Below are 57671 nucleotides of genomic sequence, written 5' to 3' on the forward strand. Positions count from 1 at the left end.
CAGCCCGCCATGCACGCCCAAACGGCCGCTGCCCCTTGGCGTGCGTGTCCGGTCAAGGAACTGCTGCAGCGCAACAAGATGGCCGTCGGTCGCAGAGCGCTGGTCCGTCGCGGCCTGCAATGCCTTGAGGCGCAGCCCGACATAGCGACGCACGACCGCGTGATAGCGCGCGCGGTTGCGCAGGCTGCGCGACACCGAAGGGTTGCGCGCCAGTGAACTGCCGTCCGCCCACCGACCGATGATCTTGGCGGTGATCCATTGCTCCATCCAGATCTGCCGTGCATCCGGCCCCATAGGCACATCTCCATAGGGCGACTGATCCATCTGCCCGCGCTGCATATCCCCCAGCACGATATCCTTGTCGCCGGGCATGTGGTCGCCCTGCCGGATCCTGATGTCGGCCTGCATATCCTCGCGGATCGCATCCGCGATGCCCTTTTGCGGCAGATGCCGCGCCTCAAGCCCGCGCGCCTTGGCCGCCACAAACTCCTTCATGGCCTTATCATTGTGCAAGATCTGCCGCACCGCCAGAAAGCTCCCGCCGCGGCCAAAATCACGCTGGTCCCCCAGATGCAGCCGCCCAAAGCGCGGCACCAGATCCGTGACCGGCCGCTCGACCGCCGACAGCCCCTGCGCCGCCGGCGTATCGGCGGGCACGGTGATCGCCAGCGGCAGGTAGCCCCGGGAATCGGGATACCCCAGGATGAACTCCCCCGCGCCGACCACATCATCCGGCGCGGCCTTGCCTTTGGCAAAGGCCTGGGTGTGGCGCATGATCGGCTGCGAGATACCGTCACGCGTGCCGAACCCGTCGCTATGGGCCAAGCCGCGGCGTTGCAGATCCGCCCGCACGATACTGTCCACCGCGATGCCGTATTGTTCGAACATCACGGTCAGCGTGTCGTCGGTTGCCGCCTGCTCCGAAGGATCGCGGGCATAGGACAGCAGCAAAGCGTGCGCGGCGCCGTCGCTCCACCGCCAGCGGGCGGGATCGGCGGGCGTGCCCGCATCGCCCAACACCCGCGCCCGTGCCGCCATGCCGCTGGCAAAGGCATGGGGCAACGTCGCGCGCCCGTCGTGGGGCGTGTCGGGAAACCCCAGCAGCGACAGCCCGCCAGAGGACAGAGCAATGAAATGCGCCGGATAATCGGGATAGGCGTCGCCAAAGCTCAGCCGCGCATCCCAGGGTGCACCGGGGGTTTCGGCATTGCGCGCCTCTTGCAGCAACTGCGCGATCAGGCGTTTGCCCCCCTGCCCCGTGTCAAAGCGCAGCACCCGCGCGGTCATCAACGGATGCCGCCCCAGCCCGTTGAACAGCAAGGTCTGCACCTGGTCCGTCTCGATCGCATCGGCGGGGCGCGGCGCGGTGTAGAATAGGGTGGCCCACGCGCGATATTCGTCATGGGTCAGCGCCCGCGCCAGCCCGTCGCGCACCAGCGCATTGGTGCGGATCATCCCTGTGGTCAACTGCGGAAAGCGGCTGTACCAGACCTGAGTCTGCACCTGCTGGCGCCGCACCCAGCGTTTGAACCTGTCACCGTCCTGCGCCCCATCCAGAAAAAACCACCGGCTGCGCGGAAAACCCACGCAGTTGTTCCACGCCATCGTCTGGCCGCGGTGCACCTTGGTGATGAAATCCTCGAGGTAGCTTTCCCAGCTGCCGTCGTAATTGCCCTGAAAGATCAGCTTTTGACTGCCTTTGGGGCAGTACCAGCGCGCATAATGGATGGTGGCGAAATCGGTGACAAAGCCGGGGCGGAACCACAGGATTTTCATATATTTGATGATGTGGAACGCCAGCGCCGTGGTCAGCCGCCGCAGCAGGCCGGGCTTCAAGGCACTGACCGAGGTGATGTGGTTCTGCGCATAGCCGGGCAGATCCTCCATCGCTTGCACGGCGGCGACGTGATCATGAGGCGCATAGCGGTCATCCGGCGTCTCGCGCGTCTCGACCCGCCGCAACCATGCCAGCACCCCGCCCGCCACCGTGAGCGCCAGCAACAGCGGCACCATCCACAGCGAGACATAGACATCCGCCGCCTGCAGCAGACTGACAAGACCAAAGGCGACCAGCCCCACAGGCAGCACCAGCGCCAGCAGCGCAAAGACTGCCAAGGGCTTCAGCCCCAGCCCCGCATATTTCGCGATAAACCCCGAGAAGGGGAAATCCTTGTGCCGCGAGAAGCGCGGATAGCGATGGGATGGACGGTACAGCAGCGCCGCTTTCGCAGGGTCCTCCTGCATCTGTCTGCGGATATCGGCCACCAGATCGGCAGGGTCCGTGGTGCCCTCGGCTGCGCGCTGCCGCACCTGCGCCTCGGCCCAGTCATAGAGGTTTTTCTCCGCCTCGATCTGGCGCACGGGCATATGTTCGGTGCCGTTGAAGTTCACCCCGATGGTGCCCCAGGGCTTGGTATCGGGATGCAGCAGATGCGCGCGCACCGCCGCGATAAACCCGCCCTGCGCATCTTTCAGAAACGGCAACACTGTCGAACAGGGCGCGTCGATCCGTTGCGCCAGCCGCGCCAGCGCGTCCCGCGGCATGCCATCGGTGTTGAACTCTGCCAGCAGATGCGTGGGCCGTGCATCAAGCCGCGTCTCGGCCCCCAGATTGACCAGATTGAGGCTTGCGAAATGCACGATCCCCGTGCCCTCAAGCCCCTGCTTCAAATCTGATGTCTCCTCCTGCAACCCCGCCAGGACCGCGCGGAGCGCCTCTATATCCACCCCCTCTTTCAAGGGCACAGGCGCCACGATCGTCGACTGTGCAGCGTGGCCTTCCACCATGTCGAACCGCATCCGCAAGCGGCCCAGATAGGGGCCATAGAACTTTGGCCGCTCGGGCAGAAAGGCGATGCCGGGGCGCGACAGGATGATCTGGAATGCCTCGGTGATGATCTCATGCGCCATCTCGTGCCCCAGACAGTGATGCATCCCCAAACCAAAGGACAGATCCGGCAGCGCGGTGCCGTCCTTGGCCAGGAACCCTTCGCCGGGCATGAAGCGGTTGGGGTGTTTCACCACCCGCGGATCATGCAGGGCTTGCGCTGTTGCCAGAATGACCACGGCACCGGGTTTGATCCGCCGCAGCGCCTCGGGCAGGCCGTGGGTATCGCCGGCCTCTTTACGCAGGCGGAACTGGCCGGGAAAAAGCGACGGATTGAAGCGGGCGATCTCGAACAATATGTCGCGCAGGGCCAAGCGGGCCTGCGGGTCATCGGGGGTGGCTTCGGCCCGCGCGGCACAACGCAGCGCCTGATGGAACTGGTCCGGCTTGCGGCGCATCTGATCGAGTATCTTGCCCGCCGCAAGCGCGGTGGTGGGCACAAAGCCGGTGATCACCCCGAACAAGATCACCCGCACGGTGTCTTTGTCCGACTGCTCCCAAACCGGCCCGCCATCGCCCTGCCGCGCGACCTGATCCATCAACCCTTGCAAGAAACCCGCCTGTGTGGGGTCCGCACGTTCGCCGGCGGACAGCTTGGCATAGGCGTCGATACTGCCATCCAGCAGATCGCAGATGCGCTTGGCCCCGATCATCGCCTGCCGACGCACCGCAGGCGTGCCCGAGGGGTCGGCAAAGATCAGCGAGGAACAGGCCGCCGAAAACGCGGCAAAGTTTTCCGCGCTCGGGGCCGCGATGCCAAAGGTCTTCAGACAGGCCTCTGCCGTGACGCGCATAAAGACATCGCGCGCCATGTCGATCTGCCCGCCGCTATCCTCCAGCAAGGCTTCGGTCACGCGGCGCACCACAGGGCGCACATGGGTCACCGGATCAATCGCCGCCCAAGGATCGCGCAAAATCGCCATCTGCGCGGCATGGGTCTGTGCATCATCGCCCAAGGCAAACACCGGCGGGCCTGCCATCTCTTCCATCTCGGGGCCAAAGGGCACGCCGAAAACATCGGGCCGATGCAATGCCGCCACGATATCGGCGTGGCGCGTGACAAAGTGATATGGCCCCAAGCGCACCACCGGCGCAATCCGCTGCATCAGGCGCAGCCCGCCATGTTTCATCAGCCCTTGCGTGATCCGGCTCCGCAACTGTACGACCCAACTGCCGTTCAACGCATCAAGCGTGAAATGCCGCGTTCCCAGATCAGAGGGATGCGCCCGCTCCTCCGCCTGCGCTTGCCGGATACCAGCGTAGTTGTCTGCATATTTCGTCATGCGTCGGATGCCTTCTGCAAAGGCCCCTCGGGGGGTCACCAGCCGGCGCGCCGTACCTAGAACATCTCTTCAATCATACGCGCGTTCAGCGACCGGTCCGAAAAGGGAAGCCAGTTGATATAGCTGCGGTTGAAACGGGGCTCGAACTCGTACAACTCGCGCTTGGCACGCGCCACGGCGTCGGGGCGGCCCATGCGGTGCAGCGCCAGGACCTTGACCATATGGGCGTACCAATAGGCAGGGCGCAGCAACAAGGCGTGATCCGCGTGCTGCAATGCGGCCGACAGATCCCCGGCCAGCAGCGCGGCAAGGGCTGTCTCCCCCTCGAAACAAAAGCGCTGCGGGTGGTGGGGCGACAGGCGGATCGCGTGTTCCAGCGCCTCCAGCGCCGCCAGGGGGTTGCCATCATAGGCCAGATTCGTGCCGCGCTGGTCATGGGCAAAGGCCAGCGAGGGGCACAGCCGGATCGCCTCGTCCGTGTAATGCACAGCGGCCGTCTTGTTGCCCAGCCAACATTCCGCACAGCCCGCAATCCAATAGCCCCGCCCGTCCGACACATCCAGCTTGATCGCCTTTTGCGCCTGTCGCCGCGCCAGCTTGATGTCACGCGGATCGGCGCGGCAGGTCCAGACCCGCCACAGCGTGGTCAGCGCAAGATAGACATGGGCCTCTACATGACCGGGGTTGCGCGCGATGATATCCTCGAAGATCGCCTGCGCCTTCTCGAAATCCTCGGCCGTGAGGCGGTTGATATGCCAGCGCCCCTGCCACACCAGCGCCTCGTCGCTCTGCGCCACCCGCGACTGGGACCGCTGTTCGTAGGATTGCGCCAAGGCACAGCTGAAATTCCCCGCCACCTCAATCGCCATATCCCGCGCGACGGCGGCAAACCCCGCCCCGATATCGGCAGCATCGGCCAGCGGCGCGGTAAACTGCGCACGTTTCACCGATTGCCCCGTGGTCAGATGCGTCAGCTCCACCATCAAGACCAGCCGCCCGCCGCTCTGGCGCAACTGGCCGGTCACCACATAATTCGCCGTCGCAGGCCGCGCGGCACCGGCGGCGCTGCGGCCACTGTGCACGGCCCAATCCATAAAACTGATCCAACGATGCCGCGCCAGCTGGTCCAACACCTGCTCTGCCAGCTCTTGCGCCTGAGGGGTCAGCGGCTCGGCACTGGCAAAGGGCATGAGCGTCACACAAGGCACATCCAGCGGCGGGGCGAAGTCAACCTCTGACGGGTCGGGACCGCCCTGCGACGTCTCTAGCTGGCGGGACCAGAAAGCGCGTTGCTCGCGCAGCCAGTTGTCGAATTCAGGGTCCCTGATATCAAGCCCTTCAAGGAACTCCGCCTGCCCCGGCAACCGCTGCGCCACCGACGAAAGCTCAAGCGCATCTACCGCGACCTCGCTCAGCGACAGGGTGACCGTGGTGCGATCCGCCTCCAGCACATCGCCCATCGGGGCAAGCGCACGGCGCAGGGCAGACAGCGTCTGGCGCAGGCTCGCCGCACCCTCACGCTCTCCGCGTTCGCTCCATAGCTTGTATTGCAACCAACGTCTTTCGCGCCTGCCACCGGGGGCGACCGCCAACATCGCCAGCACAGCGCGCGCCTTCTTCGAGGTGATGGTGACACGTGACCCATCGGTGCGCCGCAAATCGAACGGCCCGATGACATTTAGCTGCAATCCTAGAGTTTTATGAGAACCATCCGCCAAAACTACCCACCACTTTCGTCATGGTTGAGTGTGCGGGATACGTTTCCATCCGTCAATTTTTTTTCAACGCCGATGTTTCCCTAACGGCATTGCAAAACCCGCCCCGGCGTGCTGCATCTTCGGCAATCGAAAATACCAGATGACATGGACGGAGCCCGACCAATGACCCAGAACGCCCCCCTCAAACGCCGGACCGGCGGACAGGTCCTTGTGGACCAGCTTTTGATCCACGGGGCCGACACCGCCTATTGCGTGCCCGGTGAAAGCTACCTCGAGGTGCTGGACGCGCTGCATGACGTGCAAGACCGGTTCACCCTGATCAACGCCCGCCACGAGGCCGGTGCGGCGAATATGGCCGAAACCTACGGCAAACTGCACGGCACCCCCGGCATCTGCATGGTCACCCGCGGCCCCGGCGCCTGCCACGCCGCCATTGGCGTCCATATCGCGCAACAGGATAGCACGCCGATGATCCTGCTGGTGGGTCAGATCGCCCGCGACACCACCGACCGCGAAGCATTTCAGGAAGTCGACTACCGCGCCATGTTCGGCCCTATCGCCAAATGGGCGACCCAGATCGACGATGCGTCGCGGGTACCCGAATATATGGCCCGCGCCTTCCGCGTCGCCACCTCTGGCCGGCCCGGTCCCGTGGTCATCGCCCTGCCCGAAGACATGCTGACCGATATCGTCGAAGTCGCCGATGCGCGGCCCTATACCGCCACGCAGGCTCAGCTTTCGACAGCAAATGTAGACGCGCTGAAGGACGAGATCGCCCAAGCCAAACGCCCGCTGATGCTGCTTGGCGGCTCCGGCTGGACCGAGGATGCCGCCGCCGCGATCACCCGCTTTGCCGAGACCAACAACATCCCCGTCGCCACCTCCTTCCGGCGACAGGATATCGTGCACAACCTGTCGCCCGTCTTTGCGGGCGATTTCGGCACCTCCACCGCGCCGACGCTTTTTGCCCACCAGAAAGAGGCCGACCTGCTGATCGTTATCGGGGCCCGCTTGGGCGAGATGACGACCAAGACCTACACCACCCTGCAATCGCCCAACCCCGATGCCCGTCTGGTACACCTGCACCCTGACGCGGACGAGATCGGCCGCGTCTATTCCCCCGACCTCGGCTTTGCCGCCTCCCCCGCCGCTGCGGCCTCGGCGCTTGGTGATCTTGATCTGGGCCGCGCCGACGATTGGCAAGATTGGTGCGCAAAGCTGCATGGGGATTACCTGACCGACACCGACAGCCCCAATGGCGAGGAATGGGAGCTCGACATGGGCGTCGCCCTTTGCCAGATCCGCGATAGCCTGCCGCAAGATACAATCGTGACGCTGGACGCGGGCAACCACACAGGCTGGGCGCAACGCTATCTGCGTTTTGGCCGCCCGGGGCGCATCGTCGGGTCGACCTGCGGCGCGATGGGGTATTCCGTTCCGGCGGGCGTCTCTGCGGCGCTGGCGCATAAGGATCAACTGGTGCTGTCATTCGTCGGCGATGGCGGCTTCATGATGAGCGGGCAAGAGCTCGCCACCGCCGCGCAATACGGGGCAACGCCGATCGTGCTGCTGTTCAACAACGGCATCTACGGCACCATCCGCATGCATCAGGAACGCGACCACCCCGAACGCATTTCAGGCACCACGCTGATCAATCAGGATTTCTGCAAAATGGCCGAGGGCTACGGCGCGCATGCGGAGCGCGTGACCAAAACCGCCGACTTCGCTGCCGCGTTTGAACGTGCCCGCGCCAGCGGTCGCCCGGCCTTGATTGAACTGGTTACCAACCCCGAACAGATCTCTACCCGCACCACGATCACGAAACTGCGCGATGCGGCAAAGAAGTAGGCTCTAAACAGCGGATTAGAGCCACATATCGACACCCCGCCCGCTCGTTTTTACGTGGGCGGGGCCCCTCCCCTAGCCGCGCCCGATAAAGGGCATCTTGGTCGCCATCACGGTCACGAACATAGCGTTTGAGCCGGGTGGCAGGCTTGCCATATAGACCAGCGTGCGGCCCACATCCTCTACATCCATGCGCGGCTCCGCCCGACGTGACCCATCCGGTTGCAGCACACCTTGGGCCATCTGCTCTGTCATCTCGCTGGCGGCATTGCCGATGTCGATCTGACCACAAGCGATGTCATGCGCCCGCCCGTCCAGCGACAGCGACCGCGTCAGCCCTGTCACCGCATGTTTCGTCGCCGTATAGGGTGCCGAGAACGGGCGCGGCACATGGGCAGAGATCGACCCGTTGTTGATGATCCGCCCACCCTTGGGCGACTGCCGTTTCATCAACCCGAAGGCCGCGCGCGCGCATAGAAACGACCCCGTGAGGTTCGCGGCCACAATGGCGTTCCAGTCGTCCAGCGACAGGTCGTCAATCTCGACCGCGGGGGCGTTGACGCCCGCATTGTTGAACAGCAGGTCCAACCGCCCGAACTGCGCCTCGATCTGGTCAAACAGCGCCAGCACATCCGCCTCGACCCCGACATCCGCGGTGATCGCCAGATGCCCCTCCCCCGCCAACGCGGCGCGGGCCTCCTCTAGCGGGGCCATCCGGCGTCCCGTCAGCACCAGCGTAAATCCCGCCTCTGCCAGCGCCGCGGCGCAGGCGCGCCCGACGCCGCTGCCCCCGCCGGTAACCAGTGCAATCTTCCTCTCCATCATCCCCCCGATCTGCGCCTTTGTGATCCGCGCAAGCTGATTTATACCAAGGGCATAGCAACCCGTTTTCCCCCCTGACGCAAGCCGAAGGACGCCGCAATGATCGACCTCTATACCTGGACCACCCCGAACGGCCGCAAGGTCTCTATCCTGCTGGAGGAGTTGGGCGTACCCTATACCGCCCACCCCATCGACATCACCAAGGACGACCAATTCGCGCCCGACTTCCTGAAAATCAGCCCCAATAACAAGATCCCCGCGATCAAGGACCATGACAACGGCCTCTGCCTGATGGAATCCGGCGCGATCATGTGGTATCTCGCTGATAAATATGGAAAATTCCTGCCGAGCGATGCGATCGGACGTGCCAAGGTGCATGAATGGCTGATGTGGCAGATGGGGGGCTTGGGCCCGATGGCCGGACAGGCGCATCACTTCTTGCAGTTCAACCCGGGCAAGGCCCCCTACGCCGAAACCCGCTATGCGACAGAGGTCCAGCGGCTTTACGGCGTGCTCGACAAACAGCTCGAGGGGCAGGACTTCATCTGCGGCGCCTACTCGATTGCGGATATGGCCTGTTGGCCCTGGGTCGCGCGCTATGAATGGCAGCGGGTGGACCTGACGCAATTCCCCAATGTGTTGCGCTGGTACAAAGCACTGCGTGCCCGCGACGCGGTGATCAAAGGGTATCAGGTGCCGAAAGATGTGGGCGAGGTTCCCCGCGGGGAACCGTAAGCCGCGGGCAGTGTCACAGCCCGTCGATCAGGATATCCAAGGCCCGCTTCAACGCATCGCGCTCTGCCTCAAGCGAGGTCACCTTGTCGCGCAGCGCGGTGCCGGGCACGGCGGCCAGCTCTTGCACCCGCACGATCCATGCGGTGCCGTCGACCTCTACCTGCGGGGTCAGACCGGGAAAGGCAGCGTACCGCCCCGCCTCGCGCAGCGGTGCCACCACGCGCGAGGCGTCGATGCCAATCAGGTCGGTTTGCAGATCCACCACAAGCTGTCCGCCCGCAAGCCGGTACACATCAAACTGCGCCATAACGCGCCCTAGAAACTGCGAAAGCGTTCAAGCGGCAGGCCCTCGGCCTCTACCTCTTGCGCATAGGTATCCAGCGCCTGCTGGTTCTCGATCCGCCAGCGGCGGTTGCGTTCTGCCTTGGCGGCGTCCGAAATCGCGGCCTCGGCCAACCGCGACATGTTCAGCCCAAGCGCGCGCGCCGTCTCGGCGACGCTGGCATCCAATGTAAGATTTACTTTGACACGGCCCATGACACCCTCTCGCATTATGCGTATAGGGCAGGAGTATAGTTGAGGCTGAGGATTCGGGCAAGGTGGCGCGGGTTTGCGCGTATATGTGGGCCTATCGCGGGCATTAGGCCCGACACATCGCAAAGAAGAAGGGGCAAGGCGATCCGCCCTGCCCCCTTCGAGTTTCAGTCTTTCTGATCCAGCGCTGCAAGAAACGCCTCGATCCCGCGCTGTAATCGCGCTTTGCTGACAGCCGAGAAATCGCGCGGCAAGCGCATCTCTACTTTCCCGTCCGACGCGATCACCCGCATCTCCCCCTGTGGCAACCCAAGCCGCAAGGAAGTCTTGGCAGAGCTTCGCCCGGCAGGTTTTGGCGCGGCTTTCTTTGCCGTGATCCCTGCCCGCAGAATCGCAAGTTCGGCATCAGCATCCCGTTCAGGCTGTTTGATCAACGCCTTTTTTAGCGTCATCGCATTGCCCGCCTGCGCATCAAGGAACCGATAGACATCCAGCCCAAGCGCCCGCGGGATCGCCTCGGGGTAGCGCAGCGCGCCGTCCAGATCGGCAAGCACACGGGCGAACTGCCGGATATAGGTCTTCTTCTGTTTCAGCGCAGAGGCATAGAGCGTGCCAACCGCGTCACTCACCTCGACGCCCGAATCCTGCGCATAGGACAGGGCCAGCCGCGCCATCTCGCCAAAGGACAGATCTTTGCGCACAAGGTTCTCGTCCACCATCTTGCGGTACAGATCCGCGAGGGGTTCCCCGCGGGGAACCAGCGCGGCGGGGATGCGGGAATAGCGCGGGTCGCCGGTTTCGGCCGCAAGCTCGCGGAAAGCGGTGAGGCGGCGGAAGCCTTGAATAAGCTCATACCCATTATCCGTCTGCTCCACCCGAATGGGGTTGGAAAGGCCGACCGACTGGATCGACTGTTTCAGCTCTGCCAGTTCGGGGTCAACATTGGCCGACCGGTCGCGGGTGAGCTTGTCGGTATGCACATCCGAGGTCTGGATCAGATCGGTGATCAACCCCAGCCGTTTCAGCCGCACATGCTCATGCGCCAGCGCGTCGTTTTCCGCGCGAATGGCGGCCTCTGCGGTGGCGCGCTCGGAAGTGGCTTCAAGCGTTTCCGAGATCGCGCTCGCCATCGGGCCGCGTCGCGACGGGGCAGGGGGGTTGGGCACAGGATCAGAGTTCTGCAACGGGTGGCCCTGAATGTTGTACTCTTTCACAACGGGCGGTTCGGCAGGTGCGTTCCCCGCGGGGAACCCCGCGTCTTCCTCTTCATCCAGATCAAAGTTGATATCGAAAACAGAGCGTTTCTTAACCATTATTCATCCTCCAGTTTATCCCACGCATCGACAAGCGTGGCACGGAATTCATCATAGGCCCGATCAAAGGAGGCCCGCGCGCGGCGCCAGGTCTCGCGGGTCATCTGGCGGTAGTCCATCTCGTAGATCGACGACAGGAACCGGCCTGACTGTTCAACCGCGCGGGTCATTTCAATCGGGTGCTCTGCTACATGTGGCTTAAAGACCTGATTAAATGCTGACTGCATCGCACGGTGCAGATCGTTATTAGGCTCGAAACGGGTCAATAGAAACTTGATGTCAGCAAAGGCCTTGACCGGATCAGTGCCCGACGGCAGCCGCCCGCGGAAGCGGCCCAGATCCTCAAGCGCTTCGGATAGCTGGCCGATGAAGCTGGTGGTGCTGTCATACTCCCAATAGCCGGGGCCGGACGGAATATACAAAACATCCGCCGCAAAGACCGCGTTCATCGACTGGTAGCCAATGGCGGGCGGGCAGTCGAAGATGATCAGGTCATAGGCGTCCGGCGGGATCGTATCAAGATAACGGGACACGGCGGCAAAGAACGACCATTCGGGGTTCAGGTGCCGGTACTGCGCGCTGGCAAATTCAACGAAGGCGGCATTGGCACAGCTGGGGATCAGGTCGATCGTGGGCCAGCTGGTCGGCTTGATGAAATCGGTGGCCCGCAATTCGCTAAGCCCCATACCGGTGACAGAGGCAGGCAGTTTGCGTTGGGGCAGGGTGGCCCCGCTTTCCGCGCCGCCTTGAACCGCGTTCATCCGCTCTGTCTCGCGGATCAGGTCGCGGGCCATGATGCCCCAGACAGTGACCTCTTCCGAGACATCCGACAGCCCCATCGAATGGCTGAGCGTGGCCTGCGGATCGAAATCCACGGCCAGCACGCGGTAGCCGTCAAGCGCGGCCGCATGGGCGAAATGCAGCGCCACGGTGGACTTGCCCGCGCCGCCCTTGAAGTTGGCAATCGCGGCACGCACCGCCCGCTTGCCCGCAGGGCGCGGCGGCATCAGCGACCGGTTCTTGATCTTCAGCTTGCGCCGCAGCTCGTTGATCTCTTCCAGCGAATACCAGCGCTGGCGGCCTTCCTCTTCCACCTGCCCCTCGGGCAGGGACGGGTCGGCGGCCAACCGGCCCCGCAGGGTCGACGGGTTGGTCTTGAAAATCAGCTCCGCCACTTCCCAGCTTGAGAACCGGCGCAGGGTCTTTTCCATCTCGGGCGAATAGGTCTGATGCCGGATGTGCCCCTGCATCTTGAGCGACTGCGCCTGAAGCTTTGCCAGGTCCGCATAGGTAAACATAAGCTGTCCTTTTCCCTACCCGTTCCCCGCGGGGAACCGCCGCCCCGCACGCTGTGGCGGCACCGGAAAACCCGAAAGAGAACGCTAATTACTACTCAATTTGGATTTACGCTGAATTTGCATCTTATGGAAAGACATTTATTCTATAAACAGGTTTTCAATATCCCTTATACCACAGGGCCCCGGCGCGATTCGGGCGATCGGCGCGGCTCTATAGCTCCGGGGCGGAAATATAGGGGGACAGCAGGATCGGTCCCGCGACATATTGGGGGACAAAAACGCTGTAATAGGGGACGCTCTGTATGACCCCCTATACCAATGATACCTCAACTTTCAAATTTGAATGGGGAAGAAAGAGGGTCGGGGCAAAACCAATCCTTGACAGAATCGGGTTTCCGGACGCAAATCAGGGAAGAGGCGGAAAAGACGTTGTCTACGCCCCGAGGATCCATCAAGAGATCGAACTGAGGCTGCACATTCACACCGTGCCAGATCGGAGCAGCTATGCTTTCACCGAAACCCGTGGGGCGTGACGCCGCCGCGCGCAAGTATGATATCATCACCGCCTTGGGGGCCTATGCCCTTGCCGGCGGGAAACATGATCACCGTCTGGTGCTGCGCTTCATTACACTTGTAACGGCGCGCTACAACTGGGCGCGCAATGAACTGGCCGTGGGTCAGCGCGAGATCGCGCAGCTTTGGTCCGTCGATGAACGCACCGTCAAACGCGAGATGGCAAAGCTGCGCGGCTGTGGCTGGCTGGTGGTCAAACGTCAGGGCGCACGCGGACGGGTGACGGAATACGGGCTCGACCTTGATGCGATCCTTGAAAAGACGCGCCCGCAATGGCCGCAGGTCGGCCCGGACTTTGATCTGCGCATGCAGGGCGCGCCGGAACCGACGCGGGTGGTGCCTTTGCCCGTGCGTGGCACCGCCCCGACGCCGCCTGTCGAAGGGGGCAGCGAATGGGCGTTGGCGCAGGCTGTGCTTCATGCCGAAGATGCCGGTGTCTATGGCAGTTGGCTGCATAATCTCACGCGGCAGGATCGGGCAGGGGGGCGTGTCACGCTTCAGGCCCCCAGCCGTTTTCACGGGGCCTATGTACAGACCCATCTGATCCCCCGCGTGCTGGCCGCATTGCAGGCCGTAGATAGTGACGTGTCCGAGGTCGTGATCACGGCCTGAACCGGATCGGCTGAACGGGGGGCCGCTGGCCCCACGCTTTGCCATTGTAATCCGCGAAACCGCAGGCGACATTCCCCGCAATTAAACTGTTGCCCCTGCGTCAGCAGGGAAGGGGAGGATACCATGCAATTGAACGGACAGGCCGCCATCGTCACCGGTGGCGCTTCGGGGTTGGGCGGGGCCACGGCAGCGTTTCTGGCGCAGGCCGGGGCCAAGGTCACCATCTTTGATATGAACGCTGAACTGGGCGGGGAAAAAGCCACCGCCATCGGGGGCAAGTTCCTGCGCGTTGATGTCACCGACGAAAGCGCGGTAGAGGCCGCGATCGCAGAGGCCGAAGGGCTGCACGGCAAGGCGCGTATTCTGGTAAACTGCGCGGGCATCGGCCCACCTGCCAAGGTCGTGGATCGTGACGGCGCGGCGCTGCCCTTGGCAAGCTTTACCAATGTCGTGAATGTGAACCTGCTGGGGTCGTTCAACGTCTTGTCGAAATTCGCCGCGGCCTTGCACAAGGCAGAGCCCGTGGGTGAAGAACGCGGCGTGATCATCAACACGGCGTCGGTCGCGGCGTTTGACGGCCAGATCGGGCAGGCGGCCTATGCGGCATCGAAGGGCGGGATCGTGGGCATGACCTTGCCCGTCGCCCGCGAGCTGGCGCGCTATGGCATCCGTATGATGACGATCGCACCGGGGCTGTTCCTCACACCGCTGCTGGAGGGGCTGCCGCAGGAGGCGCAGGATTCGCTCGGCGCGCAGGTGCCCTTCCCCAGCCGTTTGGGCGATCCGTCGGAATACGCCAAGATGGTCGGGGCGATTATCGACAACCCGATGCTGAACGGTGAAACGATCCGCCTTGATGGCGCGATCCGCATGGCACCGAAATAGAGACTGAATAGAGGGGAAAGCGTTATGGCACATGCCTATATCGTAGAGACAGCCCGCACCGCAGGGGGGCGCCGTGGCGGCGCGCTGCGCGACTGGCACCCTGCCAATCTGGGGGCCGAGGTGTTGAATGCGCTGGTGGCGCGGTCCGGGATCGACGGCGCGGTGATTGATGACGTGATCGTCGGTTGCGTCAGCCAGGGCGGAGAGCAATCCTTTGCCTTCGGGCGCAACTGTGTGCTGGCGTCGAATCTGCCTCAATCGGTGCCCGCGGTCACCATCGACCGGCAATGCGGCAGCTCGCAACAGGCGGTGCAATTCGCGGCGCAGGCGGTGATGTCGGGCACGCAGGATGTGGTTGTAGCCATGGGTGTCGAAAGCATGACGCGGGTGCCGATGGGGTCGAATGTATCGCTTTATGCCAAGGCGGGGTTGGGCGAGGGCCCGTTCAGCGACCGGATCGAGGCGCGCTACGGCACCAAGAATTTCAGCCAGTTCATCGGCGCGGAAATGGTCGCGCAAAAGCACGGGTTCACCCGCGCGGAACTGGACGCCTATGCGCTGGAAAGCCACCGCCGCGCCGTCGCTGCGCGGGATGGTGGGGCCTTTGACGCAGAGATCATTCCGCTGGCCATCGAGGGCGGGATGCACACCCGCGACGAAGGCATCCGCGATGATGCGACGCTTGACGGGATTTCCTCTGTTAAACTGCTTGATCCGGACGGCATGATCTCGGCCGCGAACGCGTCGCAGATTTGCGATGGGGCGGCGGGCGTGTTGGTCGTGTCCGAAGCCGCGCTCAAGAAATACAAGCTGACGCCGAAGGCGCGGATCGTGAACCTGACGGTGACCGCGGGCGATCCGGTGATCATGCTGGAGGAACCGCTGCCCGCCACCGACCGCGCGCTGGAGCGGGCCGGTATGAAGATCGACGACATCGATCTGTTCGAGGTCAATGAAGCCTTTGCGCCGATCCCGATGGCATGGGCAAAACACACCGGGGCCGATCCGGCCAAGTTGAATGTGAACGGCGGCGCGATTGCGCTTGGGCATCCTTTGGGGGCCTCTGGAGCGCGGCTGATGACGACGCTGGTGCACAGCCTGCATGCGCGCGGCCAAAGATACGGGTTGCAAACCATGTGCGAAGGCGGCGGCATCGCCAATGTCACCATCATCGAGGCGCTGTAGTCCCGACCACAAGAAGGGAGTGACGGACGCAACGTTCGTCATTTCCAAAGCGCGCACATCCTGACAAGTTGCAGGAAAATAATACGTCCCGGAGGAACAAGATGACGCTACCCGCCCTTTTCGACAATTTGCGTATCCCGCTGATTGGCAGCCCGCTGTTCATTATCTCGAACCCTGATCTGGTGATTGCACAGTGCAAGGCCGGTATCGTGGGCAGCTTTCCAGCGCTGAACGCACGCGAAGCGGAAGGGGAGCCGATTGAGCTGGACCGTTGGTTGACGCGCATCAAGGAAGAGCTGGACCGTCACAACCAAGCGAACCCCGACAATCCCGCCGCCCCCTATGCGGTGAACCAGATCGTGCATAAGTCCAACGCGCGGCTTGAACGGGACGTAGAGATTTGCGTCAAGCACGAGGTGCCGCTGTGGATCACGTCGCTCGGGGCGCAGGAATGGCTGAACGATGCGGCGCATGGCGCGGGCGGTGTTGTCTTGCACGACATCATCAACAACCGCTTTGCCCATAAGGCGATTGAAAAAGGGGCTGATGGTCTGATCGCTGTGGCCGCCGGGGCAGGGGGGCACGCCGGTGCCTTGTCGCCGCTGGCGCTGATCCAAGAAATCCGCGAATGGTTCAACGGGCCGCTGTTCCTGTCGGGGGCGATTGCCAAGGGCGATAGCATTCTTGCGGCGCAGGCCATGGGCGCGGATGGCGGCTATGCCGGGTCGGCGTTTATCGCCACGCAAGAGGCGAATGCCGACGCACGCTACAAGCAGATGATCGCGGATTCGGGGGCCTCGGATATTGTGTACTCCGATTTGTTCACCGGCGTTTGGGGCAACTATCTGAAAGCCTCGATCGAGGCGCAGGGCATGGACCCGAACAACCTTGAACGGTCCGACCCGTCGAACATGAACTTCGGTGCCGATCGCGAAAAGCCCAAAAGCTGGAAAGAGATTTGGGGGGCCGGTCAGGGCATCGGTGCGGTCAAGGATGTGCGCCCCGCCGCTGAGGTGGTCGAGCGGATGGCGACAGAATACGCCGCGGCCCGCAAAAGGCTGTTCGATCAGACCGCGTGAGTGTAAAACAGGCCGTCCCTTCGGGGGCGGCTTTTTTGATGACGGGATAGGGATCGCCATGCACACCGCGCCGGAGACGACTTTACGCCGCTTGTTCGACCGCGCGGTCGCCGTGGCCGATCCGATGCAATCGCTGGCCGCGCATCTGCCGCCGAAACCGGCGGGCCGTGTGGTGGTGATCGGTGCGGGCAAGGCCAGCGCGCGCATGGCCGAGGCGGTCGAGGCGGCCTGGGGCCCCTGCGACGGTTTGGTGATCACCCGCTATGGATACGCCCGCCCCTGTCAGGGGATCGAGATTGTCGAGGCCGCCCACCCCGTGCCCGATGCCGCCGGACAGGCCGCAACCGCGCGGATGCTACAACTGGTGCAGGACTTGGGCGAGGGGGACTTTGTGCTGGCGCTGATCTCGGGCGGGGCGTCGGCGCTGCTGACCGCGCCCTCGGGGGAGATTACGCTGGCCGAGAAACAGGCGGTGAACGCGGGGTTGCTGGCCTCTGGCGCGCCGATCACGCAGATGAATGTGGTGCGCAAGCATCTGTCGCAGGTCAAGGGCGGGCAGTTGGCGGCGGCGGCCTATCCGGCGGCGATGCACACGTTGATGATCTCGGACGTGCCGGGGGATGATATGGCGATGATCGGGTCGGGCCCCACGGTGGGCGATGCTTCCACCTCGCGCGATGCGCAGGCGATCTTGACGCAGTGGGGCGTGGCGGTTCCGGCCTCGGTCACGCGGACGCTTGCTGCGGGATCGCAGGTCGTGCCGCCGGATGATGCGCGGCTGTCGCGTGTGATGAACCGGATTTATGCGGCCCCCAAGCAATCGCTGGATGCGGCACAGGCTTTGGCCGAGGCAGAGGGGTTTCGTGTGATTCGTCTGGGCAATGGCCTAGAGGGTGAGGCCCGCGAGGTCGCCCGCGCCCATGCCGCCTTGGCCCTGCAAGAACAGGCGCGTCTACATCCCGGCGATGCGCCGATTGTTGTCCTGTCGGGCGGCGAGCTGACGGTCACGCGGCGCGGGGATGGCGTTGGTGGACCGAATGCGGAATATGCCTTGGCACTGATGCTGGCCCTGAACGGGGCGGGGGGTATCTGGGGGTTGGCCTGCGACACCGACGGCGTCGACGGCGCGGCAGAGGTGGCGGGGGCGATCATCGGGCCCGACACATTGGCACGGGGCGGGGCCGCGCGCGCCGACGCAGAATCGGCGTTAGCGGTAAATGACGCCCACGGTTTCTTTGGCCGGATCGGCGGTCAGGTGGTGACGGGACCGACGCTGACGAACGTCAACGACTTCCGTGCTATGATTGTGCATCCCGTATGATCAGCAACCCTGAGTTGGGGCGTCTTTAGATTCTCTTGAGGTTTCTGTCTTTATCCTGTGCGCAAGTAATAATTAACGTTGGCAGGGAAACCGGTGCTACTTATAAGTGAGGGATGCCGGTAACATGATCAGCGGGTGGCTTTCATCGATTAGGCGCTTTTTTCAGTTTCGCGAAATGTGAGAGTATAGTTTTGTTCAAGCGCTTAGATTTGATTTTGGTCGTTGTCTGCCTTCTCGTGACCTTCGGGATCTACGCTGAAGGCGCGCGAATGAACCGCGCCGCGGCCAAGGCCGAATTCACCCGCATCACCGAAGACGGGCTTCAGGCGTTGGATCGTCGGATGAACATCTATCTGCAAAGTCTGAACGGCGCCGCAGGGATGATGCAATCGTCGGAGAATATCGAATACGACGATTTCGAGACCTTTGTCGAAAGTCTGGATTTCGAAAACTATCTGCCCGGCATCAACGGCATCGGTTTTGTCGAACCCGTGGCCAAGGTGGACGAGGATGCTTTCGTCGCCGATATGCGTGCCAATGGGACGCCGGGGTTCGAGATCAGGCCGGAAACGAACCATGACCAGAAATATGTGATCAAATATATCGCGCCGGTGCTGCCCAACAAGGAAGCCGTCGGGCTGGACATCAGCTTTGAAAAAGGGCGGCGCGAGGCGGCGGATCGGGCGCGCGAAACCAACACCCCGCAGCTGACACCGCGCATCCTGCTGGTGCAGGACGCGATGAAGGAACCGGGGTTCTTGCTGCTGCGCCCGCTGTTCTATGCCTCCGGCCCGCGCGAGGGGACGTTTCGCGGCTGGGTCTATGCGCCGTTCATCGGCCGCAACCTGTTGCAGGATCTGACGCCGAACCAGAACAATGTGTATGATTTCCACGTCTATGACGGCGACACGACCGACCCCGAGGCTCTGATCTATGCTAGTCAGGATCACGAACATGCGGCGGGTAAGTATAGTGTGGCCTATGCCACCGAATTCTTCGGGCGGACCTGGACCGTCCAATATGAAAGCACCCCCTTGTTCGAGGCGTTGTTCCCCGGTGGAACACCGCTGCTCGCGCTGATCGCAGGGATTGCCCTGACCGCGATGCTGATCGTGGTGCTGCGCGCCATTCGCCAACGCGGGGATTCTCTGGCTGAGGTGGCCGCGCTGCGCGAACAGCAGATCAGCGCCCGCGAAGAGGAAAACCGGTCGATCATCGAGAACAGCGTTGTGGGCATCTTCATTCTGGATGAACGCCGCGAGATCCTGTTTGCCAACCACGCCGCGCTCGAGATTTTCGACAAGCATGAAGACGGGATGGGCGGGTTGCCCCTGAAGAAATTCGTGACAGAGGCGGGGTGGCTGCCCGCAGAGGCAGGCTATAACGCCACGGGCACCAAACATGACGGATCCACGCTGCACCTTGATCTACATTATAACGAATGGGAAACGCTGAATGGCGTCAAACGCATCACCGCTATTGTGCGGGATGTATCGGTCGAGGTCGGGGCCGTCGGGGAACTGGCCGGGATCAAGGAACGCTATGACCATGCCCTCGCGGGGTCAGAAATTGGCGTGTTCGAGATCGACCTGATGTCGGGCAAATCGGTGGTTTCGCCGACGTGGCGCAAGATCATGGAGGTCGGTCCGGAGGTCGAGGATACGCAGGAAGAGTTCCTAAGCCGTATCCACCCCGACGATCTGCCCCGTCTGATCGAGGCGGATCAGCACTGTATCACCGGCAAGGCAGAACGGTCGCGGACCGAATACCGGATGCAGTTCGGCGAAAGCTGGCGCTGGATGCGGTCGGATGCCGTGGTCGTGGATCGCGCCGACGACGGGTCGGCGATACGGATGGTCGGGACGCAAAGCGACATTACCGGGCTGCGTCACGCCCGCAACGCGCTTGAGGCGAGCGAGAAGCGATTCCGCACCGTGCTGGATGCGGCCCCCGTTGGCATGGCGACCCTGAACAGCAACGGACAGTTCACCAGCGTGAACAACGCCATGTGCGAGCTGACGGGATATTCGCAAAAGGTAATGACCGACCGGTTCAACCTTGCGCAGATCATCCCCGAGGAAGATGTGAAGCTGATGCGTGATATCGTGACCAAGTTCACCGAAAGCGGGTCGAACGAGGTTTATCGCGGCGAACATCCGATCCTGCATAAGGACGGCGGCCAGCGGTGGGGGCTGTTCAACATCACCTGGACCTTCGACAAAAACGAAGGGGCCTATGTCTTTATCGCGCAGGTCAACGATATCACCGACCAGAAGAAGATCGACGAGATCAAGAATGAATTCGTGTCCACCGTCAGCCATGAATTGCGCACGCCGCTGACCTCTATCAAGGGGGCGCTTGGCCTGATCGAGATGTCGGCGCGTGATACCATGCCTGCCTCGGCGCTGCGCCTGATCGAGATCGCGCGCAACAACGCCGACCGTCTGACCACCATCGTCAACGATATTCTCGACCTCGAAAAGATATCGTCGGGCAAGATCGAGTTTGACCTCAGCCCGATGAGCCTGAACGAGGTCATCTCTTCGGCCGTGCAAGAGATGATGCCCTTTGCCGTCACCCATAACACCAAACTGGTGATGGATCTGCCCGACACCGACATCAATGTAACCGCCGATTGGTCACGGATGATGCAGGTGCTGGCGAACCTGATGTCGAATGCGTGCAAGTACTCGACCGAAGGCACCGACGTCACGATCAAGGCCGAGACGATTGGCGACATGGCGATTGTTTACGTTCAGAACTTCGGCCCCGGCGTGCCCGAGAATTTCAAGAACCGGATTTTTCAGGCGTTTTCTCAGGCCGATGGATCAGACACGCGGGCCAAGGGCGGGACAGGCCTTGGGCTGAATATCACGCGACAGATCGTCTGGCGTCAGGGCGGCAACATCGGCTTTGAAAGCAAGCCCAGCGGGACCACGGTTTTCTGGTTCACCTGTCCGCTGGCCACCGATGCCGAAGGGTATGATGTGCTGCCCGATGCCCGCACGTTCGAAGTGATCGACGGTACGAAGGACAACCTTAGGGTATTGCACCTTGAGGATGACGAAGAATTTGCAGAGGTGCTGCGCGAAGGGCTGAGACCCTTTGCCGATGTCCATAACGTCACGCGGCTGAACGAGGTCCACGAAGCGCTGAGCGCGGGGCCGCTGGATGTGATCATCCTTGACTGGACCGTGCCAGATGGCGACGCCGCCGCCGTCCTGGACGATATCGCCGAGCTTCAGCCAACGGCGCGGGTGGTCGGGCTGACCTCTGACGCGGCGCGCGAGAAGGATAGTCGGGTGGGCACCCATCTGGTGAAGTCTCAGACCGACCTGAACCACATTATCGAAAGTATTGTAGGTCCGACACAAAGAGCGAGTTGATCTCCTTATGGTTGTTTCTAAAGTTGCTAAAAATCGCCTTAAAAATGTCTAGATACTTTTGTCTATGATGGCGCAAGGGATGGAGAGGGTGCTTGGCTAGGGATGGTGCCTTCTTTTTGTAAGTAAGGACGCGATATGTCTTGGAACGGAAAGAAGCGCCATAGTGCGACCGGTTTCGTCGCCGGATCGGCCTTGGCTGGGGGGTGGTACGCCGCGACCTCGGCGCTGCTGTCGGGCACACCGGCGCAAACTGTTCCGGTTATCGGGGCCATCGCCATTGCCAGTCTGGTGCCGCTGATCGCCGCGAATGTGCGGGCCACGCCGGCGCGTGCGACGGTTGATGACAGCGTCGCCCAACAGCTGCGTGTTCTAAAGATGCACACGATGGTAAACGTGGTCGACACCGATAACCTGCTGGTCGAGGTGAACGACCTGTTGCTCGAGGCAACCGGCTATACCCGCAAAGAGCTGATCGGCAAACCGGTCGCGATGCTGTATTCCAAGGACAATAGAACCACCGCCACTGAAATCCGCGATCTGCTGCGGCAGGGCAAAAGCTGGCAGGGTGAAACGACGCTGCGCAATCGCGACGGGTCAAACTGCGTGACACAGACGACAGTGACCCCGTTGCTGGATGCGAATGGCCGCTGGATCGGGTCGATCTCGGCGCGGACGGACATCACCTCTACCACCAAGCTGATCGCGCGGCGCGACACGGCGATGACCTTGCACGAGCTGCGCGACGACATCTGGATCGTGTCCGAAGACAATCTTGAGTTGCGCTATATGAACCTTGCCGCCAAGGCGCGGTTCGGCTGGTCGACGCGGCCCAAGAACGGGCAAACGGTGCGCGATATGGCGGCCGAACGCGGCTGCGAGGATGTGCTCGATGCCTGTCTGCGGATGATGGATATCGGCGACACCTATATGACGTTCAGCGCAACGATATCGGGCACGAACTTTGAAGGGTCGATCAAGTGGCTGAACAAGGGGACAGTCGACGGGCGTCTGCTGATCATGCTGCACGACATCACCGAACGGCTTGAACAAGAGCAACTTCAGGCGGATTTCATCTCTATGGTCAGCCACGAACTTCGGTCGCCCTTGACCTCGATCAAAGGGTCGATGGGGCTGCTGTTGTCGAAAGCCGCGGGCCAGCTGCCACCCAAAGCCGAGGGCCTGCTGGAGATCGCGCATCGCAATGCCGATCGTCTGGTGCTGATCATCAACGACATTCTGGATATGGAGAAGATCTCCTCCGGGCGTCTGGATTTCGAACTGGAAACCGCTGACCTGTCGGAACTGGTGGCCGAATCTCTGCGCGCCAATGCGACCGCCCATCAGCGGTTCGGCTTGCAGATCAAATGCCACGGGGTGGATACGCCCACCTATATCGAGACCGACGCCAACCGTATCATTCAAGTTTTAACCAACTTGATGTCGAATGCTGCGAAGTTTTCCAAACCGGGCGGCACGGTGGAGATCTCCGTCGACAAAACCCCTGAAAACGTATGTGTGTCTGTACGCGATGAGGGGATGGGCATTGCGCCCGAAGACCAGCATAAGATCTTTCAACGGTTTGCTGATATGGCGAATTCCGACCGGGCGACCAAAGGCGGTACCGGTTTGGGGCTGAGCATCTGTAAAGCAATTGTTGAAGGTTTGGGTGGTACGATCGATTTTGTCAGTAAAGAAGGGCGGGGGACAACTTTCACCTTCACTTTACCTGTCAAAACGCGCCATTCTGGGCCAGAGAATGATTTTGAAAGACTAGAGAACGTTGGATAAGAGTCCCGTATGATTAAATTGCTTCACGTAGAAGACGACGCCGATATTCGCGAAATCGCCAAAATGTCACTCGAACTGTCGGGTGATTTCGTGGTGGAGCAATGCGATTGCGGCGAACAGGCGCTTGAAAAGACGCTGGACTATATCCCCGACGTTTTTTTGCTGGATATGATGATGCCCGGCATGACCGGCCGTCAAACGCTTGAGAAACTGCGCGAGAATCCGGATTTCGCAAATGTGCCCGCGATCTTCATGACCGCCCGTGCCCAACCGAACGAGCTGGAAGAACTGCGCGGCATCGGCGCGACAGAGGTGATCAGCAAACCCTTTGATCCCATGTCGCTCGCCGACCAGATCAAGGCAGCCATCGCCTGAATAGGGCCAGACGTTAGATGAAGAAACCGCGGCGGAAATGCTGCGGTTTTTTTTGGTTTGTGGGTTTCGTTGTTTGTGAGGTTGATACCTGTGGGACGTTTTTCTGGGAGTTAGGAATTTTTAATCAACGTTATGTTAAATAATGGCGAACGCTTAAACCCTACCGGTGAAGCCACCTGAATACCGTTTCAGGGTCAGCCGCGCGGGCCGCGATTTTTCTGGCAAGCATCACGGACATTCTCGACGCAACTCCTACGCCAGATCCCGCACGAAGAATGACGACAGCGGGTCGTGTTGGCTTTGATCCGGCCTGAAAACGCGGTACGGATTGATATGGCGCAGCGTACCCTTATCGAGATTCTTTTGCCTGAGTTGAGGGCCTATGCCACGGCCATCTGTCAGTCGCGCGACGCGGCAGAGGATCTGGTGCAGGACGCGGTGGAGCGGGGGTTGCGGTCTGATCGCAGACCCGAGCTGCTGGAGGAATTGCGCCCGTGGATGTTCCGCGTCATTCGCAACCTGCATTATGACGAGCTGAGAAAAAGGCGCGTGCGCCGTGAATATTCGGCGGAGGAGAAACGTCTATCTGATGAAGCAGGCGGACCGGACACCGCGCGGGATGTATTGATCCGGCTGGCGTTCGAGAAGCTGCCGCCCGAAACCCGCGAGGTGCTTTGCCTTGTGGACATTATGGGCCTGAAATACGCCGAGGCGGCGAAAGTGATGGATGTGCCAAACGGCACAGTGATGAGCCGGATCAGCCGCGCGCGTCGGGCGTTGCTGGACGTCGTCGATGGGGCCGGAACGGCAAAACAGGAAGTGACGCGGAAGACATGAGCGAGCTGAACGACAAAGACTGGGAACAGATCAACGCCTACCATGATGGCGCGCTGAACGCATCGGAAATGCGTGCCTTAGAGACGCGGTTGGCTGCCGAACCCGCGCTGGCTGCGGCGCTGGAGGATGTGCGGCGCGTTTCGCGCGGTTTGGCGTTGATGCGTCCGGTGCTGGACGACCAAGACGCTACGCCGCAAACGAGGGCCGCAAACAGCAACCGGCACCCGCGACCTTGGCTTTGGGGCGGCGCTGTCGCCGCAGTGGTGGCTTTGGCGATGGTTTTCGGGTCTGGCTTCGTCGCCACCCCCACGGCTTTCGACATTCACACCGAACTGGCAGCACAGACCTATGATCTAGGCTCTGGCGATCTGCGCCCCGTGGCGGGGGGTGGTTTGGCAGGTGTGCCGGATCTTGAGGGCGCGAACCTGACAGCGGTCGCGTCCCGCGTGGCAAAGCAGGGCGATATCATGCATTATGCGGGCCAGAATGGATGTCGCCTGACATACTTGCGCGGCGGGTTTGCCCTGCCAGAGGGTAAGAGCACGTCAGAAAAGCAGATCGCGAGCTGGGATTCCCGGGACCAACAGCGCCATATTATCGTCGCGACGGGGATGGACCGCACCCGGTTCGATGCCATTGCCCGCTATCTTAGGCTCGAAACGCGCGAACGCGCCTCTGAAAGCGTGATGGCAGCACTTTCAAAGACGGTTCGTTCGGCGCGGCCTTGCGTCGGTTAGGTCAGTCTGCGTCTGACAAGCTGGCGAGATAGGCGATCACATCGGCTTGGTCTTCCGGCTTGCGCAGCCCGGCAAAGCTCATCTTGGTGCCGGGCACGGCCTTGCGGGGGTTGGCAAGGAAAGTCGCAAGCCGGTCGGGTGTCCAGTCGCCGCCATGGTCAGTCAGCGCGCCGGAATAGCGGAACCCGTCCACCGCCGCGACCGAGGCACCGACGATCCCGTAAAGATTTGGCCCGACGCGGCTTGGGCCATCTTCTTCGACCGTGTGACAGGCTTTGCACTTCCTGAACACCTTCTCGCCCGCGGCGGGGTCGCCTTGTGCCAGAATCTCGGCACCGGGGGTTTCCGGCTCTGCTGCGGCGGCGTCCTCGGTCGGTGCGCTGGCGTCGCTTTGGGCCGCGGCGTCAGATCCGCCCGCGACGGTCGCCACATAGGTCGATAGCGTTTCGATCTCTGCGTCGGTCAGCGTTTCGGCAAAGCCGGGCATAATGCCGATCCCGCTTGTCACGGCGGCGCGGACCTGTTCGACGGTGGGCTTGAAGTCATCAAGGTTCGGGCCGATCTCGCCTTCGGCACCTGCGTCTTTCAAGCTGTGACAAAGGGCACATTGCGGCTGCGCTGTCTCGTTGAAAAGGGCGCGCCCGGCGTCAAGAGAGGCGTCGGCTGCTGCTGCGCTGCCGATCAGCGCAAGGAAAAGGGCACCGCCAAGGCGCGGCGTCAGGGATGGGGTCATTTCAATGTCTCCGGGTAAGGGTCGGACCGACGGCCAAGGCCGCCGGTCTATGGTATCAGCTGACAGTCACGTCGACGGCATGTGCCCGCCATCCGTTGTTGCCATAACCGCGTTCGTTTGGCGGAAAGTTCTCTGGCTGGGCGTCGCCTGCGGCATTGGTTGCCCGGCTTGCCAGCATATGCGTGCCTTCCGTCAGATCGGTGATCAGCACAAAGGGCCGCCACGCGTAGGGGCCCAGGTCAGGGCCCAGAAACTGCGCATCGGCCCAGGTCTGCCCGCCGTCGGTGGAAACTTCGACTTTCTCAAGCCCGCTGACACCGCCCATGGCGACGCCGTGAATCTGCACCTTGCCCGTTGCGGCATCCACCAGCGGCCCGGTGATCCATGATTTCACCGACATCTCGTACATGGAGGGTTGCGAGGGATCACCTTTTTCGCCGACAGGGCGGACGCGGTAGCCGGTCTGCTGGATCTTATTGGGCGATTCCTCGACCGTCAGGGCCAACCGTTTGAGATACTTGATATTGTTGACCCCGTAGTAGCCCGGGATAATCAGCCGCAGGGGGCCACCGTGCGCCAGCGGCACGGGTTCGCCGTTCATCTCCCACGCGAGGATCGCGCGATCCATCGCAGCCTTGGGGACAGAGCGTTCAACCTGGATCGATTCAGGCGGGAGCCCTTGGGGAATGTCCTCTCCGCCGGTGCCGGTCAGATACACGGCATCCGCATCGGCGCCGCCCATTGCGTCAATAACGGCGCGCACGGGCACGCCTGTCCACACGACATTGCCCGCCGCCCCGACGGACCACTGCGACCCGCTCGTCTCGTGATCGAAGAAAGCGCGCCCGTTGCCCGAGCATTGCAGCACGCACACGACCGTTTCGACGCCAAGCGTTTTCAACGCACCGACGGTCATCTTGCCAGGGTTTGCAACACCGTCGATCTCGACCTCCCAGGCATCGCGGTCGGCAACGATCTTGTCCGAGGGGGCGGGCAAGTTGTTGCGGATGTAAAGTTCGGTTGTGGGGGTGATCAGCTCTGACCCCTGTGCGGCGCGTTTCGTCTCGAGCGTCTGCTTGGAATGGACGATCATGTCCTCGGCGTCTTTCCAAGCGACGTAATCCGGCAAAGGCTCTGCGCCTGATTGTGCCAAAGCCGGTGCCCCGACCGCGACGGCTGCCATCGTGCCTGCCGATCCGATCAAAAAGTGCCGACGCTTAACGTTTTCAATGACTTTCATGTCTTCCTCCCGTGGTTCCGGGCCTTTGCTCTGCATCGTGGGCAAAGGCTCTATGACCAAGTGACGTCCGGGGGGTGCGGTTTATTCCCGCGTGACAAAATAACTTTCGATAAAGTTTGGGGGCGCCCGCTGGATCGGTGCCCGTTCGCGCAGGCCCGCTGTATCCAGCGGTGTGGCAGAACTCGGGTCTGTCGCCTAGCGGGAGCCGTTGTGTTGTATTGGGGGTGCTCCTCTTGGCTGTCTTGCGGTTGGTAGGCTCAGGTCGGGTTTAGGCGTTCCCGCGGACAGGTTTGTCGTTGTTGATTGTGAATATCATCCCGTCGAGAAGTTCATCCAGATCGGGGCGCGCCGCCGGGCCGTTAGAGATGGCTATGATCTGCGTTGTGCCGTCGGGGCGCAGGCAGAAAATACCGGGCTCTGCAAAGCGACGGTCGGTTTCCTGCGAAGACAGCGGGTCGCTGACGTAAAGCCCCATGGCGCGCATGTCACTCTCTTGCAGGTCGTAGCCGATGTCGAAGGTCCACCCGAAGCGCGCGACATCATCGCTGACTTTCTCCAGCGGGTCGGCCGAGACGCATTTCACCGCAAAGCCCGCGTCTTCCCACTTTGCATAGTTGTGTTCCAGCTTGCTCAGGTAGGTCTTGCAGCGTCCGCAATGCTTGCCACGGTATACAATGAGCAGCGTCCAGCCGTCGGTCGCGCCGCCCACCGTCATGGTGCCGCCGCCGAATTTAGGCACCTCGAACACGGGGAAGGCGGTGCCCGCCTGCAGTTTGGTTGTCTGGTTGGAATGCGAATTTGTCATCTATCTACCTCTTCCTATGTGTTGGCCCGCCCGTGCAGCAGGGGCGAAATTTCCGTCGCCTTACTCGTCTCTTCGCAGACCTTAAGCCCTTTAAAATTCTAAATTTTTGGGTCAGCGCAGTGAAGATCAAAACGACAAGGTCAGGCGCGTCCCCATTAAAACTCGAAAAATAGTACTTGTAAATATTTGTAAGTTATGTGATCACTTTTGCAATAATTTGTCTTTGGGAGGAAACAAATATGAAACTGAATAAAATCATCACCCGTGGTGCCTTTGCGATTGCCGCGGCATCGACGCTGGCTGTCATGCCCGTGACGGCGCAGGCAAAAGACTGGCGCGGCTGGAATATCCACGTCGAGGATTACCCCGTATCGCACGGTATGGAAGCCTTCATGGAAGAGGTCACCGAAAAGACAGGGGGCGAGATCAAGGGCAAGGTGTTCCACGCTGGCGTTCTTGGCTCGCAGCCCGATGCGATTGAACAGCTGCGTCTCGGGATCATGGATTTTGGCGTCTTCAGCCTTGGGCCGATGGGTCAGGCCGTGCCTGCGACCAACGTCGTGTCCTTGCCCTTCGTGTTCAAAAGCGTGCCACAGATGTATGAGCTGATGGACGGCGAACCCGGGGCCGCACTTGGGGAAGCGCTAGAGGAAAAGGGGATCGTCCCCCTTGGTTACTATGACGCCGGCGCGCGGTCTTTCTATAACTCGGTCAAGCCGATCAATACGCCCGAAGACGTGCAAGGCATGAAAGTGCGCGTGATGAACAACGACCTGTTCGTCGGCATGATCGAATCCATGGGCGGCAACGCCACCCCGATGGCCTTTGCGGAAGTCTACCAGTCGATCAAGACCGGCGTTGTGGACGGGGCAGAGAACAACCCGCCGTCTTATGAATCCACCAGCCACTTCGAGGTCGCGAAATACTATTCGTTGACCCAGCACCTGATCATTCCCGAATGCCTGTGCATGAGCAAAAAGACCTTTGACGGTCTGACACCAGAACAGCAGGAAATCGTGAAAACCGCCGGTAAAAACTCCACCGATCTGCAGCGCAAGCTCTGGGGCGAACGCGAGGCGGCGTCGATGAAGATCATCATGGACGGTGGCGTCGAAGTGAACGAGATCGCCGACAAATCGGCGTTCCAGGAAGCGATGGTGCCCGTCTACGAAAAGTATCTGGCGGCCAATCCAGAGATGACGGATCTCGTCAATCTGTTCCGCAACGCTGACTGATCAGCGCGGCCGGACAATCGTGCGCCCTGTTGTAACGGGGCGCACCCCTTCTCTCACAAAGGAATAGGGCCGTGGAACACGCACCCCTCTGGATGAAGCATACCGAGCGTGCGCTCGACGGGCTGAGTTTTCTTTGCATGCTCGCGGCCTCTATCGCCATCGTCGTGCTGATCGCGACCTTCGGCTGGCTGGTGTTCGGGCGCTATGTCTTGAACGTCACACCGACATGGGTCGAACAGCTGGCGCTTTTGCTGATCTGCTATGTGACCTATCTGGGCGCGGCGGTCGGGATCCACGAGAACACACATCTCGGGGTGACGCTATTCCGCGACATGATGGGCTGGCGTGTCAGTAATCTCCTGAAGCTCGTCATTGATATCGTCCTTGCCGGTTTCGGCCTGATCATGCTGGTCGCAAGTATTGAACTGGTGAAATTCGGGTGGAGCACAATGCTCCCCATGCTGAACATCCCTGAAAGCTTCCGGTCCTTGTCGGCTGCGATGTGCGGCGGGCTTGTCTTTATATTTGCCGGGCTGCGCGCGGTGTTTCGGATCGCCTGTTTTCTGCGCGGTATCCCTTATCATGAAAAAGGTCTGTTTTAATCATGGGTCTGACAATCCTTCTTGGCATTTTCGGTGTCTCCGTCGTGATCGGTATCCCCGTCGCCTTTGCAATGGGTATCGCAGCCCTGACCGCGTTCTGGTACGAAGGTTTCCCGCTGCTGATCACCTTTCAACGGTCGGTTTCCGGCATCTCTGTCTTCTCGCTGCTGGCGATCCCGTTCTTCGTTTTCGCAGGCGAGCTGATGCTGCACGGCGGTATCGCCATGCGTCTGGTCAAGTTCGCCTCGGCCCTTGTGGGTCACGTTCGCGGCGGTCTGGCATCGGTGAACATCTTTTCCAGCATGTTGTTCGGCGGGATTTCGGGATCGGCTGTGGCTGATATCTCGGCGCTCGGGTCTATTCTGATCCCTGTCATGAAGGAACGGGGCTATCATTCCGACTACGCGGTGAACGTGACCGTTACATCATCGATTGCGGGCATCGTCATCCCGCCCAGCCACAATATGATTATCTTTGCGGTGGCCGCTGGCGGGGGGATCTCTATCTCGAAGCTGTTCCTCGCGGGGGTGGTGCCTGGCATGCTGATGTGTCTGTGCCTTGCGGTGGCGGCCTATGTCATTGCGATCAAACGCAACTATCCGGCGGAGCCCTTCCCCGGCTGGCGTGCGGTCGGCGTTGCATCGCTGCATGCCCTGCCGGGCCTGGTGACGGCTGTGATTATCGTGGGCGGGGTGCTGTCGGGTATTTTCACCGTGACTGAATCCGGTGCCTTCGGTGCGATCTATGCGCTGCTGCTGACCTATTTCGTCTATCGCAGCCTTGACTGGAACGGGTTCAAGACCGCTGTCGTCTCTGCCGTGCGCACAACGGCGATGGTCATGGTGCTGATCGGTTTTGCCAGTTCATTCGCCTATCTTCTGGCGCTGTATCAGGTGCCCGAAAAGCTGAGCAGCTTCATGCTTGGCATCTCGGAAGAAAAGATCGCCGTTCTGCTGATGATCAACATCATGCTGCTGGTGCTGGGGATGATCATGGATATGGCCGCGCTGATCCTGATCTGCACCCCGATCTTCCTGCCCATTGTGCGCGATCTTGGCATGGACCCCACCCAGTTCGGGATCATGCTGCTGGTCAACCTCGGGCTTGGTCTGTGCACGCCCCCCGTAGGCACCTGCCTGTTCGTCGGCTGTGCCGTCGGCAGGGTCAAGATCGAGGAAACGCTCAGGACCATATGGCCCTTCTATCTGGCCATTCTGATGGCGCTCTTGCTGGTCACATATGTCCCCGCGGTGTCGCTGTTCCTGCCCTCATTGCTTGAATGAGCCGACCTTTTTAACGCCTTTCAAAACGCCCGAAATACCATAGTAGAAAGTATTCACCATGACTGAACCGACGCCAGAACTCCTTGAAAAGCTCATGCATGTCAGCACGGCAACGCTGACCACCGCATTGTTCAAGCGCGGCTTTCGTAACGTCTTTATTCAGGGGCCTTACCGTATGAACCCCGGGCCGAATATGGTCGGGCCGGCCTATACCCTGCGCTATATTCCCGCGCGCGAGGATCTGGACGGGCTAGAGTCTTTTGCGGACCGTGCCAACCCGCAGCGCAAGGGCGTAGAGGAATGCCCCCCGGGGTCCGTCTTCATGATCGACTCGCGGCGCGATTCAACGGCGGCGTCGGCGGGGTGTATTCTGGCCACCCGGTTGATGAAGCGCGGCTGCAAGGGGATCGTCACCGACGGGGGATTCCGCGACACGCCCGAGATTTCGGCGCTCGAGATGCCCGCCTATCACACCCGCCCCAGTGCGCCGACAAACCTGACCAAACACCACGCCGTCGCGATCAATGATCCTATCGCATGTGGCGGTGTTTCCGTCTTTCCGGGTGATATTATCGTGGGCGACAATGAAGGCGTCGTTTGCATCCCCAAGCATCTGGTGGCAGAAATAGCGTCAGAAACCGAAGAGATGACCGTTTTCGAAGACTTCGTTCTGGAAATGGTGCAAAATGGTGCTTCGATTTTTGGGCTTTACCCACCGACAGATCCGGCAACGAAGGACGAATTCAAAGCATGGCGGGAACAAAACAACCGGTAGCAGGCGCAGATGCGAGCCGTTCCGCCATGGGCAAGCCCGCCAAGGAACGCACGCTCGCGGATCACGCCTACGAGAAAATCCTCGCGATGATCTCCAGCGGGGAGACTGCGGTCGGGGATAAGCTGCCGACCGAACACGCCATGAGCGAGATGCTGGAGGTGTCCCGGCCGGTGCTGCGTCAAGCGCTCAAGCAACTGCGCGAAGACGGCGTGGTCGTGTCGCGGCAGGGGTCCGGGTCATTCGTGCAGCGCCGCCCCGATACGGCGGTGCTGACCTTTGCGCCCGTGGGGTCCATCGCTGATATCCAGCGCACCTTCGAATTCCGCGCCGCGATCGAGGGGGAGGCGGCGTTCCTTGCCGCCGTGCGCCATACAGAAGCGGATCTGGCCAAGCTGCGCGCGCATTTCAAGGAGCTGGACCGCTGCATTCGCGAAGGGGAGTTGGGCGTCGAAGCAGACGAGGCCTTTCATCAGGCGATCTGCGAGGCGTCCGGCAACCAGTATTTCGCAACTGCGCGCACCTCGATGAAGTCGAACATCCTGACCGGCCTTAACCTGACGCGGAACCTGTCGCTCAGCAAACCGCGCGAGCGGATGGAGCTTGTCCAGCAAGAACACCGCCGCATCCTCGCCGCGATCATTGCGCGGGATCAGGCCGAAGCCCGCGCCGCCATGCGCGCCCATGTCGAGAATGCAAAGAACCGTGTGTTCGAAGGCTAACCGCTTACTCTAGCGGCAGCCCGTGGGCCGCCATGAAATCATCCCGCCGCGGTGCAAAACTGTCGAGCAGTTTCCCCGCTTGCAAGCACAGGCAGGAATGTTCGACGTTCGACGGGATAATCAAGGCATCGCCGGGGTTCAGGATCTGCGTGTCGCCCCCAACGGTGAATTCGAACTGGCCAGAGGACACGAAGGTCGTCTGCACATGGGGATGCGAATGGGGCACGCCGACGCCGTCCTTTTCGAACATGAACTCTACCATCATCAGCGCTTTGTCCTGACACAAGATGCGCCGCTGCGCGCCGGGGCCCGAGGTCATCCAGCCCTGTGATGTGTCTGCTGTGGTGTCCATTGGTATGCCTCCCTCAGGCTTTAATCAGATGTAATAATTTGTAACTATTTTTGGATGTTGTCAACAGATTTGGGTGAGAGGTGTGCCGTAGGCCGCAGCGATTTTCATCGGGTTTTGTGCTTGATATGACGCATATTCTACTGTTTTCTCGGGCTTTTCCGCTGGGGTCAAAGACCTTCACGACTTACCAATCTCCATATTTGTAATAATTTGTATTGTCGCGCCCTGAGGTTTGCCCTAAGCAAGGGGACGGATAATGCAGTTGTTGGGCGTGCATCGCCGCCCTTGAACCCCATTGTGCATCGAAGGGAGACGCGGAGAGCACTGCTCGGTCAGGTTCCTCCGCAGAATTTTATATTCAGGAGACGATCATGGACCTCAAAGGGAAAACCGCAATTGTAACCGGCGGTGGCCGCGATATCGGCCGCGCCTGCGTGCTTGAGCTCGCGGCGCGGGGCGCGAATGTGGCGATCAACTATATGGCAAGTTCTAAAGGGGCCGACAGCGCCGTCGCCGAAATCAAGGCGGCGGGCGGGAATGCCTTCGCGCTGCAGGGCGATATGACCAAAGAGGCCGATGTTGCCGCGTTGGTAGAAAAGACCGTCAAGGAATTCGGACAGGTCGATACGCTGGTCCACGTCACCGGCGGGCTGGTCGCGCGGGTCACCATGTCGGAGATGACGCTGGATCACTGGCAGTCGGTCATGGACGTGAACCTGACATCCTTTGTGCTGATGGTACGCGAATGTCTGCCCCATATGACCGAAGGATCGTCGATTGTCGGGCTCGCGTCGCAGGCCGGTCGCGATGGCGGCGGGCCCGGAGCCTCGGCTTACGGCGCATCCAAGGGGGCGCTGATGACGCTGACGCGGGGTCTGGCGAAAGAGCTGGGTCCGAAAATCCGCGTGAATTCGCTTTGCCCGGGGATGATCGATACCGATTTCCACAACATCTTTACCAAACCCGAAGTGCGCACCCATGTGGCCAATGTCTCGCCCGTGAAACGCGAGGGAACTTCGGAAGATGTGGCCAAGCTGGCGGTGTTCCTTGCGTCGGATGATGCGGCGTTCATCACAGGTGCCAACGTCGATATCAACGGCGGCATGCTGTTTTCCTGACAACGACACGACCGGCGGCTGCGGATGCACGCGGCCGCCGGATTTTTGACAGAAGCTAAAGGAAACGCAGCATGGAACTGATGGGCAAACACCTGATCGCAGGCGAATGGACCGGCGCGGCAGAGCAATTATCATCCGACCCCGCCGAAGGGGAGCCACGGATTTTCGCCGCCGGCACCGTTGATCTGGTAGACCGCGCCGCGCAGGCTGCCGAGGATGCGTTTGACGCCTACAGCGCCACCACAGCGCAGGATCGCGCGGCCTTCCTGAATGCGATCGCGGATGAGGTTGACGCCCGTATCGACACATTGGCCCTGATCGGCGCCCAGGAAACCGGCCTGCCAGACGCACGTTTGCGCGGTGAAACAGGGCGCACCTCCGGTCAGCTGCGCATGTTCGCGACGCATATCCTTGAAGGCAAGTTTCTGGACGCGCGCCATGATGCGGCCCTGCCGGATCGCACGCCTTTGCCGCGATCTGATTTGCGGATGTTCCAGCGCCCGATTGGCCCGGTTGCGGTCTTTGGGGCGTCGAACTTCCCGCTCGCTTTTTCGACGGCAGGCGGGGATACGGCGTCGGCCTTGGCGGCGGGCTGTCCGGTGGTTGTCAGGGGGCACCACGCGCACCCCGGCACGGCAGAGGTCGTGGCCGCAGCGATTGCCGCCGCCATTACAGCTTGCGACATGCCCGCGGGAGTATTCTCGTTGATCCAGGGGGGCGGGCTAGAGGTCGGGCAGGCGCTGGTGCAGCATCCGTTGATCAAGGCCGTGGGCTTTACCGGATCACTGCGCGGCGGAAGGGCGCTGTTTGATCTATGTGCACAACGGCCCGAACCCATTCCGTTTTTTGGCGAGCTGGGGTCGATCAATCCGGTCTTTGTATTGCCCGCCGCAGCCTCCGCCCGTGGCGCAGAGATCGGGGCGGGGTGGGCCGCGTCGCTGACGATGGGGGCAGGGCAGTTCTGCACGAACCCGGGCGTGGTGGTGATCACTGACGGCCCCGGTGCCGATGCCTTCCGCGATGCCGCCGTCGCCGCCTTGCACGAAAGCCCTGCCCAAACAACGCTGACTGCGGGGATCGCCGATGCCTATTTCGACGGGCGTGATCGTATCGCGCGCGCGGGGTGTACGCGCGCGCTCGTCTCTTCGGATCGGGGCGAGGCGCGTGGTGTCACCCCCGCTGTCTTCGAGGTCTCTGGCACCGATTGGCTGAACAGCGACGCGCTGGCGCATGAGGTCTTCGGGCCGCTTGGCATTATCGTGCGCGTGGCCGATGCGGATGAGATGGCCGCGGTCGCCAAAGGGCTAGACGGGCAGCTGACCTGCACATTGCAAATGGACGCGGGCGATACCGCTGCCTCCAAGGCCTTGATGCCGGTGTTAGAGCGCAAGGCGGGGCGGATATTGGCCAACGGCTTTCCCACGGGCGTGGAGGTCAGCGGCGCGATGGTCCACGGCGGGCCCTATCCCGCGTCGACCAACTTTGGCGCGACCTCGGTCGGGACGCTGGCGATCCGCCGTTTCCTGCGCCCTGTCTGTTACCAAGACCTGCCGGCAGAGCTGCTGCCGGTCGTTTGACCCTGTGCGGGGCAGCGTCGCTTGGGGGTAAGCCGCTGATAAACCTGGGATATACAAATAGTTACAAATAAACTTGACGCATTACAAATATTGACGACATATTTCACGTCAGGGAGAATCTGGTCAGGCACGTATCTGGTCAGACAACAATCAGGGAGGACTACCATGTCATTTTTTACCAAGACAGCACAGCTTGTTTCGGGTGCCGCCGTTGCTGCGACGCTCTTTACCGCGACCGCGCAGGCCGAGACGGTTCTGCGGGGGGCCAGCATGTTCGACGAGGAACATGCCTTTACCAAAACACTGCGTAAATTCGAGGAACTGGTCGGCGAGAAGTACGACGGCGATGTGACGTTTGACTTACGTCTGAACGGCGAGCTTGGCGTCGAAAGCGACTACGTCACCTTCCTGAACCAGGGTGTGGCGATCGACTATACGATCCTTGCGCCGTCCAATATGGCCAAGTTCGCCCCGTCCATCCCGCTGATGGACATGCCGTTCCTGTTCCGCGATCTGGATCACTGGAATGCGGTCCTGTCCAGCGATGTGCTTGCGCCGCTGGAGGACGAGCTGCTGGAGAAAGCCGATATCAAGATCGTGGGCTACACCGGCGGGGGCACGCGCAATCTGCTGTCGAAAAACCCTGTTGTGACCTTTGATGATCTGAAGGGCCACAAGATGCGGGTCATGGGCGCGCCGATCCAGGCGCAGATCTTCCAGGCGTTGACGGCGGCCCCGTCGGCGATTGCCTATAACGAGGTTTACAACGCCATCCAGACCGGTGTCATCGCAGGGTTCGAGAACGAGGCCGCGAGCATTCAGAACCTCAAGTTCTACGAGGTGGCCCCGAACCTGACGCTCACGCGCCATTCGATCACCGTGCGCCCCATCGTGATGAGCGGCAAGACCTTCAACAGCCTGCCCGCAGACCTGCAGGCCGCCGTGCTTGAAGCAGGCGAAGAGGCAGGGGCCTATGGCCGCGAGCTGGAATCGCGCGAGGACGGCGTAAAGCTGCAAGAGATGGTCGATGCCGGTCAGCTGACCGTGTCCGAATTCGAAAACCGCGACAAGATGCTGGAAATGGTCAAGCCGGTGCAGGATGCCTATGCCGCCGAGATCGGTGCATCGGACCTGCTTGAAGCGGTCCGCGCCAAGTAATCCCCGCGGATGCCCCCCTTGGGTTCTTGTGACCCGAGGGGGATTTTATTTTCACTCAAGTTGATCGGTAAGCACATGATCCTGCGTGGTCTGGAACTGCTCGCATCCTTGCTCCGCTTCGTTGTGGGGGTGCTGATGTTTTCACTGGCGATCCCCGTCGGCCTGCAGGTCATCGCGCGCTACACCGGGGTGATCCCCGTCTATTTATGGACCGAAGAACTGGCCACGTTCATCTTTGTATGGGTGGTCATGCTCGGGTCTGCCCTGGCGGTGTGGGAGGGGACGCATTTCGACGTTCAGGTCATCCCCGGCGCCAAGCATCCGCTGCTGGCGTTCTTGCAGCAAGCGCTGGTGCTTGGGCTGGTCGCGGGGTTTGCGCTGTTGTTCGCATGGTACGGCATTGATTACGCCAAGTTCGGGGGCAACCAGACGTCGGTCATGATGCGGGCAAATCTGATGTTCACGCATATCTCTGTCCCGATCGCCGGTGTGCTTTGGGCGGTCTTTGCCCTTTACCGTTTGTATCAAGCATTTGCGGTCTACCGCACAGAGGGGCGGGCCGTATCATGATCGTTTCAACGGGCCTTGCCTGTCTTATTCTTGTGGGCGGTTTCATCCTGCTGGTGGCGTTGCGGGTGCCGGTCGCCTTTGCCTTGGGGATCGCGACAATTCCGATTGTGATGCTGGATATCCGGCTGACGCCCTTCATTGTCATCGACCGGATGTTCCAGTCGTATAACTCGTTCATCCTGCTTGCCGTGCCGTTCTTTCTGCTGGCGGCGAACCTGATGAATTCGGGGTTGATCACGCAAAAGCTGATTGATTTTGCCCGCGTGCTGACCGGCTGGATGCCCGGAGGGTTGGGGCATGTGAATGTCGCCGTATCGATGCTGTTTGCCGGTATCTCGGGGTCGTCCACAGCGGATGCGGCGGGCTGCGGCAAGATCCTGATCCCCGCGATGGTCAAAGAAGGCTATGACACCCGTTTTGCCATCGCGATCACGGCCTGTTCGTCCGTGATGGGGGTGATCATTCCGCCCAGTATCCTCATGGTGGTCTGGGGCGGGGTCATGCAGATTTCGGTCGGTGCGCTGTTTCTGGCGGGGGCCATTCCCGGCTTGCTGATCGGTTTTGCCCTGATGGCGACGGTCTATGGCTATGCCAAGAAATACGACTACCCCGTCACTCTGCGGCCCACATTCGGGCAGTTCTGGTCGGCGTTCAAAGGCGCGGCGCTGGCGATGCTGACCCCGGTTCTGGTGATCGGCGGCATCGTGGGGGGCATTGTGACCCCCACCGAAAGCGCGATCATCGCGGCGGGCTATGCGTTGATCCTTGGGGTTTTCGTCTATCGTACCGTGTCGGTGCGGGATTTGGGCGGCATCTTTTATGACACGGGCCGTTTTGCGTCGATCTCGCTTTTTGCGATCGGGACGGCTTCGGCTTTTGGCTGGATGCTGGCGTTCTACAACGTGCCGCGTTTGATCGTGGACGTGCTGACCGCGCACGAGCTTGGCGTCATTGGCACGTCGCTGATCATCGCGGCGCTGTTCCTGTTTTTCGGTCTGTTCATCGATGCGATCCCGACCATTATCATTCTGGGAACGGTGCTTTTGCCCGTGGCGCGTGCGGCGGGGATTGATCCGGTGGCCTTTGCGATCATCGGGATCATCTCGCTGGCCTTTGGTCTGGTGACGCCGCCCTATGGCTTGTGTCTGCTGATCTCTGCGTCGATCGGGGGGATGAATGTGGTCAAGGTGCTGCGGGATGTCTGCATCATTCTGGCCCCGATGCTGGTGATCTTGTTGCTGGTCATTCTCTTTCCTCAGATCGCCCTGTGGCTGCCGCGCACGCTCATGCCGATGTCATTCCAATGACCCGTCGGCGCAGACATCTGATCGAATAGGATACCCCATGAAAGAAACATGGCGCTGGTTTGGCCCCACTGATCCGGTCACGCTTACCCATATCAAGCAGGCCGGCGCGTCGGGCATTGTGACCGCTTTGCACGACTACGCCCCCGGCGAGGTCTGGCCGCTAAGGGATATCACGGCCCTTCAGGCGCGGATCGAGGAGGCCGGCCTGAGCTGGGATGTGTGCGAGTCGATCTGGATGCCGGATGCGATCAAGCTGAAGGGTGCCGGTGCCACGGCAGAGATCGCGGCATGGATCGAGACGATGCGCAATCTGGCGCGCGCGGGCGTCAAGACGATCTGCTACAACTTCATGCCGCTGCTGGACTGGACCCGCACCGATCTGCGCTTCGAGATCGACGGGCAGGGGCAGGCCTTGCGTTTTGACATGGTGGATTTCGTGGTGTTCGACATGCATATCCTTGCACGCCCGAACGCCCAGGCCGACCACGCCCCCGATCTGCTGGCCGCGGCGCAGATGCGGTGGGGGCATATGACAAAGCCCGAGATCGCCGCGTTAGAGGCGAATATCATCGCAGGGCTCCCCGGTAGCGCCAAAGGGTTTACGCGGGCGGATCTGCTGGCGGGCATAGAAAGTTTCGCATCCCTGTCGCACCGCGACCTTCAAGCCAATCTGGCCGCGTTCCTAAGTGTCGTCGTGCCACAGGCAGAGGCCTTGGGGGTGCGGCTTGCCATCCATCCCGATGATCCGCCGTTTCCGCTTTTCGGTTTGCCGCGCTGCGTTTCGACCGCGCAGGATCTGGCGTTTATTCTTGACGCGGTGCCGAGCGCTGCGAACGGGCTGACCTTCTGTACCGGATCACTGGGGGCCCGCGCGGATAATGATCTGCCCGACATGGCCCGCCGCTTTGGCGCGCATATCCACTTTGCCCATTTGCGCAATGTGCAGCGCGAGGGGGATGGCAGCTTTCATGAAGCCGCAGCGCTTGGGGGGAGCACCGATATGATTGCGGTCCTCGCGGCCCTGCGCGCGGCAGAACAGGGGCAGCCCGCCCGCGCTATCCCCATGCGGCCGGATCACGGTCACCTGCTGGCATTCGAACAGCAGCAGAAAACAAATCCGGGCTATTCCTATCTGGGGCGGCTCAAAGGATTGGCGGAGCTACGAGGCGCCTTGGCCGCGCTGGACCATTCAGCCACCGGATCAAACCACGCAAGGCAGGTGCAATGACCTCACTTCTTGGCATCGGCGAATGCATGATCGAGTTGTCGTCGGCGGGCGATGACCTGTGGCGGCAACGATTTTCCGGCGATGTGTTCAACGCCCTGTGGTACGCGCGGGCGCATTCCGCCGATGATGCGGATGTCGCCTTTCACACCGCTGTTGGCACGGACCCTATGTCGGACCAGATGCTGGCCTTTATCCGGTCGGGTGGGATCCGCTGCGCGGAGACGCCGCGCATCGCCGATCGGCGCCCCGGTCTGTATACGATCCAGCTGAACGGGGCCGAGCGCAGCTTTACCTATTGGCGCGATACATCGGCGGCGCAGATGATGGTGCGCCACCCCGGCCCGCTTTGGCGCGATGTGGCAGGGGCGGATGTGGTCTATTTCTCGGGCATCACGCTGGCGATCCTGCCGCCCGACGACCTAGAGACACTCCTGGCCGGTTTGGTAGAGCATAAAAAGCAAGGCGGGCTTTTGGCGTTTGATCCGAATATCCGGCCTCACCTCTGGGCGGATAAAGACCGGATGCTTGATGTTATATCGCGGGCCGCGGGGCTGAGCGATCTTGTAATGCCAAGTTTCGATGATGAAACAACGGCCTTTGGTGACCGGACCCCGCAGGACAGCGCGAAACGTTATGCCGATCTGGGGGCCGGGCATGTTGTGGTCAAGAACGGGCCTGCGGATACGATCCACCTGCAGGACGGCCAGTTGACGGCTTTCCCCGTGGCCCCGGTCGGGGACATTATCGATACGACAGCCGCCGGAGATTCCTTTAACGGTGCCTATATTGCGTGCCTTCTGCGCGGCTTGCCGACCGAGGACGCTATATCGGCCGCGCAGAGATGTGCGGGGCAGGTGATCAGGCATAAGGGTGCCATTATCTCGCGCAATGATCTGGGGCTGGTCTGACATAGCGCGCGCACCCGCCGATAGATTGCCCCCTAAAATGCCCGCCAAGCCCGTGCCGCATTTGATCTAGATCAAGGCGCCGCCCCTGCCGCCATGAGAACCGTGTCCCGAAATAAAGGGGATTCGGGATATGTTCGATACGCTCAAGTTGGTCGTGCTTGCGCTCATTGTGTTTTTCGCAGCTTTGGCGGCCGATTGGGGGCGGGATCCGGCCTATATGGTCCATGCGCTGCTGATCATGGTGATCGCCGCCGGCCTATTCTTCTGGCAACTGCGCAATATGCCGGTCGACGGTGTCGCCGCGCCCCATGCGCCAGCGCCGCAGGGCTATATGGACGGGCCGATCCGCTATGGCGTAATTGCCACGGCGTTCTGGGGTGTTGTCGGGTTCCTTGCGGGGACATACATCGCCTTTCAACTCGCGTTTCCCGCGCTGAATATCGAATGGGCGCAGCCCTATGCCAACTTTGGCCGTCTGCGTCCGCTGCACACCAGCGCGGTGATCTTCGCCTTTGGCGGCAACGCGCTGATCGCCTCTTCTTTTTACATCGTGCAACGTACGTCGGCGGCACGGCTTTGGGGCGGCAACGCCGCTTGGTTTGTTTTCTGGGGCTATCAGTTGTTCATCGTTCTGGCAGCGACGGGCTATCTGCTGGGGGCGACCCAATCGAAGGAATATGCCGAGCCGGAATGGTATGTCGATATCTGGTTGACCATCGTCTGGCTGACCTACCTCGCCGTGTTCTTCGGTACGATCCTGAACCGGCGCGAGCGTCATATCTATGTGGCGAACTGGTTCTTTCTGGCCTTCATCATCACCGTGGCCATGCTGCATGTGGTCAACAACCTCGCCATTCCGGTGTCGATCTGGGGCTCCAAATCGGTGCAGGTCTTTGCGGGCGTGCAGGATGCGATGACGCAGTGGTGGTACGGGCATAACGCCGTGGGCTTCTTCCTGACCGCCGGTTTTCTGGGCATGATGTACTACTTTGTGCCGAAGCAGGCGGGCCGTCCGGTCTATAGCTACAAACTGTCGATCATCCACTTCTGGGCGCTGATCTTTCTGTATATCTGGGCGGGTCCGCACCACCTGCACTATACCGCCTTGCCCGATTGGGCGGCGACGCTGGGGATGGTGTTCTCGATCATCCTGTGGATGCCCAGTTGGGGCGGCATGATCAACGGCCTGATGACGCTTGAGGGTGCGTGGGACAAGATCCGTACCGATCCGATCATCCGCATGTTTGTCGCCTCGCTCGCCTTCTACGGGATGTCCACCTTTGAAGGGCCGATGATGTCGATCCGCGCGGTGAACAGCCTTAGCCACTACACCGACTGGACCATCGGGCACGTGCATTCCGGCGCGCTTGGCTGGAACGGGCTCATCACCTTTGGCGCGCTGTATTTCCTGACACCGCGGCTTTGGGGGCGGGCGCAAATGCATTCGCTGTCGGCGATCAACCTGCACTTCTGGCTAGCGACCGTGGGCATCGTTCTTTACGCGGCGTCGATGTGGGTCTCGGGCATTATGGAAGGGCTGATGTGGCGCGAGGTCGATGCCAATGGCTTCCTTGTCAACAGCTTTGCCGACACCGTCGAAGCCAAATTCCTGATGTATGTGGTCCGTGGTCTGGGCGGGGTGCTCTACCTCGCGGGGGGTGCGGTGATGGTCTGGAACATGTGGATGACCATCCGCGCCCCGCAAGCCCGCCCCGTCACCGTCGCCCTGCCAGCGGAGTAATATCAATGGCCAAGAACCCCCAAAGCCCCAACTATGACCCCGCTGACGATCCCAAGGTGGTGACCGCCAGCGAAGGGATGAAAAAGGGCAAAATCCCGAACGAGCTGCCGCCTGAGACGCAGACGATCACCTTTCACCAGCGGTTTGAACGCAATGCGACGCTGCTGCTGATCGCCTCTCTCGGGGTGGTCAGTATCGGCGGCATCATTGAAATCGCTCCGCTGTTCTGGCTGGAAAACACGATCGAGAAGGTCGAGGGCATGCGCCCCTATTCGCCGCTGGAACTGGCGGGGCGCGAGATCTACGTGCGCGAGGGCTGCTATGTCTGCCACAGCCAGATGATCCGCCCCATGCGCGACGAGACGGAGCGTTACGGCCACTACAGCCTTGCCGCCGAATCCATGTATGACCACCCGTTTCAATGGGGCTCGAAACGCACGGGGCCGGATCTGGCGCGGGTCGGTGGGCGCTATTCGGACGAGTGGCACGTGGACCACCTGATGGACCCGCAGTCGGTCGTGCCGGAAAGCGTGATGCCGAAATACGCCTTTCTGATGGAAGCCAAGCTGGAAAGCGAGGATGTGACCGATCTGCTGGCGACCCACCGCATGGTTGGCGTGCCCTACACCGACGAGATGATCGCCAGCGCGAGCGGAGATTTCCGCATGCAGGTTGACCCGATGGGGGATTATGACGCGCTGCTTGACCGCTACCCCGGTGCGCAGGTGCGCGACTTTGACGGGCAGCCCGGTGTCAGCGAGATGGATGCCCTGATCGCCTATCTGCAAATGCTCGGGACGTTGGTCGATTTCTCGACCTTTGTGCCCGATGCCACCCGCTGAGGAGCTTGCCATGGACACCTATTCCTTCTTGCGTGAACTGGCTGATAGCTGGGCGCTCTTGATCCTGACGTTGATCTTTCTGGGGGTCATTGCTTGGGCCTATCGCCCCGGCTCGCGCGCGCTGCATGATGACGCGGCGGATGTGCCATTTCGCAACGATGACCCCGACCAAGCCCGCAAAGACGGAGCCCGCCAATGACCGACAACCGCAAGATCGACCCCACCACCGGCACCGAAACCACGGGCCACAGCTGGGATGGCATCGAAGAGCTGAACACGCCCTTGCCGCGGTGGTGGCTTTGGACATTCTACGCCACCATCGTCTGGGGCGTGATCTATACCATCCTCTATCCCGCGTGGCCGATGGTTTCGGGCGCGACCGCGGGGTTGCTGGGCTATTCCACCCGTGGCGAGGTCGCGGCCGAGATTGCGCGGGTGGACCTGTCGAATGCCGATCTGACGGAAAGCCTGATCAACGTCGATATGGGGGTTCTGAAAGACAACGAAGAACTGCACCGTTTCGCCGTGCAGGCGGGGCGTTCGGTCTTTGCGGCGAATTGTTCGCAATGTCATGGCGCGGGGGCAGGGGGTGTGGTGGCCTCGGGCTATCCGAACCTTCTGGACGATGACTGGCTTTGGGGCGGCACGATGGAGGATATCGCCTATACCGTGCGCCACGGCATCCGCAACGAGGATGACGCCGACGCGAGGGTGTCGCAGATGCCGTCCTTTGACTGGCTGGGCGCTGCGGAGCTGGACGCCACGGCCCATTTCGTGCGCAGCCTTTCGGGGCTCGCGCATGACGAGGCAGCGGCCCAAGCGGGTGCGGATATCTTCGCCACGAATTGCAGCGCGTGCCACGGTGAGACGGGCCTTGGGGATCGCGAGATCGGCGCGCCAAACCTTGCCGATGCGATCTGGCTGCGCGGCGGCAGTCACGAGGCGATCATCCAACAGCTGAAAACACCGCGCATGGGGGTCATGCCGCCCTGGCAGGCGCGTTTGGGCGAAGCCGATGTGCGCGCTGTGACGGCCTATGTGCACGGTCTGGGCGGGGGGGAGGCCGCGATGGACACGGCGCAGGATACGCCTGCGGATTGAGCCGCAGCACAAAAAGACCTGTTGTTTGATGCAGATCAAAGCGGCCTGCGCCCCACGGGTGTAGGCCGCAAGACGTAACCCCGGAGCCCCCCGCACATGTCCAACGCCGCCCCCCCGCTTTTCGCCGCGCGCGAGCCGATCTTCCCCCGCCGGGTGAGCGGCTTTTTCCGCCGGCTGAAATGGGTGATCCTGATTCTCACGCTGGGGGTCTATTACGTCACCCCGTGGCTCCGTTGGGACCGCGGGCCGAACCTGCCGGATCAGGCGGTTCTGGTCGATCTTGCGAACCGCCGTTTCCATTTCTTCTGGATCGAGATTTGGCCGCATGAATTCTATTTCGTCGCAGGGCTGCTGATCATGGCGGGGCTGGGGCTGTTCCTGTTTACCTCTGCCTTGGGTCGGGTCTGGTGTGGCTATGCCTGCCCGCAAACCGTCTGGTCTGACCTCTTCATGACCGTGGAGCGCTGGATCGAGGGCGACCGCAACGCGCGCATCCGCCTGCACAATGCGCCGTGGAGCCTGCGCAAGGCGCGGTTGCGGGGGGCGAAATGGGGGGTCTGGTTGCTGATCGCGGTGGCGACGGGCGGGGCTTGGGTCTTTTACTTTGCCGATGCGCCCACATTGGCGCGCGACCTCGTGACCCTGCAAGCCGCCCCCGTGGCCTATGCCACCATCGCCGTGCTCACCGCCACGACCTTTATCTTTGGCGGCTTCATGCGCGAACAGATCTGCATCTACATGTGCCCCTGGCCCCGCATCCAAGGCGCGATGATGGACCCCGGCACGCTGACCGTCGGCTACCGCAAATGGCGGGGGGAGCCGCGCGGGAAGGGTGGGGTGAAACGCCAGCAAGCCGCCGCCGCCGCGATTGGGAGCGGCGATGCCGTGGCGCGCTATGGTGCCGCGCTGGACATAAACTCCGCCGGAGATCGCCAGTCGCGAAGCGGCGACGTGCTGGGGGATTGTATCGATTGCAACGCCTGTGTCGCGGTCTGCCCGATGGGGATCGATATCCGCGAGGGTCAACAGATGGAGTGTATTACCTGCGCCCTCTGCATCGACGCCTGTGACGATGTGATGGCCAAGATCGGGCGGCCGCGGGGGCTGATCGACTATCTCGCGCTGGATGACGAACCGCCAACCGCCCCGCAAGAAAGCGCCGCAGTCGCGGGGTTTGCAGAAGCCCCCGCCGGTGACGTTGCCGGTGCCAAGCTGCCCCCGTGGCAGCCCAAGCCGCTTTGGCAGCATGTCTTTCGACCCCGCACGATTGTGTACACGACGGCATGGGCCGCCATCGGTGTGGCGCTGGTCGTAGCACTTTTCATCCGGCCTGAGATCGACATGACAATTGCGCCGGTGCGCAACCCGACCTTTGTCACCCTATCGGACGGGTCCATCCGCAACGCCTATGACATCCGCCTGCGCAACAAACACACCGAAGCGCGGGATTTCAGAGTGTCGCTGGTGGCCGACAGCCCCTTGGAACTGGCGATAGAGGGCGCAAGTAACGCCGTGGTCAACGTGCCCGCTGACACCAGCCGGTTGCAACGCGTCTATGTGATCGCCCCGCCGCAGACCCCCGCGGCCCGCGCGCAGCGTAGTGATCTGCGCCTTTGGGTCGAAGATGTCACCTCGGGCGAGCGGGCCTATGGCAATACAATTTTCAACGGAAAGGAAGGATCTGATGAGCGTGGTACAGACTGAACGCCCGCTGACCGGCTGGCATGTGCTGGCGATGTTTATCGGCGGCTTTTCTATCATCATCTCGGTGAATATCGCGCTGGCGTTCAACGCGGTGCGGACTTTCCCCGGCAAAGAGACCGAGTCGAGCTATGTCGCCTCGCAGAACTTCGACACGGACCGCGCCGCACAGGAAGCTTTGGGCTGGGCCGTGCGGACGGAGTTGACCGACACGATGCTTACGCTCTCTGTGACAGATGGGGGCAATCGCGTGGTAAGGCCCGAGATCATCTTTGCCACATTGGGACGCGCAACAACGGTAGCGGATGACATCACGCCGGAATTCAGCTGGGACGGCACCGCATGGGTCGCCCCCGTCACGTCGGGCCCCGGCAACTGGAACTTGCGGATAGAGATGCGGGCCGCTGACGGCACGCTCTTTCGGCGCCGCATCCCGCTGCGGGGCCTGAGATGACTGTCGCTGCCTGTCCGGGCTGTATCGCGCTTGCCCCATCTGTCGACACCGCGAGGAAGGGCGTGGCCGACACCGAGGCGGCAGTCTACCTTGCGCTGCCGCAGATCCGCTGTGCCGCCTGTATTGCGGGGGTCGAAGGGGTTTTGGCCAAGCTGCCGTCTGTGAAAGCGGCCAGAGTAAACCTGAGCGCCAAGCGGGTTCGCCTTGTGCTCGCCCCCGGGTGTGACGCCAGCACCGCCCTTCAGGCCTTGAACGACGCAGGCTTTGACGCGCATGAGCTGGACGCGACCGCCCTGCGCCCCGCCAATGACGACGCGGGGCGGCGCCTGCTGGCCCGTGCTGCGGTGGCGGGCTTTGCGATGATGAATGTGATGGCGATCTCTGTCGCGGTCTGGTCGGGGGCAGGGGATGTGACACGGGTGATGTTCCACTGGGTCTCGGCCGCCATAGCACTGCCCGCCCTCGCATTTTCTGCGGTGCCTTTCTTTGCCTCGGCAGGGGGTGCCTTGCGGGCGGGGCGGGTGAACATGGATGTCCCCATTGCGCTGGCGATCCTGCTGGCCGCTGCGACATCGCTTTATGAAACCTTTGCGGCCCGCGGGGCGCATACATGGTTTGATGCCGCGCTGTCCTTGACGTTTTTCTTGCTGGTGGGGCGGTATCTTGAACACCGCGCGCGGGCGACGGCGCGTTCTGCCGCAGCAGAGCTGACGGCGCTGGAGCTGCCGCGCGCCACCCGCTTGACCGCGACAGGGCGCGAAACCGTGGATGTCGCCGTGCTGATGCCGGACGACCGGATCGCACTGGCCGCAGGGGCCCGTGCGCCTGTGGACGGCATAGCTGAAACCGCCGCAATGGTGGACCGCTCTGCCCTGACCGGAGAGGCGGACCCCGTCGCTTTGGCCGCAGGGGATCTGGTCTGCGCGGGCGAAGTGATCCTTGGTGCTCCGCTGACACTGCGGGCCACGCATCGCGCCGAAGACAGCACCCTGCGCCGTTTGGCGGCCCTCGTCGAGGTCGCAGAGACCGGCAAGCACCGCTACAGCGGCATCGCGGACCGCGCCGCACGGCTTTATGCGCCGGTGGTGCATGGTTTGGCCGCGGTGGCTTTCGCGATCTGGTGGGCGTTGACGGGGGATCTGCATCACGCCATTGCGGTGGCCACAGCGACGTTGATCATTACCTGCCCCTGCGCCTTGGCGCTTGCCATTCCGGCGGTCACAGCGGCAATGACGGGGCGGCTGTTCCGCGCGGGCGTGCTGCTGAAATCGCCCACGGCGCTGGAACGGTTGGCTGACATCGACACGGTCGTTTTTGACAAAACCGGCACGTTGACCGAAGGGGTGGCTGTTCTTCCCGCGCTTGATCCCGACGCCGCGTCAGTTGCGTTGAGCTTGGCCCAAGCGTCGCACCACCCCGCGTCTCGTGCGCTGGCGGCGTCCCTTGCGGGGCAGGCTCCTGCCGACTTGCGCGACGTGGTCGAGGTCGCAGGGCAGGGGGTCACCGCCCTTTGGAATGGTGTGCCCGTGGGGCTGGTGCGCGGAGAGGACGGGCCCGAGCTTCATCTGCCCGATCGGTGCATCCCCCTGCCGCTGACCGAGACCCCGCGCCCCGGCACCGCCGCGTTGATCGCCGCGCTTTGCGCCGGCGGGTGGCAGGTCGCGATGATCACCGGCGACACACCGGCCCGCGCCGCCGCCCTTGCCGCAAAGCTTGGGATTGATCAGATACATGCCGGTGTCTTGCCGCACGAGAAAGTCGATCTGGTGCGTGGCATGTCCGAACAGGGCAGGCGGGTGCTGATGGTGGGTGACGGGCTGAATGACACCGCAGCGCTTGCCGCCGCACATGCATCGCTCGCCCCCGGTTCAGCGCTGGACGCGGCAAGGGTCGCCTCGGACGGCGTCATTCTGGGGGGCACTCTAGGTACCATCGCACAGACCCTGAGCCTGGCACGTCGGGCGCGCAACCGCATCAAGCAGAACCTCGCCCTCGCCGCCGCCTATAACTGCGTGGCGATCCCGGTCGCGGTCATGGGCTTTGCCACACCGCTGATGGCGGCGGCGGTCATGTCTTCGTCCTCCATCCTTGTCGTCCTGAATGCGTTGCGTCGATGAATATTCTGATTGTCCTGATCCCCGTTTCCATATGCCTCGGCGCAGCAGGGCTGATCGCCTGTCTGTGGACATTGCGCAGTGGTCAGTACGAAGACCTGGAGGGCGATGCCGCGCGTATCTTGCTGGAGGATGACGTGTGTGTTGAAGGTGAAGAGGGGTAGAGCTGGGCTTAGGACGCGTGTCACAGCCGACCACGCCGCAGCGGATCTGATGGCCGCTCCCGCCCTCGGCCCCATAAGGATCACGAGGGGCGAGAATAATCATCTTAGATTGCCGTGTGAGGTGACTGTTGATAGAAGCCGGTAGTCGCACGCCATCTGTCCGGAGGGGCTCCTCATACTGTCGATCATCATCAACGTCGCTTCGGCCCGGGACCGTATGGCCTTTATGGCGCAACAGATGGATGCGCTTGGCCTGCCCTATGAGCGGCTCGAAGCCGTTACCCCCGATGCGCAGAGCGGATCGCATAACGCGGCCTATTGGGCCAGTTGGCAACGCCCGCTTAAGGAAACCGAGAAGGCTTGTTTTCTGAGCCACGTAGCAGCATGGGAGCGTGTTGCGGCTTTGGGGGAACCTGCGTTGATCCTTGAGGACGATGTGGTGCTTTCTCGTGCGACGCAGGTATTGCTCAAGTCCTGTCGCGGGTTGGTGGATGTCGACCATCTGACGCTTGAGGTACGCCAGCGTCGGAAGATTGTCGGCAAAGACGCACAACCGCTGACAGACGACCACGTTATGCGCCGTCTCTATCAGGATCGCAGCGGTGCCGCCGCATATGTGCTATGGCCGTCAGGGGCGGCAAAACTGTTGCAGCGTGCAAAGACACAGGCAGCACTTGCCGATGCGATGATCTGTGGTGCTTACGAGCTTAAGAGCTATCAGGTCGAACCGGCCTGCGCGATCCAGATCGACCAAGCGGAGGCTTACGGCGTTGCTGTCGGGCTTAAGACACATTCGCTGATCGGGGCCGGTGTGCCGACACGGCAGCCAACCACCGCGAGGTTCAAGCTGCGCCGCATCGCCGCCCAACTTCGCATGGGCATGCAGGCCTTGCTGCATGCCGTGGATGCCGAACGCCGCGAGATATCATTGTCACCCGCCGAGTTTTATACGGCCCCCCAAGAGCCGCGGCGCTAAGCCTCGTCCCACCAGCTTGTTTTATCCCGTTTGTGCTGTGCCTTAAAGCGCGCAAACGCGGTGTCATTGATCTGCAGCCGCGCCCAGATTTCCTGGAAAATGGGCCCGACGGGATCAAGCGCCATAAACGGTTCCATCCTCCAGACCATATTGCGCAGGGTGTCATCCGTTCCGACGGTAAAGCAGGACATGCCTTCGAAAAGCGGGATGAGCCGGTGTTGAACATCCTCGACATGCGCCGGGGCCATCGTGGTGCCCAAGGTATCCGTCAGATACCGTTCACTTTCGTACATTTTAACTGTGTTGACGACCGCGCTTGTCATCATGGCAACCGCGCGCACCGCCATATCGCTATCATGGGTCGCAAATGTGTCGGTGGCTGAGACAAGCCAGCGGATATTCAGTTTCTCCCGCAGGAAGTCCCCCTCGGCCATCCACAGGGTGCGGAATTTCTGATAGGTTTCAGCCAGGTTGTGGTCGCGCCGGATCAGCACGATCAACTCTGCATGATAAAGCAGCAGCGCAGACTGCCCCGAAAATTCCGTCCTTAGATTTTGCAGATGCAGGTCGATGGATTTCGCTGACCCCCGCGTCTGAACCGGATCGCCCGCGTCAATCATCGTCGCTTTGAGCTCGGCTAGATCATGTTCCGCCGCCGCATGCCTGCGCGCCCCCCAGCGTTTGCGATGCTGGTTGAGGGATAAAAACCGTCTAAGCCGTCCGGGTTTCTTTCGCATTGGTCTCGCTTTTCCTATCGGTTTAGTGGCGCAACACTCCGTAAAGACGCAGTACATCAAACCGCCGACGTAGTCTTCGGCTTTTTAGGAAGGGTCTGAGAAGCCGGTATTTCAGCGCCATCTTCCCTTGGTCAAAGCGCCCCGGAATATCGGAGTCCTTGTCAGTTTGCGTCACAATAGGTCGGGCTAAAAAGCCCTGCCGCAGCATGCCCGGGGCGTGCCGCCAAACGAGATCGACCGGAAAGAAGAGGTGCTCGGTGGTCTGCAGAAACGCCTCTGCCGCACGACGTGAAACGATGTACCCGCTTCCCAGTAGCGGTGCCGGATCACATTCACACGCCACATGGCCGTTGGGGAGCGGATGAAGGTGAAAAATCCGCCAACGTCTACGCCATTCAAGCCTGCGCCATAGGCGACGCCGTGACCGTTCAAACACCGTTGGGCGTGTTCTAACTGCGTCGTTCGCAAGTTGACTGAGTGTCTCTTCATCCAGCGTGTAGGTGTAAGGCGCGTTAGAGGAGAGATTCAGGAAATCCAGGCCAAGGCCGGGCATCTGCCTTTGAATCATCTCCAAGTCCGGTGTGATATCAATATCATCTTCAAGGATCAGCGCATAGTCTTCGTCTGTTTCAAGAAATTGGCGCCAAACAGCGATATGTGAGGCGGCACACGCGATCTCGCCGCGCACGGGCTGTTTCTTGTGATTGATCACGAATAGATGTCTATTCAAATCTGGGAGCTTCGCATCTTCGTCCTGCCCGTCGACGGCGCGGAAGATTTTGAATGGCAATCCTAGGTCAGCCATCTTTCGCGAAACCTCCGACAGTCGGTCAGGACGCCGCTCTAGGTTGATCAGGTAAGTATCCACAGAGTTCCTCGTTATTTACAACTGGACAGTATCCAGTACCTTTATTTTTCCAGCTAGAGCTTGTGTGGCCAAAACCTTGATCGGACCAGATATTGTTAGGTACCCCTTAGGATACGACTTCAGGTTGTTGGTCAAGATCACTCATAGACGCCACATATCTGGTATTCACGAGGCATTCCCCACTTTCAGGCGCAACAACCCGTGACCGGACTACGAAAGCTATGTATCGCGTGGGCATATTGAGTGCGGAGTATTAAGCCCCAAGGACGTCACACCGTCTTGTCGTCAAATGTTTCCGACACATCCATCAAGCGCTGAGGCTCAAATAAGCGCGGGTCACGGCCTTGGCATCGAACTTTTCGGGGAAGTCGATCCTGAAACGCTCCGGGTTGTCTGAGGCTTCCGTCATTCGGGCTGAAAGCGCTTCGATGTTATCGGGTGGTGACACGAGATTTTGTGTGGGCAGTATTTCAGCCGGCCCCGAGGGGCAATCCGTGCTTATGACGGGGACACCAAGGGCAATCGCTTCGAGGATTGTCATGTTCAGCCCTTCATATTCCGACGATACAACCATGAATCTTGCCGCTTTGATCAACGGGAACGGGTTTTTCTGGAAGCCCACAAAATGCACGCGGTCTGCGATGCCCAAAGACTGCGCCAATGCTTTGGTTTCTCCCAGCAAGGGTCCGGACCCGACGAGCAGCAGGTCATACGGGGTCTTTGCCTGCGCATATGCATGTAGCAGACGGTCGTGGCGCTTTGCTTTTTTGAACTTGCCTACGTTGACGATATAGTCCTTCCGGGGCGGCACCGGTTCACCGGCCTGCCGTTGGATCAAAGCCGGTTCGACCGGGTTATAGATTGTGCGCGTCTCGATCGATTGCCCAAACAGCGCCTGCATGTCCTCTTCGACGCCTTTGCTGACGCAGATACATTTTTTTCCGCTGTAGACGCGGCGCAGTTTTTCCAGCTCCGCGTTTTGCTGACCCCCTAGGGCATATTCATGTGACGCAGTGCTGTGCATGACAAAGTGAACATTCGGCAGTTGGCTGTGCGAGAGGATGAGATCAACTGGGAACAGATTAGAGAGAACGAGGTCAGGCACACCTATATGTTTTTTGACAAATCTGTAGAAAGCCATGGCCGCGACTTTGCCCCGAATTTTGCGCGGCAATGAACGCCAAAGCCGATATGGAAACCTGTGAATTGGCACCTCAGGGTCGAGATCGTGATCGATGTCGTCTTTAAAAACAACGATATGTGCTTGGTGGCCCATGGCATTCATAGTGCGGGCCAAGGTCTGAACAACGCGCTCTGCACCACCGCCCTGTAGGCTGAAAACAGCGAGAACTATCGTTTTCATATATTCTTCTCCAATATGCGCTTTGGGCGTTGCATAGACCAAACGGTAGATAATGCGCACAGGCGTTGTGAAGTCCAGAACGGTTTTTGCAAGGATGCCGTGCTAGGGTGCCGTTATCTGTTCGGGACGTGTCCGGCAGCTGTAGTGGGGCCGACATTGGCGCGGCGGAACTGACGCCAGATGTTTTACCCATCCCCCAATGCACCTCACACCGCCCCCCCCCAAAAAAAACCAGTTGTTAGTTACAAATGCAACCTTTAGGCAATCGCTAGTGGAACGCGAGGAGCCGAGTATGACTGTCGAAAAACATCCGACCCGTATGACCCAAGCCCCGTCTCTTCCCGGGGCCAACGCCGGTTATATGCCGGGCTTCGGGAATGATTTCGAGACAGAAGCGCTGCCGGATGCCTTGCCGCAAGGGATGAACAGCCCGCAAAAATGCAACTACGGGCTTTATGGTGAGCAGCTTAGCGGGACTGCCTTTACGGCGCCAAGCCATCAGAACGAACGTACCTGGTGCTACCGCATTCGCCCGTCGGTCAAACACTCGCACCGGTATCACAAGATCGATCTGCCCCTTTGGAAATCCGCGCCCAACATCGTCGCGGACGTCACGAGCCTTGGGCAATATCGCTGGGATCCGCTGCCGCACACAGACACGCCGCTGACATGGCTGACGGGGATGCGCACGATGACGACGGCGGGGGATGTCCATACGCAGGTCGGCATGGCGACCCATGTGTATCTTGTGAATGCCTCCATGGTTGATGCGTATTTTTATTCTGCCGACAGCGAGATGCTGATCGTCCCGCAGGAAGGGCGTCTTCGGTTTTCCACTGAACTGGGGATCATTGATATCGCGCCGCAGGAAATCGCGATCATTCCGCGGGGGCTGGTCTACCGTGTCGAAGTGCTTGAAGGGCCGTGCCGCGGGTTTGTCTGCGAGAACTACGGCCAAAAGTTCGAGCTGCCTAATCGTGGGCCGATCGGGGCTAACTGCATGGCCAACCCGCGCGATTTCAAAGCACCCGTTGCCGCGTTTGAAGACCGCGAAGTCTCCTCTACCGTGACGGTGAAATGGTGCGGGGAGTTCCATGAAACCAAGATCGGGCAGTCGCCGCTTGATGTGGTGGCATGGCACGGGAACTACGCGCCGGTGAAATATGATCTGCGCACCTATTGCCCCGTGGGGGCGGTGCTGTTCGACCATCCTGACCCGTCGATCTTTACCGTTCTCACCGCGCCGTCCGGTGTCGAAGGGACGGCGAATATCGACTTTGTCTTGTTCCGGGAACGCTGGATGGTGGCGGAAGATACGTTCCGCCCGCCGTGGTATCACAAGAATATCATGTCCGAATTGATGGGTAATATCTACGGCCAGTATGACGCGAAGCCCAAAGGCTTTATTCCCGGCGGGATCAGCTTGCACAATATGATGCTGCCACACGGGCCTGATCGTAATGCCTTCGAGGGGGCCTCCAACGCAGAGCTGACGGCCCAAAAGCTCGACAATACGATGTCGTTCATGTTCGAGACCCGCTTCCCGCAGCAACTCACGAAATTTGCCGGACAGGAGGCCCCCTTGCAGGATGATTACATCGATTGCTGGGCGGACATCGAAAAGAAGTTCGACGGGACACCGGGCAAGAAATGAAGCGGACTCCGGCCGGTGAAAGCACAACGTTGACCCGGCGCGATGCCGCAGGGCGTGACGGGTATCAGATGAGGTTGGGCAGGTGCCAAAGCATCGTTCGATCCGCAACAAATTCCCCCTAAGTAAAAGGACCAGAACCATGGCAAAAGCATTCGCATCCCAAGGGGATATGACAGAGAAGAAAGTCACCTTCGACGAAGTCGGCGAGGGCCTGTGGGCCTTCACCGCGGAAGGCGACCCGAATTCGGGCGTGATCATCGGCGATGACAGCGTCATGATTGTAGAGGCACAGGCGACGCCGCGTCTGGCCAATAAGGTCATCGAGAAGGTGCGCGAAGTCACCGACAAGCCGATCAGCCATGTGGTGCTGACCCATTATCACGCGGTGCGCGTGTTGGGGGCCTCTGCCTATGGGGCACAGCAGATCATCATGTCCGACGTTGCCCGCGCGATGGTCGAGGAACGCGGACACGAAGATTGGGACAGCGAGTTTCAACGCTTTCCCCGATTGTTCGAGGGGCATGAATCAATCCCCGGGCTGACTTACCCGACCACCACATTCAGCGACAGCATGACCGTCTATCTGGGCAAACGTCGTGTTGATATCAAACACGTCGGCCGCGCCCATACGGCGGGTGATGCGGTGATCCATGTGCCGGATCAGAACGTCATGTTCACGGGCGATATCGTGGAGGATCATTCGGCCTGCTATTGCGGCGACGGATACTTCGGCGACTGGGGGCAAACGCTTGATAACATCAAGGCTTATGACGTGGATGCGATCGCACCGGGTCGGGGGGGCGCCTTGATCGGCAAGGACGCCGTTGAACGGGCGATTGAAAGCACGCGTGATTTCGTCGAAAGCACCTTCAAGCCAGCGCAGCGGGTCGCCATGAAAGGCGGCACGTTGAAAGAGGCATGGGATGCGGTGCGCGCTGAATGCGACCCGAAGTTCAAGGATTACGCGATCTACGAGCACTGCCTGCCGTTCAACGTCAGCCGCGCCTTCGACGAGGCCCGCGGCATCTGGCATCCGCGTATCTGGACAGACAAGCGCGATCTGGAAATGTGGGCGCAGTTGCAGGGCTAAGGCCAGGTCTGGGAGGGCAAACCATGGTCGACGTCCGCTATGATATCGCGTTCAAACTATACCCCTACCAAAAGGGAGCGGATCAAGATCTTGCCCCCCGGCGTCACCCTGTGGTGATCGTCGGGGGCGGGCCCGTCGGGATGGCGCTGGCGCTTGATCTTGGGCGCAAGGGCACACCTGTTGTGGTATTGGATGATCATGAAGGTGTCGGACAGGGCAGTCGCGCCATCTGTTTTGCCAAACGCACGCTCGAGATCTGCGACCGCCTTGGCGCGGGCAAAGCGATGATCGACAAGGGCGTTCAGTGGAACGTCGGCAAAGTGTTTCATGGCGATGAGCGGGTGTTCGAATTCAATCTGCAACCCGAAGACGGCCATAAGGCTCCGGCGTTTATCAACTTGCAACAGCCCTATTTCGAGAAATACCTCGTGGATGAAATCCGTGTGGCGCAATCTGACGGCGCGCCCATTGAAATCCGCGGGCGCAACGCGGTCACGGGGGTGACACCGCGGGGCGATCACGTGGTGCTGGATATCACCACACCTGACGGCCCCTACCAGCTTGAGGCCGACTGGCTGGTCGCTTGCGATGGCGCACGGTCTCCCACGCGCGAGATGCTGGGCCTGAGCTTTGAGGGCCGCGTGTTCGAGGATAATTTCCTGATCGCTGACGTGAAGATGAAGGCCGATTTCCCGACCGAACGCTGGTTCTGGTTCGAGCCGCCCTTCAAAGACAGCGGCGCGTCGGCGCTTCTCCACAAGCAGCCCGACGATATCTGGCGGATCGATTTCCAATTGGGGTGGGACATTGACCGCGCCAAGGAACTGAAGCCCGAGAATATCCGCGCCCGCGTGGATGCCATGTTGGGCGAGGGGGCGGAATACGAGCTCGAATGGACCTCGATCTACACGTTCCAATGTCGGCGTATGGAAAAGTTTCGACACGGCAGGGTGCTCTTTGCGGGCGACAGCGCGCATCAGGTCTCTCCCTTCGGGGCGCGGGGGGCCAACTCCGGCGTGCAGGACGCGGACAATCTGGCGTGGAAACTTGATCTGGTGATCAAGGGCTTGGCACCCGACCGCCTGCTCGACAGCTATTCGCAAGAGCGGGTCCACGGGGCTGACGAGAATATCCTGAATTCCACCCGCGCAACGGACTTTCTCACCCCGAAGACAGAGATGAGCAAGATTTTCCGCAATGCGGTGTTGAGCCTTGCACACCGTCACCCCTTTGCACGGCCCCTGGTGAATTCCGGTCGTTTGTCTGTGCCATGTGTTTATGACGGGCTGTCACTGAACGGCCCCGATGCGCTGAATGGCCCCGCGACAAGCCGTGTCGGGGCCACGTGCAGCGACGCGCCCTTGAGGGACGGCTTCTTGCTGGATGTAGTGGGCGGCGTATTCACCGTTCTGGCGATCAATACCGACCCGCCCGCGCTGGCCGAGGTTGGCGGGGTCACGGTAAACACCGTCACGCTGAACACGCAAACCGACGATCCCAGCGGAGCCATTGCGGCACGCTACCTCGGCGACACGCCCTGCGGCATCTACCTGATCCGCCCGGACCAGCATGTCGCCGCACGCTGGACCCGCGCAAGCGCCGCAGACATCCGGTCAGCGGTAGGCATCGCAACAGGAAAGGGGCAGTAACGATGGGGCTCAACCTTCAACCGAACATCAAGGATCCGGACGGGTTCTATGATGAATTGCTTTGCGCACATGAAGGGCGAAGCAAGGACGAAAGCGACGCATTCAACGCCCGCCTGATCCTCATCCTCGCGAACCATATCGGTGACAGAGCAACCCTGCGCGCCGCATTGGCCGCCGCCAAATAGGGGCGTCCGGCGTCTGAAGCCGCGTCGAGACGTGGGATGCTATCGATGATGTTCGTTGTCGCCGGCGAGAGCGGAGACAGTTCTCGTCTAATGGGACGCGTTCCCTGTCGCGCCTTTGTGCGAAAATTGTAACGTATAATAGTAATTATGTGCAGTTTTGTTCAACTCAGCGGCCAGCCCGACCCATATCCCAGCTCATATATGCGGTG

The 57671-nt window shown here is 61.1% G+C and carries 51 protein-coding genes; 37 read left to right on the forward strand and 14 right to left on the reverse strand.

The genetic code is table 11. From position 1 onward, the window contains the following. Both ACTRWK_RS12225 and ACTRWK_RS12230 read right to left on the reverse strand, forming a co-directional pair. Positions 1 to 4170, reverse strand: a 4170-nt coding sequence (locus ACTRWK_RS12225; protein WP_462843944.1) for a cytochrome P450, incomplete at its 3' end; no start/stop codon positions are given. A 56-nt stretch (positions 4171 to 4226) separates the two neighbouring features. Then, positions 4227 to 5858 (reverse strand): hypothetical protein, encoded by a 1632-nt coding sequence (locus ACTRWK_RS12230; protein ID WP_289084206.1) that lies wholly within the window; start codon positions 5856 to 5858, stop codon positions 4227 to 4229. 192 nt (positions 5859 to 6050) lie between these two features. Here ACTRWK_RS12230 and ACTRWK_RS12235 point away from each other — a divergent pair, with 192 nt between their 5' ends. Beyond that, positions 6051 to 7736, forward strand: coding sequence for a thiamine pyrophosphate-binding protein (locus ACTRWK_RS12235; RefSeq protein ID WP_289082055.1), 1686 nt, complete (start codon positions 6051 to 6053; stop codon positions 7734 to 7736). A gap of 72 nt (positions 7737 to 7808) precedes the next feature. Here the strand turns inward: ACTRWK_RS12235 and ACTRWK_RS12240 are convergent, their stop codons facing one another. After that, positions 7809 to 8558, reverse strand: coding sequence for an SDR family oxidoreductase (locus ACTRWK_RS12240; RefSeq protein WP_037942002.1), 750 nt, complete (start codon positions 8556 to 8558; stop codon positions 7809 to 7811). Between the two features lie 96 nt (positions 8559 to 8654). Between ACTRWK_RS12240 and ACTRWK_RS12245 the strand changes: the two genes are divergently transcribed. Beyond that, positions 8655 to 9290 carry a glutathione S-transferase family protein gene (locus ACTRWK_RS12245; RefSeq protein WP_037942000.1) on the forward strand — a complete coding sequence of 212 codons (636 nt, stop codon included), beginning with the start codon at positions 8655 to 8657 and terminating at the stop codon, positions 9288 to 9290. A 13-nt stretch (positions 9291 to 9303) separates the two neighbouring features. On the opposite strand, the gene ACTRWK_RS12250 is transcribed toward ACTRWK_RS12245, so the two are convergent. The 4 genes from ACTRWK_RS12250 to ACTRWK_RS12265 all read right to left on the reverse strand — a co-directional run bounded on the left by ACTRWK_RS12250 (position 9304) and on the right by ACTRWK_RS12265 (position 12435). After that, on the reverse strand, positions 9304 to 9597 hold the full coding sequence (locus tag ACTRWK_RS12250; protein ID WP_009824373.1) for a CcdB family protein: 294 nt from the start codon (positions 9595 to 9597) through the stop codon (positions 9304 to 9306). An 8-nt stretch (positions 9598 to 9605) separates the two neighbouring features. Further along, positions 9606 to 9827 (reverse strand): type II toxin-antitoxin system CcdA family antitoxin, encoded by a 222-nt coding sequence (locus ACTRWK_RS12255; protein WP_037966680.1) that lies wholly within the window; start codon positions 9825 to 9827, stop codon positions 9606 to 9608. A gap of 164 nt (positions 9828 to 9991) precedes the next feature. Continuing rightward, positions 9992 to 11137, reverse strand: coding sequence for a ParB/RepB/Spo0J family partition protein (locus tag ACTRWK_RS12260; protein WP_289082054.1), 1146 nt, complete (start codon positions 11135 to 11137; stop codon positions 9992 to 9994). Next, positions 11137 to 12435, reverse strand: coding sequence for an AAA family ATPase (locus ACTRWK_RS12265; RefSeq protein ID WP_005848979.1), 1299 nt, complete (start codon positions 12433 to 12435; stop codon positions 11137 to 11139). Before ACTRWK_RS12265 ends, ACTRWK_RS12260 begins: the two co-directional genes overlap by 1 nt. A gap of 504 nt (positions 12436 to 12939) precedes the next feature. On the opposite strand from ACTRWK_RS12265, the gene ACTRWK_RS12270 reads away from it, so the two are divergent. From ACTRWK_RS12270 to ACTRWK_RS12315, 10 genes are all read left to right on the forward strand, one after another. Beyond that, entirely contained in the window at positions 12940 to 13620 is a 681-nt protein-coding gene (locus ACTRWK_RS12270) for a DnaA N-terminal domain-containing protein (protein ID WP_005848978.1), read from the forward strand. Between the two features lie 123 nt (positions 13621 to 13743). Next, positions 13744 to 14505, forward strand: a complete 762-nt coding sequence (locus ACTRWK_RS12275; RefSeq protein WP_289082053.1) for an SDR family NAD(P)-dependent oxidoreductase — start codon at positions 13744 to 13746, stop codon at positions 14503 to 14505. A gap of 24 nt (positions 14506 to 14529) precedes the next feature. After that, positions 14530 to 15690 (forward strand): acetyl-CoA C-acetyltransferase, encoded by a 1161-nt coding sequence (locus tag ACTRWK_RS12280; protein ID WP_289082052.1) that lies wholly within the window; start codon positions 14530 to 14532, stop codon positions 15688 to 15690. 101 nt (positions 15691 to 15791) lie between these two features. Further along, on the forward strand, positions 15792 to 16769 hold the full coding sequence (locus ACTRWK_RS12285; protein WP_005848974.1) for an NAD(P)H-dependent flavin oxidoreductase: 978 nt from the start codon (positions 15792 to 15794) through the stop codon (positions 16767 to 16769). 58 nt (positions 16770 to 16827) lie between these two features. Then, positions 16828 to 18090: a glycerate kinase type-2 family protein gene (locus tag ACTRWK_RS12290; RefSeq protein ID WP_462843945.1), complete on the forward strand. Its 1263-nt coding sequence runs from the start codon at positions 16828 to 16830 to the stop codon at positions 18088 to 18090. Between the two features lie 269 nt (positions 18091 to 18359). Next, a complete protein-coding gene (locus tag ACTRWK_RS12295) occupies positions 18360 to 21476 on the forward strand; it encodes a CHASE domain-containing protein (protein ID WP_289082050.1) in 3117 nt (1038 codons plus the stop codon). A 135-nt stretch (positions 21477 to 21611) separates the two neighbouring features. Beyond that, on the forward strand, positions 21612 to 23264 hold the full coding sequence (locus ACTRWK_RS12300; protein WP_288960712.1) for a PAS domain-containing sensor histidine kinase: 1653 nt from the start codon (positions 21612 to 21614) through the stop codon (positions 23262 to 23264). Positions 23265 to 23273: 9 nt separating this feature from the next. Further along, positions 23274 to 23639 carry a response regulator gene (locus ACTRWK_RS12305; RefSeq protein WP_005848967.1) on the forward strand — a complete coding sequence of 122 codons (366 nt, stop codon included), beginning with the start codon at positions 23274 to 23276 and terminating at the stop codon, positions 23637 to 23639. A 333-nt stretch (positions 23640 to 23972) separates the two neighbouring features. After that, complete coding sequence (locus ACTRWK_RS12310) at positions 23973 to 24476, forward strand: RNA polymerase sigma factor (RefSeq protein WP_009824384.1); 504 nt, start codon at positions 23973 to 23975, stop codon at positions 24474 to 24476. Then, entirely contained in the window at positions 24473 to 25213 is a 741-nt protein-coding gene (locus ACTRWK_RS12315) for a hypothetical protein (RefSeq protein WP_289082142.1), read from the forward strand. The genes ACTRWK_RS12310 and ACTRWK_RS12315 overlap by 4 nt, the downstream gene beginning before the upstream one ends. A gap of 1 nt (position 25214) precedes the next feature. On the opposite strand, the gene sorU is transcribed toward ACTRWK_RS12315, so the two are convergent. From sorU to ACTRWK_RS12330, 3 genes are all read right to left on the reverse strand, one after another. Continuing rightward, the gene (gene sorU / locus ACTRWK_RS12320) at positions 25215 to 25946 is read right to left on the reverse strand and encodes a SorU family sulfite dehydrogenase c-type cytochrome subunit (RefSeq protein ID WP_289082143.1); all 732 of its coding nucleotides are present in this window, start codon (positions 25944 to 25946) and stop codon (positions 25215 to 25217) included. A 55-nt stretch (positions 25947 to 26001) separates the two neighbouring features. Continuing rightward, the gene (sorT, locus tag ACTRWK_RS12325) at positions 26002 to 27186 is read right to left on the reverse strand and encodes a SorT family sulfite dehydrogenase catalytic subunit (RefSeq protein WP_260005617.1); all 1185 of its coding nucleotides are present in this window, start codon (positions 27184 to 27186) and stop codon (positions 26002 to 26004) included. Between the two features lie 268 nt (positions 27187 to 27454). Further along, positions 27455 to 27991: a redoxin domain-containing protein gene (locus ACTRWK_RS12330; RefSeq protein ID WP_289082144.1), complete on the reverse strand. Its 537-nt coding sequence runs from the start codon at positions 27989 to 27991 to the stop codon at positions 27455 to 27457. A 239-nt stretch (positions 27992 to 28230) separates the two neighbouring features. Here ACTRWK_RS12330 and ACTRWK_RS12335 point away from each other — a divergent pair, with 239 nt between their 5' ends. The 5 genes from ACTRWK_RS12335 (at position 28231) to ACTRWK_RS12355 (ending at position 32605) form a co-directional block, all read left to right on the forward strand. Further along, entirely contained in the window at positions 28231 to 29226 is a 996-nt protein-coding gene (locus tag ACTRWK_RS12335) for a TRAP transporter substrate-binding protein (protein WP_005848957.1), read from the forward strand. A gap of 71 nt (positions 29227 to 29297) precedes the next feature. Further along, positions 29298 to 29828 carry a TRAP transporter small permease gene (locus tag ACTRWK_RS12340; protein ID WP_235183697.1) on the forward strand — a complete coding sequence of 177 codons (531 nt, stop codon included), beginning with the start codon at positions 29298 to 29300 and terminating at the stop codon, positions 29826 to 29828. 2 nt (positions 29829 to 29830) lie between these two features. Next, positions 29831 to 31111, forward strand: coding sequence for a TRAP transporter large permease (locus ACTRWK_RS12345; RefSeq protein WP_005848953.1), 1281 nt, complete (start codon positions 29831 to 29833; stop codon positions 31109 to 31111). Between the two features lie 58 nt (positions 31112 to 31169). Further along, positions 31170 to 31886, forward strand: a complete 717-nt coding sequence (locus tag ACTRWK_RS12350; protein WP_005848951.1) for a ribonuclease activity regulator RraA — start codon at positions 31170 to 31172, stop codon at positions 31884 to 31886. Beyond that, a complete protein-coding gene (locus ACTRWK_RS12355) occupies positions 31862 to 32605 on the forward strand; it encodes a FadR/GntR family transcriptional regulator (RefSeq protein ID WP_050752188.1) in 744 nt (247 codons plus the stop codon). Before ACTRWK_RS12350 ends, ACTRWK_RS12355 begins: the two co-directional genes overlap by 25 nt. A gap of 4 nt (positions 32606 to 32609) precedes the next feature. On the opposite strand, the gene ACTRWK_RS12360 is transcribed toward ACTRWK_RS12355, so the two are convergent. Beyond that, the gene (locus ACTRWK_RS12360) at positions 32610 to 32957 is read right to left on the reverse strand and encodes a cupin domain-containing protein (RefSeq protein ID WP_180829428.1); all 348 of its coding nucleotides are present in this window, start codon (positions 32955 to 32957) and stop codon (positions 32610 to 32612) included. A gap of 371 nt (positions 32958 to 33328) precedes the next feature. Between ACTRWK_RS12360 and ACTRWK_RS12365 the strand changes: the two genes are divergently transcribed. The 16 genes from ACTRWK_RS12365 (at position 33329) to ACTRWK_RS12440 (ending at position 49916) form a co-directional block, all read left to right on the forward strand. After that, positions 33329 to 34075 carry an SDR family NAD(P)-dependent oxidoreductase gene (locus ACTRWK_RS12365; RefSeq protein WP_180829426.1) on the forward strand — a complete coding sequence of 249 codons (747 nt, stop codon included), beginning with the start codon at positions 33329 to 33331 and terminating at the stop codon, positions 34073 to 34075. 71 nt (positions 34076 to 34146) lie between these two features. After that, on the forward strand, positions 34147 to 35652 hold the full coding sequence (locus ACTRWK_RS12370; RefSeq protein ID WP_289082145.1) for an aldehyde dehydrogenase (NADP(+)): 1506 nt from the start codon (positions 34147 to 34149) through the stop codon (positions 35650 to 35652). 165 nt (positions 35653 to 35817) lie between these two features. Next, the gene (locus ACTRWK_RS12375; RefSeq protein ID WP_180829422.1) at positions 35818 to 36810 is read left to right on the forward strand and encodes a TRAP transporter substrate-binding protein; all 993 of its coding nucleotides are present in this window, start codon (positions 35818 to 35820) and stop codon (positions 36808 to 36810) included. A gap of 75 nt (positions 36811 to 36885) precedes the next feature. Beyond that, positions 36886 to 37380, forward strand: a complete 495-nt coding sequence (locus ACTRWK_RS12380) for a TRAP transporter small permease (RefSeq protein WP_005848940.1) — start codon at positions 36886 to 36888, stop codon at positions 37378 to 37380. Continuing rightward, positions 37377 to 38687, forward strand: coding sequence for a TRAP transporter large permease (locus tag ACTRWK_RS12385; protein ID WP_132998002.1), 1311 nt, complete (start codon positions 37377 to 37379; stop codon positions 38685 to 38687). Before ACTRWK_RS12380 ends, ACTRWK_RS12385 begins: the two co-directional genes overlap by 4 nt. Positions 38688 to 38724: 37 nt before the next feature. Next, complete coding sequence (gene uxuA / locus ACTRWK_RS12390; RefSeq protein ID WP_289082146.1) at positions 38725 to 39915, forward strand: mannonate dehydratase; 1191 nt, start codon at positions 38725 to 38727, stop codon at positions 39913 to 39915. Further along, the gene (locus tag ACTRWK_RS12395; protein ID WP_289082147.1) at positions 39912 to 40823 is read left to right on the forward strand and encodes a sugar kinase; all 912 of its coding nucleotides are present in this window, start codon (positions 39912 to 39914) and stop codon (positions 40821 to 40823) included. Before uxuA ends, ACTRWK_RS12395 begins: the two co-directional genes overlap by 4 nt. Before the next feature lie 130 nt (positions 40824 to 40953). After that, positions 40954 to 42564, forward strand: coding sequence for a cytochrome-c oxidase, cbb3-type subunit I (gene ccoN / locus ACTRWK_RS12400; protein WP_289082148.1), 1611 nt, complete (start codon positions 40954 to 40956; stop codon positions 42562 to 42564). A 5-nt stretch (positions 42565 to 42569) separates the two neighbouring features. After that, positions 42570 to 43406, forward strand: a complete 837-nt coding sequence (gene ccoO / locus ACTRWK_RS12405) for a cytochrome-c oxidase, cbb3-type subunit II (RefSeq protein WP_260005601.1) — start codon at positions 42570 to 42572, stop codon at positions 43404 to 43406. A 10-nt stretch (positions 43407 to 43416) separates the two neighbouring features. After that, positions 43417 to 43605, forward strand: a complete 189-nt coding sequence (locus ACTRWK_RS12410) for a CcoQ/FixQ family Cbb3-type cytochrome c oxidase assembly chaperone (protein WP_037941960.1) — start codon at positions 43417 to 43419, stop codon at positions 43603 to 43605. Continuing rightward, positions 43602 to 44507 carry a cytochrome-c oxidase, cbb3-type subunit III gene (gene ccoP, locus ACTRWK_RS12415; protein ID WP_289082149.1) on the forward strand — a complete coding sequence of 302 codons (906 nt, stop codon included), beginning with the start codon at positions 43602 to 43604 and terminating at the stop codon, positions 44505 to 44507. Before ACTRWK_RS12410 ends, ccoP begins: the two co-directional genes overlap by 4 nt. 96 nt (positions 44508 to 44603) lie before the next feature. Beyond that, positions 44604 to 46211, forward strand: a complete 1608-nt coding sequence (gene ccoG / locus ACTRWK_RS12420; RefSeq protein ID WP_289082150.1) for a cytochrome c oxidase accessory protein CcoG — start codon at positions 44604 to 44606, stop codon at positions 46209 to 46211. Further along, positions 46192 to 46662 carry a FixH family protein gene (locus ACTRWK_RS12425; protein ID WP_289082151.1) on the forward strand — a complete coding sequence of 157 codons (471 nt, stop codon included), beginning with the start codon at positions 46192 to 46194 and terminating at the stop codon, positions 46660 to 46662. The genes ccoG and ACTRWK_RS12425 overlap by 20 nt, the downstream gene beginning before the upstream one ends. Next, positions 46659 to 48779, forward strand: coding sequence for a heavy metal translocating P-type ATPase (locus ACTRWK_RS12430; RefSeq protein ID WP_289082152.1), 2121 nt, complete (start codon positions 46659 to 46661; stop codon positions 48777 to 48779). The genes ACTRWK_RS12425 and ACTRWK_RS12430 overlap by 4 nt, the downstream gene beginning before the upstream one ends. Beyond that, positions 48776 to 48940: a cbb3-type cytochrome oxidase assembly protein CcoS gene (gene ccoS, locus ACTRWK_RS12435; protein ID WP_037941952.1), complete on the forward strand. Its 165-nt coding sequence runs from the start codon at positions 48776 to 48778 to the stop codon at positions 48938 to 48940. The genes ACTRWK_RS12430 and ccoS overlap by 4 nt, the downstream gene beginning before the upstream one ends. Before the next feature lie 190 nt (positions 48941 to 49130). Continuing rightward, positions 49131 to 49916, forward strand: a complete 786-nt coding sequence (locus tag ACTRWK_RS12440) for a glycosyltransferase family 25 protein (RefSeq protein WP_289082159.1) — start codon at positions 49131 to 49133, stop codon at positions 49914 to 49916. Here the strand turns inward: ACTRWK_RS12440 and ACTRWK_RS12445 are convergent. The 3 genes from ACTRWK_RS12445 to ACTRWK_RS12455 form a co-directional block, all read right to left on the reverse strand. Next, the gene (locus ACTRWK_RS12445; protein ID WP_289082153.1) at positions 49913 to 50653 is read right to left on the reverse strand and encodes a hypothetical protein; all 741 of its coding nucleotides are present in this window, start codon (positions 50651 to 50653) and stop codon (positions 49913 to 49915) included. The two genes, ACTRWK_RS12440 and ACTRWK_RS12445, sit on opposite strands and share 4 nt — an antisense overlap. Before the next feature lie 22 nt (positions 50654 to 50675). Then, positions 50676 to 51521 carry a glycosyltransferase family 25 protein gene (locus ACTRWK_RS12450; protein ID WP_180829398.1) on the reverse strand — a complete coding sequence of 282 codons (846 nt, stop codon included), beginning with the start codon at positions 51519 to 51521 and terminating at the stop codon, positions 50676 to 50678. A gap of 307 nt (positions 51522 to 51828) precedes the next feature. Next, positions 51829 to 52884 carry a glycosyltransferase gene (locus tag ACTRWK_RS12455; protein ID WP_289082154.1) on the reverse strand — a complete coding sequence of 352 codons (1056 nt, stop codon included), beginning with the start codon at positions 52882 to 52884 and terminating at the stop codon, positions 51829 to 51831. Positions 52885 to 53176: 292 nt separating this feature from the next. On the opposite strand from ACTRWK_RS12455, the gene hmgA reads away from it, so the two are divergent. From hmgA to ACTRWK_RS12475, 4 genes are all read left to right on the forward strand, one after another. Further along, complete coding sequence (gene hmgA / locus ACTRWK_RS12460; RefSeq protein ID WP_353935674.1) at positions 53177 to 54538, forward strand: homogentisate 1,2-dioxygenase; 1362 nt, start codon at positions 53177 to 53179, stop codon at positions 54536 to 54538. 139 nt (positions 54539 to 54677) lie between these two features. Next, entirely contained in the window at positions 54678 to 55628 is a 951-nt protein-coding gene (locus tag ACTRWK_RS12465) for an MBL fold metallo-hydrolase (protein WP_260005585.1), read from the forward strand. A 23-nt stretch (positions 55629 to 55651) separates the two neighbouring features. Then, positions 55652 to 57277 (forward strand): FAD-dependent oxidoreductase, encoded by a 1626-nt coding sequence (locus tag ACTRWK_RS12470; protein ID WP_289082155.1) that lies wholly within the window; start codon positions 55652 to 55654, stop codon positions 57275 to 57277. Between the two features lie 2 nt (positions 57278 to 57279). Then, positions 57280 to 57462: a DUF2783 domain-containing protein gene (locus tag ACTRWK_RS12475; RefSeq protein ID WP_289082156.1), complete on the forward strand. Its 183-nt coding sequence runs from the start codon at positions 57280 to 57282 to the stop codon at positions 57460 to 57462. Positions 57463 to 57671 lie beyond the last annotated feature (209 nt).

It is taken from the genome of Sulfitobacter sp. G5_S2_6_S6, from assembly GCF_054968505.1.

What these genes read in the sequence shown, in the direction of transcription:
- ACTRWK_RS12455 (WP_289082154.1), bottom strand. Translation starts at nt 52,884, where the DNA reads ATGAAAACGATAGTTCTCGCTGTTTTCAGCCTACAGGGCGGTGGTGCA.
- ccoO (WP_260005601.1), top strand. Translation starts at nt 42,570, where the DNA reads ATGGCCAAGAACCCCCAAAGCCCCAACTATGACCCCGCTGACGATCCC.
- ACTRWK_RS12335 (WP_005848957.1), top strand. Translation starts at nt 28,231, where the DNA reads ATGAAACTGAATAAAATCATCACCCGTGGTGCCTTTGCGATTGCCGCG.
- ACTRWK_RS12375 (WP_180829422.1), top strand. Translation starts at nt 35,818, where the DNA reads ATGTCATTTTTTACCAAGACAGCACAGCTTGTTTCGGGTGCCGCCGTT.
- ACTRWK_RS12365 (WP_180829426.1), top strand. Translation starts at nt 33,329, where the DNA reads ATGGACCTCAAAGGGAAAACCGCAATTGTAACCGGCGGTGGCCGCGAT.
- ACTRWK_RS12295 (WP_289082050.1), top strand. Translation starts at nt 18,360, where the DNA reads ATGAACCGCGCCGCGGCCAAGGCCGAATTCACCCGCATCACCGAAGAC.
- ACTRWK_RS12430 (WP_289082152.1), top strand. Translation starts at nt 46,659, where the DNA reads ATGACTGTCGCTGCCTGTCCGGGCTGTATCGCGCTTGCCCCATCTGTC.
- ACTRWK_RS12310 (WP_009824384.1), top strand. Translation starts at nt 23,973, where the DNA reads ATGGCGCAGCGTACCCTTATCGAGATTCTTTTGCCTGAGTTGAGGGCC.
- ACTRWK_RS12385 (WP_132998002.1), top strand. Translation starts at nt 37,377, where the DNA reads ATGATCGTTTCAACGGGCCTTGCCTGTCTTATTCTTGTGGGCGGTTTC.
- ACTRWK_RS12275 (WP_289082053.1), top strand. Translation starts at nt 13,744, where the DNA reads ATGCAATTGAACGGACAGGCCGCCATCGTCACCGGTGGCGCTTCGGGG.
- sorU (WP_289082143.1), bottom strand. Translation starts at nt 25,946, where the DNA reads ATGACCCCATCCCTGACGCCGCGCCTTGGCGGTGCCCTTTTCCTTGCG.
- ACTRWK_RS12255 (WP_037966680.1), bottom strand. Translation starts at nt 9,827, where the DNA reads ATGGGCCGTGTCAAAGTAAATCTTACATTGGATGCCAGCGTCGCCGAG.
- hmgA (WP_353935674.1), top strand. Translation starts at nt 53,177, where the DNA reads ATGACTGTCGAAAAACATCCGACCCGTATGACCCAAGCCCCGTCTCTT.
- ACTRWK_RS12285 (WP_005848974.1), top strand. Translation starts at nt 15,792, where the DNA reads ATGACGCTACCCGCCCTTTTCGACAATTTGCGTATCCCGCTGATTGGC.
- ACTRWK_RS12280 (WP_289082052.1), top strand. Translation starts at nt 14,530, where the DNA reads ATGGCACATGCCTATATCGTAGAGACAGCCCGCACCGCAGGGGGGCGC.
- ACTRWK_RS12465 (WP_260005585.1), top strand. Translation starts at nt 54,678, where the DNA reads ATGGCAAAAGCATTCGCATCCCAAGGGGATATGACAGAGAAGAAAGTC.
- ccoN (WP_289082148.1), top strand. Translation starts at nt 40,954, where the DNA reads ATGTTCGATACGCTCAAGTTGGTCGTGCTTGCGCTCATTGTGTTTTTC.
- ACTRWK_RS12425 (WP_289082151.1), top strand. Translation starts at nt 46,192, where the DNA reads ATGAGCGTGGTACAGACTGAACGCCCGCTGACCGGCTGGCATGTGCTG.
- ACTRWK_RS12260 (WP_289082054.1), bottom strand. Translation starts at nt 11,137, where the DNA reads ATGGTTAAGAAACGCTCTGTTTTCGATATCAACTTTGATCTGGATGAA.
- ACTRWK_RS12355 (WP_050752188.1), top strand. Translation starts at nt 31,862, where the DNA reads ATGGCGGGAACAAAACAACCGGTAGCAGGCGCAGATGCGAGCCGTTCC.
- ACTRWK_RS12265 (WP_005848979.1), bottom strand. Translation starts at nt 12,435, where the DNA reads ATGTTTACCTATGCGGACCTGGCAAAGCTTCAGGCGCAGTCGCTCAAG.
- ACTRWK_RS12380 (WP_005848940.1), top strand. Translation starts at nt 36,886, where the DNA reads ATGATCCTGCGTGGTCTGGAACTGCTCGCATCCTTGCTCCGCTTCGTT.
- ACTRWK_RS12350 (WP_005848951.1), top strand. Translation starts at nt 31,170, where the DNA reads ATGACTGAACCGACGCCAGAACTCCTTGAAAAGCTCATGCATGTCAGC.
- ACTRWK_RS12410 (WP_037941960.1), top strand. Translation starts at nt 43,417, where the DNA reads ATGGACACCTATTCCTTCTTGCGTGAACTGGCTGATAGCTGGGCGCTC.
- ACTRWK_RS12235 (WP_289082055.1), top strand. Translation starts at nt 6,051, where the DNA reads ATGACCCAGAACGCCCCCCTCAAACGCCGGACCGGCGGACAGGTCCTT.
- ACTRWK_RS12290 (WP_462843945.1), top strand. Translation starts at nt 16,828, where the DNA reads ATGCACACCGCGCCGGAGACGACTTTACGCCGCTTGTTCGACCGCGCG.
- ACTRWK_RS12300 (WP_288960712.1), top strand. Translation starts at nt 21,612, where the DNA reads ATGTCTTGGAACGGAAAGAAGCGCCATAGTGCGACCGGTTTCGTCGCC.
- ACTRWK_RS12370 (WP_289082145.1), top strand. Translation starts at nt 34,147, where the DNA reads ATGGAACTGATGGGCAAACACCTGATCGCAGGCGAATGGACCGGCGCG.
- uxuA (WP_289082146.1), top strand. Translation starts at nt 38,725, where the DNA reads ATGAAAGAAACATGGCGCTGGTTTGGCCCCACTGATCCGGTCACGCTT.
- ACTRWK_RS12395 (WP_289082147.1), top strand. Translation starts at nt 39,912, where the DNA reads ATGACCTCACTTCTTGGCATCGGCGAATGCATGATCGAGTTGTCGTCG.
- ACTRWK_RS12245 (WP_037942000.1), top strand. Translation starts at nt 8,655, where the DNA reads ATGATCGACCTCTATACCTGGACCACCCCGAACGGCCGCAAGGTCTCT.
- ACTRWK_RS12445 (WP_289082153.1), bottom strand. Translation starts at nt 50,653, where the DNA reads ATGCGAAAGAAACCCGGACGGCTTAGACGGTTTTTATCCCTCAACCAG.
- ACTRWK_RS12270 (WP_005848978.1), top strand. Translation starts at nt 12,940, where the DNA reads ATGCTTTCACCGAAACCCGTGGGGCGTGACGCCGCCGCGCGCAAGTAT.
- ccoS (WP_037941952.1), top strand. Translation starts at nt 48,776, where the DNA reads ATGAATATTCTGATTGTCCTGATCCCCGTTTCCATATGCCTCGGCGCA.
- ACTRWK_RS12250 (WP_009824373.1), bottom strand. Translation starts at nt 9,597, where the DNA reads ATGGCGCAGTTTGATGTGTACCGGCTTGCGGGCGGACAGCTTGTGGTG.
- ccoG (WP_289082150.1), top strand. Translation starts at nt 44,604, where the DNA reads ATGTCCAACGCCGCCCCCCCGCTTTTCGCCGCGCGCGAGCCGATCTTC.
- ccoP (WP_289082149.1), top strand. Translation starts at nt 43,602, where the DNA reads ATGACCGACAACCGCAAGATCGACCCCACCACCGGCACCGAAACCACG.
- ACTRWK_RS12345 (WP_005848953.1), top strand. Translation starts at nt 29,831, where the DNA reads ATGGGTCTGACAATCCTTCTTGGCATTTTCGGTGTCTCCGTCGTGATC.
- ACTRWK_RS12475 (WP_289082156.1), top strand. Translation starts at nt 57,280, where the DNA reads ATGGGGCTCAACCTTCAACCGAACATCAAGGATCCGGACGGGTTCTAT.
- ACTRWK_RS12315 (WP_289082142.1), top strand. Translation starts at nt 24,473, where the DNA reads ATGAGCGAGCTGAACGACAAAGACTGGGAACAGATCAACGCCTACCAT.
- ACTRWK_RS12240 (WP_037942002.1), bottom strand. Translation starts at nt 8,558, where the DNA reads ATGATGGAGAGGAAGATTGCACTGGTTACCGGCGGGGGCAGCGGCGTC.
- ACTRWK_RS12305 (WP_005848967.1), top strand. Translation starts at nt 23,274, where the DNA reads ATGATTAAATTGCTTCACGTAGAAGACGACGCCGATATTCGCGAAATC.
- ACTRWK_RS12330 (WP_289082144.1), bottom strand. Translation starts at nt 27,991, where the DNA reads ATGACAAATTCGCATTCCAACCAGACAACCAAACTGCAGGCGGGCACC.
- ACTRWK_RS12470 (WP_289082155.1), top strand. Translation starts at nt 55,652, where the DNA reads ATGGTCGACGTCCGCTATGATATCGCGTTCAAACTATACCCCTACCAA.
- sorT (WP_260005617.1), bottom strand. Translation starts at nt 27,186, where the DNA reads ATGAAAGTCATTGAAAACGTTAAGCGTCGGCACTTTTTGATCGGATCG.
- ACTRWK_RS12360 (WP_180829428.1), bottom strand. Translation starts at nt 32,957, where the DNA reads ATGGACACCACAGCAGACACATCACAGGGCTGGATGACCTCGGGCCCC.